We start from the raw sequence: 57,671 nt of genomic DNA on the forward strand, positions 1-57,671 counted from the left end.
CACAGTTCAAACGGATACCTCAACTGGCATCGTTTCAAGACAAGAATCATGTACAGTCTCAATAAAGACTCAACATATCACCTGTATCCAATCAAAAACAAGGGGGATTTTACAGAATGATGACAAGAAAAAAATTTATACACTGATTGTGGACAATCATGATGTAAGCATTATCAGCAGACAACGTCTGCTGGAAGACATACTATACAGACTCAATATGATATACGAATATGCAGATGAACTGGATGACTTGACTCAGGAAATCAATCTGAAGTTAGATAAACTGATAGAAAAAGCAGAAAAAAAGAACCATGACCCATCATCAGATCATGATTCTCCTATACAGTTTTAAAATTGTGGGAAGAACAGCCTTCCCACAATTTCTTATAATCCAAAACCTCACAACCCCGTGTTATTTTAGATTACCAAAATCAGTAATTATAATTTTAAAGATTGAGTGTATGATAACGATAACCTGTTTGAAAATCAACTAAATTTTCTAACTCTTCATGTGCTTTAAGATGCTCTAAATTTCTTATAACTAAATCAGTAAAATAAGTTCTGGCACTTTCCCATACATAACCACCTGAAGCATGTGGCGTTATCAAAACATTATCCATTTGCCAAAGCGGATGATCAGCTGGCAATGGTTCTTCTTCAACAACATCTAACCCAACCCCATAAAGATGCCCCTGATTCAATACATTGACAAGATCATCAGTAGCAATAGCACTTCCTCTTCCAACATTAATCAATACAGCATCCCTCTTCATTAACATCAGTTTTTGCTGATCAAATAAATGATAAGTCTGCGAAGATTGAGGCAACGCCAAAATAACAAAATCTCCACGTGGAAGAACATCTTCCAATTGGTCCGTTGTATAAATTTCATCAAGACATGATGGACAGTGAGATAGTCGACGTCTTACACCAATGTTATAACAGTCAAAAGCTTTTAAGCTTTTTGCGATTGTATATCCTAAATCTCCTAAACCAACAATCACAACAGTCTGACGATAAAGCTCTTTTCCAATAGTATCTGCCTGCCAGATTCCATTTTGCATATGCTGAATATATGTTTTAAAATTTTTATTCAAAGCTAAGATCATACCAATAGTATGTTCAGCAATAGCTACGCCATAAGTTCCAGAAGCATTAGCTAAAAGAGTATGAGAAGACAAAATACCTGGTTTGACATATTCATCACTTCCCGCACTATTTAATAAAATCGCCTGTAAATGCTCACGATTCAAATCATATTGCAACGGTGGATTGCCAACAATCACATCACACTGGTCAATCATCTTTTGTGTCACAGTATGCCTAGTTGCATAAATAAAATGATCTTGAGAAAAATGTTGTTCTATCTTTTCAAAATTATCTTTTTGTAAAGGAGCCAACATTAAAATATTCATAATCCATCCCTTTCATTATCAATGAATTCTTTATAAATAGCTTTAATAGCTGGCTTAAAATAACAGTTACGTACGCCAATAATAATATTTAATTCACTAGATCCCTGATCAATCATTTTGATATTGATATTTTCTTTAGCCAAAGCCTTAAAAACACGAGCCGCTGTTCCTCGACTGGCTTTCATTCCTCTACCTACTACCGCAATCAATGATAAATCCGACTCTAAAATAATAGAATCAGGGTGCACACTGCGATGTAATCCCGCTAAAATATCTTGTTCTTTATCAATAAATTCTTCAGTATTGACAATCACTGTCATTGTATCAATACCCGAAGGCATATGTTCAAATGAGATATGATAATCTTCAAAAACTTGTAAAACTTTACGCCCAAATCCAATTTCAGAATTCATCATATCTTTTTCAATCATGACTGTCGCAAAGCCTTGTTTTCCCGCAATACCCGTAATCACATGTGCTGGCTTATGGCAGGTACTTTCTACAATCAAAGTTCCTGGATCTTGAGGTCTATTGGTATTTTTTATATGAATAGGAATTCCTTCCTTACGGACAGGGAAAACAGAATTTTCATGTAAGACTGAAGCTCCCATATAAGACAATTCTCTTAATTCTTTATAAGTAATTGTTTCAATAACATCAGGATTTTTCACAATACGTGGATCAGCAATCAAAAAACCTGACACATCAGTCCAGTTTTCATATAAATCAACTTTCCCATTTTTAGCCACTATAGATCCTGTTACATCTGAACCCCCTCTAGAAAAAGCTTTAATCTGACCACTATCATCATTAAGCGATCCATAAAATCCAGGTATCACTGCATAAGAAACTGATTCTAGTTTTTGAGATAAAATAGGATCTGTTTTTTTCGCATCATAACGTCCATCTTCATCAATAAAGATAACATCTTTGGCATCAATAAATTCAAACCCTAAATAAGCAGCCAAAATCTTTCCATTTAAATATTCTCCACGACTCACAATATAATCTTCACTCGTTCCATCTTCTAAAGCTTTTTGAATAGCTAGAAAATCTTCTTCAAGAGATATATCAATATGCAATCCTTCAATAATATCTAAAAAACGTTCTTTAAGCTGATCAAAATACAAATGAAACTCATTTTTTGTCTTAGCATAAAAGATTTTATATAAAAGATCTGTCACCTTGGTATCATCTTTGAACCTTTTTCCAGGTGCACTTGGCACAACAAATCGTCTGTCTTTATCACTTTTTATAATATCATAGACTTTTTGAAATTGTGTTGCATCAGCTAACGATGAACCACCAAATTTCACAATTTTACTCATGATTATCGCCTCCATTAATACTATTAGGATACATGATTCTTCCTCTTTATTCAACCTGGAAAAGAAAAAATATCTTGGTTTTTTCAAGATATTTCCTCTTATCTAAAGACAATTTCTCCTTTTTCATCATCCATCTGATCAATGATTGCTAATGATTCTAAATGATAACCTAATTTTCTAATTGTCTTTCCACCACTTTGATAACCTTTTTCAATGACAATACCAATACCTTCTACAGTTGCCCCAGCTTGATGAATCAAATCAATTAATCCTAAAACTGCACACCCATTAGCTAGAAAGTCATCAATGATTAAGACATGATCATTTTCATTTAAATATTGTTTTGAAATCACAACATCATTTGTATTTTGATGTGTAAATGATTCTACTGTTGTATGATATAATTCATCAGAGATATTTGATGATTTTGATTTTTTTGCAAAGACAACAGGTACATTTTGAAAATGTCTTGCAGTCATAACAGCTACACCAATACCACTGGCTTCAATCGTTAAAATTTTATTAATGGGATGTTTTTGAAAAAGTGTTTGAAACTCTTTTCCCATTTCATCTAAAAATGCAACATCAATCTGATGATTTAAAAAACTATCGACTTTTAAAATATTTCCTTTTTTTACAATACCTTCTCTAATAATTTTTTCTTCTAACGCTTTCATAATTCTCCCTTTTGTTGATAAACAACTTTAAATATTTCTTTTTTTATCATTTGATATTGTTGATCATCCATAACCTTTGGATATGTCATGAATGTCAATTGAACTGAATAATCATTTTCTCTAAATGTAGGTTGTATATACTGATAAGGATTTAAAACAAATCCCATTCTTTCATAAAACTGGATACGTTTTCGAGATATTTCATCATGAGGAACTTCTACTTCTAAAAATAAGAATTTATCTTTATATAAATAACAAAATTGTTGTATAAAGTATGTTCCTAATCCTTGACCACGCATCTTTGTTTCAATTGCAAAGTTTTCTAAATAAACACAATTTTCCAATTCCCATACAATCATTGCTCCTTGTAACTCATTATGATCATATTTTGCATAAATGCTAAATAGATTTTGTTGAAATAACTTTTTCATCTGTTCATAGGGTCTTAACTCTTCCAATACAAAAGATTGCTGAAATAAACGATAAACATCATCAAACTGTGATATAGATATTTTCTCCATTGTTTCACCACCTTATATCCATTCTAGCATAATCCAATCAGGATACCAAGTCTGCTTGTTCAAGTTGTAATAAAAATATCTTGACCAATATTAAAAACCAGGAAAAATATATTTCCATACAATTCCTGGTTAAATATTGTCATCTTAACTTAATGACATTGATCTTATGATAAGTTTCCTTGTTTATGATTTATGCTTCAATTGTTGCTTTCCATAACCCATGTAAGTTACAGTATTCGTATACTTCAATTGTTCCTTTATAATCACCAATTGCAAATACCGCTTCAGGTTGATCAGCAGATGTTAAATCTACACGTAAAACTTGACTGTTGAATACAGCAATAATTGTTGTAATTAAATGTTCATCAGTCATTGGATGTGAAACTTCACCAACTTTTACATGAAGTTTGTCTCCATCTATAGATAATACAGGAACGTGTTTTTCTAATGCACCATCTGTTGTATTCGCTGTTAATTCTACCATTGGTTTTCCACAACAAACAACTGGTACTCCTTTATCAACAATTTTTTCTACTACATTTCCACAAATTGGACATACATATAATTTCATAATCTCTTTCTCCTTTCATGACAAGATCATTGTACCATGTCTTATATATTATAGCTAATCATATGCACTTTTATTATTCTTTTTTTAATAACTGACAATATGTACGATATGTATAATTATCAAAACAAACAATATCTATTCTTTTGACATATTGACATGGATAATTTTTAAGCGTTTCTATCGCAATTGTAGCTGCCTGTGATACAGGATAACGATAAGCCCCTGTACTAATTGAAGGAAAAGCAATATGTTGACATTGATATTCTTCAGCTTTTTCCAGACAGCGTATATAACAAGACTGTAATTGTTTGGCTTCATCATGTTGTCCATCACGATAAACCGGACCAACTGTATGAATTACATAACGTGCTGGTAAATGATAAGCCTTTGTGACTTTTGCATCACCAGTCGCACATCCATGCAACAAACGACACTCAGCCAATAATTCAGGTCCAGCTTTGCGATGAATAGCACCATCCACCCCTCCACCACCTAATAAACTATTATTGGCAGCATTGACTATGGCATCACATGATATTTGAGTAATATCACCTTGAATAATTTGAATTTTCATTTCTTTCACCTTCTTTTTTATTATAACAAAAAAAGTCATTTGATAGAAACGACTTTTATGCTTTGATCCATTTTTTTATTTTTGTATCTTTTTGTTTCAGGAAATCTATAAATTCATGAACACTCACTTTTAAACAATCTTTTCGAATAATAATGATTTCATTTTTCTTTGCTAATAAAACATATGCATGTTCTGTCTGTGATAAAGTTTTTAAATGAGAGTAAGGAATCTTATTATCAATAGATGTCTGACAATTATGTACAACGACATATTCTCCTCCAAAACTCATTGTATATGTAATCTTCTGTTCATCAATTTCTTCTTTCATTAATTTTAACATTTCTTTGTAATGACTATGAATCAAAAAGAAAATTTCCCCAATACACACAGCACCTAAAACCAATAAAACAACACCTTGTAACATATTTTGATTGACGACATTTATAATACCTAAAATTAATGAAATCACACCTGTTAATGACAATAAATATTTTTGCCATGGAGCAATCATGTATCTTTTCACTTCTTTTAATAAATCTTCACCAACAATATTATGACTAATTTGAATTCTTTTCATATAACCCTTCCTCCAACAATACACCATTATCCTTTATAATTATGTCTTAGATATTAACTTTTATAAAATTTGATAAATAAAAACAATGATCGGCATTGTGATAATACAAAAAATAACAGACATAACATTCATGATACTCGTATAACCTGGATGTTTATCATATAACTGGGCAAATTGGGTAATTGTTGCAGCAGCAGGAGCACTTGCAGCCAAAAGACTGATCAACAATATCTGATAAGCATCCTGATGAAAATTTTGTAATCCCAGCAAACGAAACGCCAAAATCACAGCCAAAGGATAAACAATCAATCTCAAAAAACAAATACCGTAAACCCTTTTTTCTTTAAAAACAGATAAAATATCAATATCGCCTAATAACATTCCAATCACCAGCATACTTAATGGCCCTACCATAGAACCAACACTACTTACTGTATCATGAATCAGTGCTGGAAAATGCCAGCGTGCTATAAACATAATCATTCCTAACATAATCGCTATAACATTCACATTCAAGATAATCTTTTTGAAATCATACTGCTTTTCATTACAAACCAGATTTTTCCCATGTGTCCATATTAAAATAGTTTGAACAACCATATATCCACTTGTATATAAAACCCATTCTTCCCCTAAAATAGAAGCTACCAAAGGTATAATCAGATTACCAGCATTAGAATAAATAAGCGTTGCTTTTTCTACAGGCATAAAATGAAAGATCTGTCCCAATAATTTTGTTAATGGAATGAAAATCAAATGAACGACAATGGCCCCAATAAAAGATAAAATCAATCCCATCAGCTTCTCATTTGTAAAATCAATCTGAAAAGAATTTAAAATTGTACAAGGACAAACAATATATAAAACAATTTTAGAAATCACTTTGCTATCATCAGATGTCAGTACACGACACTTTACAGTTAAATATCCTACAAAAATAATAAGAAATAATCCAAAAATATTTTGAGCTAATAAAAGACTTAATTCCATAAATTTCCTCTCCCACATATAGTATACTTATTTTTATCAAACACACATTTTATTTTCAGGTTTTGAAAACTTTTTATCATATTTCATTACAATTTTATGAATTATGATATAATCATTTTAGACTTATAACGAGGAGAAAAGAAATGAAATTAGAAAAAAGAAAAATTGTCATTATTGGATGTGGACACGTTGGTGTCAGTACTGCATTTTGTTTGATTAATCAAGGTCTATGTGACGAAATTGCTTTGATTGATTTGAATGAAGAGAAAGTTTTAGGAGAAGTCTTAGATTTATCTCAAAGCATTGAATATATGAATCGTAATACACATGTCAAAGTGGGACGATATGAAGACTGTGAAGATGCTCAAATTGTTATCATCACAGCAAGTGTTCCAACCCCTCAAAGTGGTAATGACCGTTTAAAGATGTTAGAACCATCTTTAAATGTCATGAAAAGTATTATTACTCAAATTAAAGAACATCATTTTGATGGACATTTGATTGTTGTTTCAAACCCTGTAGATTTAATGAGTTATTATGCTTATAAACTTTCTGGTTTACCAGCTAATCAGGTTATTGGAACAGGAACAACATTAGATACAGCCCGTTTAAAATATTTCATCGCCCAAAAAATCCAAGTTGATCCTCGCAGTGTTCATGCGATGGTCATTGGTGAACATGGAGATAGTGAAATGATTCCATGGTCAACTGTTCGTATTGGTGGTAAGGATATTTATAGTGTTGTTCAAGATAACCAGAGTCGTTTAGGACAAGAACCCTATCAACAGATGAAAAAAGATACAATTCAGGCTGGTTGGGAAATTTTCAATCGTAAAGGGAATACTTGTTATGGTATAGCCTCAAGTACAGTCGGTATTATTCGCACAATCTTACATAATGAAAACCAGATTTTACCTGTTTCAACATTGCTTCGTGGCGAATATGGTCAGGATGATTTATTTATCAGTGTGCCAGCCATCATTGATCGTAGTGGTGTTAGAGAAATTGTTGAATTACGCATGACACCACAAGAACAAGAAGAGTTCAATCAATCTTGTCAACGCTTAAAATCATTTTATGATCTTTTAAATCAATAGTTCTATGCTTAAACATAGAACTTTTTTATATCCATAAACGAATCATAATAGGCGCTAAAAACACAGTGAATATACCTGAAATCACAATGGATAAACTACTCATTGCTGCCTCAATTTCACCCCACTCAATCGCTTTCGCTGTTCCAATAGCATGAGCACTATTTCCTAATGCCAATCCACGTGCAACAGGATGATTGATATGGAAAACTTTAAAAATCGTTTTAGCAATCATTGATCCAAAAATTCCTGTTAAAATGACAACACCTACTGTCATTGTCGAATGACCACCAAGTAATTCTGATACTCCAATAGCAATCGCTGTCGTAATAGATTTTGGCATCAAAGAATATAAAACTGTTTCACTTGTCTTCAACAAAATACAAAGAACCATAACACTCATCAAACCAGACAGACAACCACATAATAAGCTTACTATAATAGCTCCAAAATGTTTAACCAGGACTTGTGTTTGTTTATATAAAGGAATCGCTAAACAAACAGTTGATGGAGTCAATAAATATGTAATCATTTGTGCTCCTTGATTATATATCTGAAAATCAATATCTAAAACATATAAAACAAAGATAGTCAAAAAAGCACTGATTAATAATGGATTCAAAAGAGAATAAGACCATCGCTTTCTTATTTGAACAGCCAACCAATATGTTAATAAACTTAATACAATGCCAAAATAAGATGTTTCAATCAATAAATTATTCATTGATATTTTTCCTTTCTATCATATATTGTGCAACTTTCCCTGTCACTACCATTACAATGACTGTACTTATAACAAGAGCAATCATAATGACAGCTATGTTTTCAAATAATTCTTCTTTGATATTCATTAAACCAACAGCAGATGGAACAAATAAAACAGGCATAATCAAAATCAGCCAATCTGCAACATCTTCTATTGCTGATAATGGAATCATTTTTGTATAAAGACCAACTAACATGATCAACAATCCATAAACACTTGCTGGAATGGGTAATGGTAAAAAACTCAATAATTCTCCTACAAATGAAATCAACATAATAATAAGAAACTGATGTATATATTTCATAATGACCTCCTGTTGTGATACCGTGCAACATTATAACATGATTTGACTGATGATTATACTTTTTTTATAAATTCATTTGCATTTTTATATTGAATAGATTTAAATATAGAGTTGAGGTGATCACAATGGCTTATCAAAAACAATATTATAAAAGAGGTTATTATGTTAAAAAAATCATTGATGATTATTGTGTTTTAGATATCGAAACAACAGGTTTATCTTGGCAAAAAGATAAAATTATTGAAATTGGAATATTAAAGGTCAGAAACAAGGAAATCGTTGAACGTTATAGTCAGTTAATCAATCCCCAACAGAATATTAGTTCTTTTATCACTCAACTCACTGGCATTGATAATCAAATGGTAGAGGATATGCCTGTTCTCTCTTCTGTTCAAGATGACATTTTGCAGTTTCTTGGATACGATCCAATTATTGAACATAATACAGCTTTCGATCTTAATTTTATTGCGAATCATTTTCAGATCAATTTATCTAATGAATATATGGATACGGTTCAATTTTGTAGAAAGGTTTATCCTCAAATGCCCCATCATCGTTTAACAGACATGGTAGAATTTTTAGGGCTTTCCACAAATGAACACCGTTCTTTAGCAGATTGCATATCTACATATGAACTTTATGAACACCTTAAAAAAGAAATAATTAGACAACATATATCCATATAAATACCTCAAAAGCATAGCTGACTATCCATTATAAGTATTTGATTTTTATAATGTCTATATATAGAATATAGTCAAGGAGGCTTTCATATGATTCAAATGCTTACTAAAGAAGATATTCAAAAAAGTTTAGAAGATATGGGATGTTCATCCAAACAAGTTCAAGAATTTGTTGATGACTTTGAAAATCATCGTTTTGAATTTCTTTTCCTTTTTTTAAAAAAGAAAAGATATGAAATTCTAGATGAAGTGCATCAAAAACAAAAGAAAATTGATCATCTTGATTATCTGATTTACACTTTAAAAAATATTCAAAATAAAGCATAAGCTTTCTTAAAGGAGGTCAATATCATGCAAATCAAAAAGATTATTGAAAATCAAACTTTTGATGAAGAAAGAGCTTTATACAACATACAAAATACTGAAGTGAGAAACTGTACTTTTGCTGGTCCTCAAGATGGAGAATCTGTCTTGAAAGAAACAAGACAAGTCAGAGTTGATCATTGTACTTTTTCGCTTCGTTATCCCTTATGGCATGTACAGGGTTATGAATTAATTCACAGCTCTTTAGATGAATTAACAAGAGCTCCTATCTGGTATTCTCATCATGGTTTGATTGATTCTTGTGATATTCAAGGTATAAAAATTTTAAGAGAATGTAGTGATACAATTGTTTCAAATTGTCAGATTCAATCACCAGAGTTTGGCTGGTTCTGCCAGGATATTTCTATTAAAGATAGTGAAATTCATTCTGAATATATGTTACTTCATAGTCATCATGTTAAAATTGATCATTTGAAATTTACAGGAAAATATTCTTTCCAGTATATGCATGACTTAGAAATTACAAATTCTTATTTAGATACAAAAGATGCCTTCTGGCATAGCAGTAACATCATTGTTAAAGATTCTGTTGTCAAAGGTGAATATTTAGGGTGGTTTTCAAAAAATGTCACATTCATTAACTGTCAGATCATTGGAACACAACCATTATGTTATTGTGAAAACTTGAAACTCATTGATTGTGAAATGATTGATTGCGATTTAGCATTTGAATATTCTGATGTGCAGGCAACAATCAAAGGACATGTTGATTCTATTAAAAATGTCAAATCAGGAACAATTACAGTTGACAGTGTTGGTGAAATCATCAATGAAGATGCTGTTATGGAAACAAATGGTCAAGTGATCATCAGACAAGCCCCTATAAACAATCAGTCTATTTGTCAATGCTGTTGTTAAACGTTAACTGAAAAGTTAGCGTTTTTTTATTATCAATAATTGAACATTAAAAAAGTGAATCTCTGCAATTAAGATACCTTAACTTTTAGAAATTCACTTCTCTCTTCATTCCATGTTTATAAATCAATATTTTTATTTCACAACAATATTGACAATCTTATTTTTCACGACAATAATTTTCACAATATTCTTTCCATCAGTATGTGTTTTTACATTATCTTGAGCTAAAGCTTCCTGTTTCACGACTTCATCATCTTCATCTTTATTCACAGTGATTTTAGCACGAAGTTTTCCATTAACCTGTACAGCCATTTCAATTGTTGACTGTTCCAACATCGCTTCATCATATGTTGGCCATGGTTCATAAGCTAATGTTTCATCATGTCCAAGTAACTGCCACATTTCTTCACAGACATGTGGAGCGATACAGCTTAACATTTTGACTAAGTTTTCAGCATATGGACGATAAACAGTTTTAGCTTTATAAGCTTCATTAACAAAAATCATCATTTGTGAAATAGCAGTATTAAATCCTAATGTTTCATAATCATGAGTGACTTTTTTGACAGTAGAATGATAAACAAAGTCTAATGAATGATCATTTTCATCACTTAATTTATCAGATTCTACAATCAAACGATACACACGATCCAACCATTTTCTTGCACCGTCAACACCTGTTTCACTCCATGGTTTACTTGCTTCCAAAGGTCCCATAAACATTTCATATACTCTTAATGTATCAGCCCCATAAGTTTGAACAATATCATCAGGGTTAATGACATTACCTTTAGATTTACTCATTTTTTCACCGTTTGTTCCTAAAATCATACCTTGATGATATAATTTCTGGAATGGTTCAGGATGTGACAAATATCCTTTATCATATAAATAACGATTCCACATACGAGAATATAATAAGTGTCCAACAGCATGTTCTGGTCCACCAACATACAAATCAACTGGTAACCAGTGATCCAACAACTTTCTATCAGCAATCGCATGATCATTATGTGGATCAATATATCGCATATAATACCAGCTACTTCCCGCACTTCCTGGCATTGTACTTGTTTCACGTTTTCCAGCTTTTCCATTCACAGTGACATTCACCCAGTCTGTAGCTTTATCCAATGGTGATGCCCCACTCTTAGAAGGTGAGTAATCTTCTAATGGTGGTAAAATCAATGGTAGTTCATCATCTGATAATGCAACGGAAGTGCCATCATCAAAATTAATCACTGGAATTGGTTCTCCCCAGTATCTTTGACGTGCAAAGATCCATTCTCTTAAACGATAATTCACTTTCTTTTCACCACAATGATGATCAGTTAACCATTGAATCATTGTTTCAATGGCATCTTCTTTATTCATACCATTTAAGAAATCAGAATTAATATGATTTCCATCCTGTGTCCATGCTTCTTTTGTGACATCTCCACCTTCAAGCACTGGAATAATTTCAAGACCAAATTTATTCGCAAATTCCCAGTCACGATCATCATGAGCAGGAACCGCCATAATAGCACCAGTTCCATATCCTGCTAAAACATAATCTGAAATCCAGATAGGTATTTTCTTTTGATTCACTGGATTAATTGCATAAGCACCAGTAAAGACACCTGTTTTATCTTTATTTAATTCAGTACGTTCTAATTCAGATTTTGTAGCACAGACTTTCACATAGGCTTCAATCGCTTCTTTTTGTTGTGGTGTTGTAATCTTAGCTACCAATTCATGTTCAGGAGCTAACACACAATAAGTTGCGCCAAAAAGCGTATCACAACGTGTTGTAAACACAGTAAACTGTTCATCATGTCCATCAACTTGAAAATGCACATGAGCACCAATAGATTTTCCAATCCAGTTTCTTTGAATTTCTTTGGTAGATTCAGGCCAATCAACATCCTCTAAACCAGCCAATAATTTTTCAGCATAAGCAGGGATATCAATAACCCACTGTTTCATATTCTTTCTAATAACTGGGTATCCCCCACGTTCACTTTTTCCATCAATGATTTCATCATTAGCTAAAACAGTTCCTAATTCTTCACACCAGTTCACTGGAATATCCACATTTTTAGCTAAACCATCTTCATAAAGCTGTTTAAAAATCCATTGTGTCCAATGATAATAATCAGGATCGCAAGTAGAAATACATTTATCCCAATCAAATGAAAAACCTAACATCTTTAACTGATGTGTAAAAGTTTCAATATTATGACGTGTAAATCCTTCAGGGTGATTTCCTGTTTTAATCGCATATTGTTCAGCTGGTAATCCAAAAGCATCAAATCCCATTGGATGTAAAACATTATATCCCTGCATTCTTTTCATACGTGACATAATATCTGTTGCTGTATATCCTTCAGGATGTCCAACATGTAATCCTTGTCCTGATGGATATGGAAACATATCTAAAGCATAGTATTTAGGTTTTGAAAAATCCCAAACATCAGTATAGAAAGTCTGATGTTCATCCCAATATTTTTGCCATTTCTTTTCAATGGCTTGATGATCAAATGGCATCATTTATCCCTCCTTATAATATAAAAAGCCGTCCTTCTAAGGACGACTTGATCGCGATACCACCTTAGTTCATATATGACATCCATATATGCTCTCAAAACTTTAACGCAGTTAACGACAAAGACTACTCTTTTCATCTTTGTATCTCCAAGGCGAGTTCATTGTCTAACCTGTCTATTTCCACCACCCATAGACTCTCTAAAAAGTATCAACAACTACTACTCCTTTTCATCGATTCTAAACACAAGATATTATATCATATGTTTATTATTTTGCAAATCTTTTCTTAAATTTTAGGAAAATGATACATAACAATAGCTCCAGCAATCGCAACATTTAAAGATTCAATCGCTTGAATAGGAATATATAAATGAGCATCACATGCATCTAAAACAGCTTGAGAAACACCTTGTCCTTCATTACCTAACACAAAAGCCATTTTGTCTTGTGGCTGATAGTGATGAATAGGTTGTGCCTGATGTAATGATGTTCCATAAACTCTGACATCATTTTGTTGGAGTGACGTGATAGCTTCTATCAAATCCATTTGACAGATGGACATTTGAAAAAGTGCTCCCTGTGTTGCACGAATGACTTTATCATTATATAAATCCACACTATTATAGGACATGATAATTTGATCATAGCCCAGTGCTAATGCTGTTCTGATAATCGTTCCTAAATTACCAGGATCTTGAATATTATCTAATAACAGATAACGCTGATGATTTATATTGAAAAGACGATGATGTGGTTTATGACAGATGGCCATAATAGGTTGTGGTGTCTTTGTAAAAGCGAGCTTTTCCATGACATTGGAAGATACATAAATCGTTGGTTCTTCAAATGTTTCATGCAGCGTTGTAATAATTGTTTCAATACAATTGGCTTTTTTAGCTTCTTCAACCAAATGATACCCTTCAATTAAAAATTGATCTTGTAAATCACGGTATTTCTTTTGTTTCAATTTCATGATTTTTTTTATTGTTTCATTTTGTATAGATGTAATCATGTATGCTTCTCCTTTAAACGTTTTTGAATTTCCTTATAACAAGGCATTCTTTGAGCTATTTCCTGATAAAACAAAGCAGAGTGATTAGGTTGTAAAAAGTGTACGAGTTCATGAAGAATGACATAATCAATAAGTTCTTTTTCCAAATGAATAAGTCCTAAATGAAAAGAAACACGATGATCACGATAATAACAGCTTCCCCATCGACTCTTATATTTTTTAATCTCAATCAAAGGCATATCTAAATCAAAATCATAAGCTAAATAAGCAATGATTTTCTCTTCAATGTAATCATGTAATATTTGACGACACATTTTTTCAATACATGTTTGTATATCACGATGATAAACATAAATATCCCGATGATGAAATTGACATTTTTTTATTCCTATATCACGTAAAACAATACGATATCGCTGATTAAAAATCAAGACATATCCATGATCACAATATTGAGCATAAGGCTGATAAGCATTGATTTGTTTCAGTAAGCGTTTTTGATAAGTCTGTATTGTTTTTTCAATATATTCTAATGGTGTTCCATAAGGTGCACTGACAAATAACATTCCATCTTTAACACGCATACGAATATTTTTCATATACTTATATGTTAACTGATATGTTATAGTTTCACCATTTAATAAGATTTGATACTCTTTCATAAAACTCCCTGTATAAATCAAAATATTTATCCCATATTATATAAGAAAGGACTGATAAAATGCGTGAAGCACTTTTAATGAATCTCAAAGGATTTTCTCCAGCACAACTCCAAGAAACAATTGATGAAGGTATTGCTTCTCAAGAAGAAACAATTCTTGTTGGTTTAGGTGTTCTTTTTGAAGAATACTATAATTCTTTGGATCAGACTTCTAAACAACATTTTTTACAAAGCCTGAGTGCTCTTTTATAGACCATTTGATGGTCTTTTTTTATGAATATATAATTGTTTCACTTGTCTTAATGCAATAAACAGACATAAGAAAATAAAATTCCATTGAAATAAATCCAACATTGGAACAAAGAACAAAATAATCGCAATCAAGCATAAAACAAGAATAAATTTATATGTCAGAATATTTTCATAAGTATCAAATATGATTTTTGATATTTCAAAAATCATATAATCCAATAACCATAACAATAAAAAATATAATGTTGTATAAATATTAACTAAAAATAATCGTTGAATAGCTTCAAGAAATGAACATTCATAATATGATATCAATGATATCATAAAAGATATAAAAGCAATAACCAAAGTAGATAAAGCATTTCTCAACATATATAATGTCATTTTATCTTTTTTTCCTGGTGTCATAGTTATTCTCCTTTTTGAATAGGACTTAAAGGTAATGTAAAAGTATAAGGATGCAAATCATCTTCACTTTTCATTAATGTTATTACACAACATAACTGCATATCAAATAACGATCCTTGACCATCATAATATCCAACTTCTTCCATCTGATCATTTAAAAAATCTTCTGTTTTTCCTTTTAAATAAACAAATCTTTCATAATCATTAATATTCACTTCATGATTCTGTTCATGAGAATACATATAATTAATAATCATATAAGGATATTCTTTAGCAAGATCCTGATCTTTACTTGAAAAGACTCCTGTTTTTAACCAATTTTCAGTCACATATACATTGGTTAATGTATAATCTTTATTTGCTGAAGTATATGTCAACATATCTTGATTTTTTAATTCTATTGTCTGATCATAAGTCGTTTTGTTTTGACGATTGACTGATATTTGCAGTTTTGCATTTTGAATATCTTCTTCTAAGAAGGCATCTTCACTTTCTTGTTCATCTAATGTCACGACCTGATCATCATTTTGAATCTTAATTTTCTGAGATAACTGATGTTCTTGGGATAAAATCAAAGTCAATGTCACTTCATCATTCTTTTTAAAAACTTGCGATTTTAAAGGCGTAATGCGTGCATGACCATATCCCTGTGTTTGACCATCCTGATAAAATTGATATCCATCAACAACAAATTCATCATTTTCACCACGCAAACAATACTGATAATCTAATCTTTCTACATATGTATGAAACATAAAATTAGGATACCAGAAAAACAGTGTTGCGATTAAAAGAGCGAGTAAAATTAATGATAAAGTAAGTTGTTTTTTGACTTCATTATTCATATCATCACCAACACCCATTATATATTCTTTATAAAAAAAAGGAAAGACCTTTTCGCTTTCCTTATGAAGAACCTAAAGTGACATTGACTGAAGATGTCGAACCATTACGATTAATTGTTAATTTTATCGTATCACCAGGATTTTTAGAATAAAGTTCTGTCAAGAAATCCTTATATGATTCAATATCTTTACCTTCAATTTGTGTAATGACATCTCCTACTTGAATACCTGCTTGACTTGCTGGTGATTGACTTTGTACATCAGCAACATAGATTCCTTTATTTAAATTCGTTTGAATACGATACATATAAAGTTCATATGAAGAATAACTATCTAACGATACAGCTGAAATCCCAATAGTTGGACGATTCACTTTACCTGTTTCAATAATTTCTTCAACTAATTTAACAGCATCATTAATTGGAATAGCAAAGCCCATACCCTCAACTTCTTCTGAAGCTAATTTCATAGATGTAATACCAACCAATTCTCCAGCAGCATTGACTAATGCTCCACCACTATTTCCTGGATTAATCGCTGCATCAGTCTGAATAACATTCATATCCCAGTCTTCTCTACCATCATCATTCAAATCAACAGATACTGTTCTTGATGGAGCAGATACAATCCCCTGAGTGACTGTTCCCGCATATTCAATACCTAATGGACTTCCCACAGCAAGAACAGGTTCTCCAGCTTCTAATAAATCAGAATCTCCAACCTTATAGGCTGATACATCAAAATTAACTGTCATTTTCAAAACAGCAATATCACCATACTCATCACTACCTAAACATTCAGCTCTCACTGATTCACCATTAGAATAGATGACTTCAATAGATTGAGCATTTTCAATAACATGGTGATTTGTAATGACATAAACTGTTTTTCCATCTACTTTGTAGATGACACCACTACCACTACCAGCAAGTTGGTTATTTTGATAAACCGCAATACCAACAGCGGATTCCTTGGCACTTTCAATAACATCTGTTAAATCAGATTGCACATCATAATTAACTGTTTGAACAGTCGCATTAGATGAAGAAGCAGAATGACCACTTCCCTGATTCCCTAAGACTTTATACATCAAAAATCCATTACATCCTAGTGATACAATCAATAATAACATAACAAAGATTTTAAATAGCTTATTTTTATTCATATGTTTCATCATATATCTTTCCTTTCCATCATCAGATGATTTCTTTTTATATTTTTAATATAATATATAAATACCTTAACATTATTTTAAAAATGTGTGAAAATGTCAAAATAATGTCTATTCAAGGAGTTTCTTGATTTCTTCCATATGTTCTAAAGCTAATTGATAGCCATATTGATAAATACGATCAATCTTCTGTAAATCTTTTTCAAAAGAATCAATTTGAAGTTCTTCACTTGGTCTTAAAATAATCGCCTGTCCCTGTTGTTCTAACTGTTCACAATAAGCCAATGTTTCATTATATAAAAGATGTCTTGTTAATAAGGGTTGTACTAATTGAGGATATTTTTTCTTTAATAAACGACTCGCAACAACATTAGCCTTTGATAGTGTTTTTTGATATCCTTTAGGTCGCGTTAGGACAATCAATAGTTTCTGATGTCCATCCTCCATAGCTTTTTTAACTGGAATAGGATCACAGATTCCTCCATCATAATATTTCTTACCATTTAAAGAAATAACTGGAAAAGCAAAAGGAATGGCACAAGTTGCTTTCAACATTGTACATTTTTCATCTAATTGTTTTCCATCCAAATATTCACATTGACCTGTTTCCACATTGGTCACACCAACTTTCACTTGAGCTGGATTATTTAAAAATGTATCCCAATCAAAAGGATAGATTTCGTTAGGAATCGTTTCATAAGCATACTTTAATCCAAATAAACTACGATCATGCAAATAGTTACGAAGTCCCACATATCTTTTATCATGACGATGATTCATTAAAATATCATAATTACGTTTTGGCTGCTTAGATACATAAGAAAAACCATCTGTAATACCTGCTGATACTCCAATAACATAAGGAAAATCAACACCATGATCATTCAATGCATCCATCACACCACTAGAAAAAATAGGACGAAAAGTTCCTCCTTCTAATACAAGAGCACCCATTAGCGTTTATCCTCTACCATAGACATATACATGTCTTCGTCAAATTCCTTTAAGAAAGCAACCAGCATATCAACAGTCGCTTCAAAATCATCAAGATGAATCATCGTATAATGAGAGTGCATATAACGTGTCGGGATAGAAATAGTTAAATTCATGACACCCTGTCCCACTTTACTTAACTCTCCTGAATCTGTTCCACCTGCCAAATCCATATCAAGCTGATAAGCAATATGGTGATTTCGACAAATATTTTCTAATTGTTTTAATAAACCAGTATGACCAATCACACTGCCATCCATCACACATAATGCGACACCATTTCCCAATCTGACATCGCCCTGTTCCCCGCCAGGAAGATCATACGAAAAAGTCACATCAATGGCTAAAGCCAAATCCGGTTGAACCATTTGTGCCACTGTTTTAGCACCACGTAATCCCACTTCCTCCTGTACTGTTCCTGCTACATAAAGAGTGGGATAAATCTTTTCATGATGCAAACGTTTCATAACTTCTACCATGACTGCGACTCCAATGCGATCATCCCATGCTTTGGAAAGCACACATTTTTCATTTTGCATCATAATAAAATCAGATACAGGCGTTACAGGATCACCTTTACCAATTCCCATATCTAAAACATCCTGTTTAGAAAAAGCCCCTACATCCAAATATAAGTCATCTACAGTAAGCACCTTTTCTTTAGGTGTCTGTTGTTTAAGAGCCATGACACCTTTTATGTTTTGACCATCACGTGTTTCAATATTCATTAAAGATGATGGTAAATGACGTGGATTCCATCCTCCTACAGGCTGAACCTGTATAAATCCATGTTCATCTATATTCTTAACTAAAAATCCTATTTCATCAACATGAGCTGTTAATAAAACCTTAAATGGGCTCTCTCCATTTTGAATCGCTATTAAACTTCCTAACCCATCATATTGTATGTCATCTGCATATTCTTCTAAATATGTTTTCATTAATCTTGTTATATGTTTTTCATAGCCAGAAATACCATTGGCTAAACTGAACTGTTTCAACATTTCTAAATCAGCCATTTTTTCAACCTCCTGTTTTCTATTATACCTTATTTTTATATCATCACAAGAGTCCTAAAAATTATTCCCATTTTTTCTCCAAAAAAACAAAAAGAGGGAAAATCCCTCTTTATTTTGCTAAAGCTTTTTTTGCTGTATCTACAATAGCAGTAAATCCTTGAGGATCTGCAATTGCGATTTCAGATAACATTTTTCTGTTAATTTCTACATTAGCTAATTTTAAACCATGCATTAATTTTGAATAAGAAATATCATTCATTCTTGCAGCTGCATTAATACGTGCAATCCATAATTTTCTCATTTCACGTTTTAAATTTCTTCTATCTCTATATGCATATTCTAAAGAGTTCATGACTTGTTCATGAGCTGTTTTATATAACGCATGTTTAGAACCAAAATATCCTTTGGCTAATTTTAAGACTTTCTTTCTTCTACGTCTAGTTGTATATCCACCTTTAACTCTTGCCATTTTTTATCCTCCTATTCATTACCCTTGTAATCTAGATTTAATACGTTTCATATCTGAAGGGTGTACTAAAGTTGCTTTTGCTAAATGTTTCTTTTGTTTATGAGTCTTGTTATGAGATAAATGTGAAACATACGCATGTCCACGTTTATATTTTCCTGAACCAGTTCTTTTTAAACGTTTTTTAAGTCCACTATGAGATTTCATTTTTGGCATAATAATATCCTCCTGTTATTTTTTCTTTGGTGCTAATATAGCAGTTAATGTTCGCCCCTCTAATTTGGCAGGTTTTTCAATCACACAATAATCTGCACATTCAGCGACGAAATCATCTAGTATTTTTTGACCAATATCAATATGAGCGAGCTGTCTACCTCTAAAGCGAACCGCAATTTTAACTTTATCACCAGCTTCTAGCCATTTCAATGTTCTTTTTAATTTGACATTTTTGTCATGAACATCAATCGTTGGTGATAATTGCGTTTCTTTTAAAGAAACAGTTTTAGAATTCTTCTTCATTTCTTTTTGTTTCTTTTGTTGTTCAAAACGATATTTTCCATAATCCATAATACGACATACTGGTGTTTTGGCTTTTGGTGCAACACACACTAAGTCTAAATCTTCATCATATGCTGTGTTAATAGCCTGATTACGTGACATGACACCTAACTGGTCCCCATTTTGATCAATCACTAGAACTTCTTTGAAACGAATCTTTTCATTCACTAAATCGTCATTTGATTGATTGTTATACTTGCTAATAATAGCCACCTCCTATAAATTGTGTAGTTTAAACAAAAAGTGAGCACATAAAGCACCCACACATTGACATTAAGATATTCATCTTAGTGACATAAGCCTAGCATCATAAACACTCAGGCGAGAAGTAGGCACTTCTTCTTTCCACTACTTTTCATTTACTGTCATATCATAATAGATTTTTGATGATATGTCAATCTTTTTCTTAATAATATTGTTGAGTTTATCGTTTTTTGAATAGTTTTTCAAAACTTTGTGGTGTTGGTGATACAAAACGCATCTCCTTTTTAGTCAAAGGATGAATAAACATAAATTCATGCGCATGCAATCCCAGTCTTTTTAAAGGATTTGAAGTAGAATGATATTTGTCATCACCCACAATAGGATGATGTAATGAAGAAAGGTGGACACGTATCTGATTTTTACGTCCTGTATCCAAATAAACTTCCAGCATACTCCATTTTGGACAAGAGCGAATCACACGATAATGTGTAATGGCTCTTTTTCCATTCTGTTTGCTTGTTATATAAACATTTTGAGTTTTCGATTCTGCCAGATAATTATCTATAGTTCCTGATGGTTTTGACATTTTTCCTTCCACAATCGCAATATAACCTCTTGTTTTAACATATTGATTCCAATGATGAGTTAAAATATCATATAGCTTTTTTGATTTGACAAACATCAAAATCCCAGAAGTATATTGATCTAAGCGATGAACCAAAAAGATATTTTCATTTTTTGATGTTAAATACTTTTTCACAATAGCATAGGCCGTCTTTTGACTTTCTTTGGCTGTCGCTTCACTTAATAAACCACATGGTTTATCAATAACAATCAATTCTTTATCTTCATAAAGAATAGGAAAAGGCAAAGCATCTTTCTTTTTTTCGATAGAAACAATTTGCCCCTTCTTTAAAGGATATGCATAATGCGTCTGAATATGTCCATCTACATAAATACATTGAAATTTGAGAAGATTTTTTAGTTCAGAACGTTTCTTAGATGTTTGTTCTAATAAAAACGGTAGTAATGTCGTTGATATTTCGACTTTATATTCCATGAATCATTTCCTCCATATGATCATAAACACAGATCTTTAAATTCTCTTTGCCTTTTTGAAGAGCTTGTGATAATGGCATGGATGATGGTGTTATGCTCCAGACATTTTGAAAACCTAACGCCTTTAATACATCCAAGTCTTCCACACGACCACAAAAAGCATAAACATTTTTATGATATTTTTGAGCCAGCTGTAAAACACCATAAGGTGTTTTTCCATATTGTGTCTGATAATCCATCTTGCCTTCACCTACAATCACACAATCACATGAGGCAATAGCTGATTCTAAACCGACCATTTCACTAACAATATCAAAACCTCGTTTTAAATGTCCCTGACACAACAACAATGCATAACCGAGTCCTCCTGCTGCTCCTGCTCCTGGTTCGTTATGAAATGACACACCTAGCTGCTTTTCAATAAGATCACTATAATGTTTCATGGCCTGATCAATTTTTTGACAATTATGAGGAGCTAATCCTTTTTGTGGACCATAAACATATGTTGCACCCTGTTGTCCACATAAAGGATTGGAAACATCACAAACACCTATGATTTCAATATCTTTGAGTCGTTTTTGGAAATGACTCCAATCCATAGAAACAATCTCTTCAAGTCCAGCCATTGTCAATGGGACCGTGAGATGCTGGTCATTGAAAAAAGATACACCTAAAGCCGCTAACATACCAATGCCTCCATCATTTGTTGCACTGCCTCCTAAACAAATCATGATACGTGATATAGGAAACTCTAGAGCCTTTAAAATCAATTCTCCTAATCCATATGTTGTGGTCAAATATGGGTTTTTATCTTTTTCATCTAAAAGTTCTAATCCGCAAACCTGAGCACATTCTATAATAGCCAAATCTCCAACAATTCCTAATGGCGCTTTTCGCTTTTCAAAACAAACACCTGTCACTTCATATTCGTAAATACGTCCATTCATAGAATGAATCAATGTTTCTAGCGTTCCTTCTCCACCATCTGCCAGTGGTAGACATTGTGTGACAATCGCATCATCATAATCTTGAATAGCCTGTTTGATTTGCATACTGGCTTCTAAAGCACTCATACTTTCCTTAAAAGAATCAGGCGCAATCACAATCTTCATTTCTCCACCTCCAAAAAAAGAGTAGACTATTCTACTCTATAAAATACATGTTGAATTTCTCATTACAAAAGCTTTTAATAAAATTTCAATCAAGACAATAATCCATAAAGGAATAGCTGTCCAGCTTAATGCGACAATTAACATTGCTATCTTAACAACAACAGTTAAAATATTATTCATAACAGCAATTGTACGCATATGACGTGCAATAACAAAAGTTTCATAAACTCTATTTAAATTGGCATCAATCAATACAATATCACTATTTTCTACAACTTTTGGATCAGCAAGTCCACCACGAGAAATACCGACATAACTTTTCTGTAAAAGTTCAATATCCTTAAAAGTATCACCAATATATACAACTGGTCCCGTTAAAGAATCCATTTTTTCCATTTTTTCTTCATTTGTCAGATTGTTATAAATCATATATTGATCATCTTCTAATGCCACTGGACCATCATTATAAATAACTAATGTTCTTCCCATATGAGATAGCTTTTTAAACAGATTTAATTCCTCATTTGTGACCTCTACCCCATCAAAACGGTCATAAACAATAGTCTGAGCTGCATTCACTGAATCTAGCCCCATTGATGATTCAACAATAATTCCATTTTGAAATGCTTTCGCAAATCCTGCCAACATCCCTAAAGATGTTGCCTGATCACTTGATAAAGCACCAGATATAACAAGGAAAATGGCTCCAACATGAATATATGCTCCATAATCTTCAAAATTAACAAGTGGTAAAACAATACCTAAAAGAAGTCCTAGAATAGTCATAACAGGTGTATAAAATTGTGCTAAACGTTTTGTATATTTTTCTACTTTTGATTCATAGACTGGTGCTACACTGGCAATATTCATTAAATTCATGTAGTTAGAACTTTCATAAGTTTCATCAACCTGCACATAAATAGGCATATCACCAACATTGACATCACCACTACGTACATGACTTCCTTCTTTCACAACAACAGGTTCATAGGTACTGGTATTAGAATAAGTGCTCATTGCTGAAACACCTTTATGAATAGTCCCTGGAATAGAAACAGTTTCTCCTGGTTTAACCACCAGAATATCCCCAATTTCTACATCATATAAAGAAACCTTTTCTTCTGTATCATCTTTCCATTTGATTCCTGTTTCAGGCATTTCTACAGCATTATCAATTTTATGTAAAGAGCGTTCTAAAACTTTATTTAAAAATGGTGTCGACAGTTCATAAAAAATCAAAGCAAAACATGTTTCAATGTAAGCTCCTGAAACAATTCCAAAAAACATCGCTATAAATATGATAAGAGATTCACTCAAAAACTTCTTAGATAAAATATCTCCCCAAGCTTTTTTTAATAAAGGTGTCCCTAATAAAATCACTGTCACCAACCATAAAACAGGTGTCATCCATGTATGATCTTTAGATGTTACCAAAGCCAATGCAATTACAACCAATAATATTCCCACACGAATATATGTATGTAAATATTTTTCATTAAAGACATCCTGTGAACGAATAGGACGATGATGTTCAATGATTTCCACAGAAGGATTGATTTTAAACAATTCTTTTCTTAATAAACTTAAAACATCACGTTGATTAGATGTCAGTAATAACAGCTTGTTTTGTGCATCATAACGTACATTTTGATATCTATGATCTTTTTCTATTCTTTCAACCAAAACATAAATATCATCTTCTGTAATCATATTTTTAAACATGAAATAATATTGACGATCTTTCTTTTTCGCAAAATCATATTCACGTTTTTTACCATCAATGACCTCTTTGACAACCAGATCTTTATTTATACTTTGAATAAGACTTAATAAAGCATCAATATCAAGACAATGAAAAACAATACTATCTTTATTAACCTTAATATGCGAAACTTGTTCTTTTTCATTTAATTTCAAACTCAAATGATTCAATTCTTCAACCGATTGAATATGAGAGATTTCAAAAGTCTTTTTTGTCAATACAATCACCCTTTCTACGACATCATAACATATTTTTTATAAAAAACAAAGAAACATCATGATTTCTCATAAGATTGAGCATGTTTTACTAATTGAAAATACTCTTTAAATTCAGCTTCACTGCAACTTAAAGAAAACTCTTCTCCATAAATTTTATAAAAAGAAACTTCCATGTCACCTGTACGAATCATACATAAATAAACTTGACCTTTTTTAAAAATAATCAGTTCTTCTTTACCAATTTGCATACGCATGTCCTGAACACAGCGACAATAACAGCGTTTTCCTTCATTAGCCACAGGTGACACCTCCTTAAAGATATTCTATCACTTTTCATATGGCTAAAAAAGAAAAATGATACCCATGTGAGTATCATTTAGTTTTGTGAAAATTCTGCTAAAACAAGATCAGGATTTTTATCTGTTGCCCAACGAACACCCCATTCATTAGAGAACAGTAATAAATATTGTCCTTTTAAATCTTGAACTTTCTTTGTATCTGATGAAAGATTCAATTTCTTAAAATCAACCTGATCATTTTTAATCCAACGAATATATTGATATGGAAGAGGGGTACTGACAATGTCAACATTGTATTCATTTTTTAAACGATATGTTAAAACCTCAAACTGTAAGACTCCAACAACTCCAACGATAATTTCTTCCATACCGCCACCAAGCTCAGTAAAAATCTGAATAGCTCCCTCTTGAGCAATCTGTTCTACACCTTTAACAAACTGTTTACGTTTCATTGTATCTTTATTTCTGATTGTTGAAAAATGTTCTGGCGCAAAAGTCGGAATACCTTCATAGGCAAATTTATTTTTAGCCGTGCATAATGTATCACCAATCGAAAAAATACCTGGATCAAAAACACCAATAATATCTCCTGAATAAGCTTCTTCGATTTCTTCACGATTTTCAGCCATCAGTTGTTTAGACTGATTTAGCTTAATCTTTTTATTACCCTGATAGTGGAAGACTTCCATACCTTTTGTAAACTTTCCTGAACAAACACGCATAAAGGCCATACGGTCACGATGTGCTTTATTCATATTGGCCTGAATCTTAAAGACAAAAGCACTAAAATCTTCAGAAAATGGATCTATTTCACCTATATTGCTTTGACGAGGCAATGGTGATGTTGACATTGACAAGAAATGTTTCAAGAATGGTTCAACACCAAAATTTGTAAGTGCTGAGCCAAAGCAGACAGGTGATAGTTCACCTTTGTGGACACGTTCAATATCAAACTGTGCCCCTGCCCCATCTAATAATTCAATATCATCTTGTAATTGTTGATACAAAGTTTCCCCAAGATGTTGTTTTAACTGTTCATCATGCGCATCACAAACTTCAACATCCACTTCTTTTTTACCACCCTGAACTGGAATAAAGCGAATAACTTCTTCTTTTTGACGTTCATAAACGCCCTTAAATTCTTTACCACAACCAATTGGCCAGTTAACAGCACATGTTTCGACTCCCAATTCACGTTCAATTTCTTCCATTAATTCATAAGGATCTTTAGCTTCCCTATCCATTTTATTAATAAAAGTAAAAATAGGAATATGACGCATAGCACAAACTTTAAATAGCTTACGTGTCTGATCTTCGACCCCTTTTGAACCATCAATAACCATGACAGCACTATCTGCCGCCATTAATGTACGATACGTATCTTCTGAGAAGTCCTGATGCCCTGGTGTATCCAAAATATTAATACAAAAACCATCATAATTAAATTGTAATACAGAGGATGTGACTGAAATTCCTCTTTGTTTTTCAATTTCCATCCAGTCACTGACAGCATGTTTAGATTGCTTTTTTCCTTTGACCATACCAGCTTCCTGAATAGCTCCTCCATAAAGAAGAAACTTTTCAGTTAATGTTGTCTTTCCAGCATCTGGATGCGAAATGATCGCAAAAGTTCTGCGTTTTTGCACTTCTTCTTTGAATTCTGACATGATTTTCCTCCTTAACGTCTCTAAGAAATCATATTAATGAAAATCTTATCGTTTGTCAATTTTAAAATGCAAAGTTTCCATCTTTAAAAATCATAAATGTTGATCCATCTTCTAAAGTAGCTTCAATAGACAAATCTTTTGTCCCCATCATAAAATCAACATGTGTCAAAGAATCATTAATACCCTGTTGATAAAGTTCCTCTTTACTCATTTGAAGACCATCTTTGATACATTCACCAAAACCTTTACCAATAGCCAAATGACAAGATGCATTTTCATCAAATAATGTATTATAGAAAATCAGATTTAACTGACGAATAGGTGAATCATAAGGCACGAAAGCCACTTCACCTAAATAATGACTGCCTTCATCCGTTTCAATAATGCTTTTTAAGACATCCTGCCCCACTTTAGCATGATAATCCACAATACGTCCATTTTCAAAAGTGATATTAAATTCATCAACAATATGTCCCTGATAATGTAAAGGCATAGAGCTATAAACAACGCCATTGACTTGATGGAAATCAGGTGAAGTAAAGATTTCTTCAGTTGGTATATTAGGGAAAGAATAAATCCCATCAGTTGTATAACTTCCTCCTCCAGCAAATAAATATTGAGGATTCATACCTATAGTTAAATCTGTTCCAAGACTATTAGAATAATGTAAGGATTTGATTTTCTTTTCATTTAAAATACGAACACGTCTTTCAAATGAACGACGATGTTCATTCCACGCTTCAATAGGATCTTCCTGATCACAGCGTGTCACCTTGAAAATAGCTTTCCATAAAGCATCAACCGCTTCCCCGTCACTCATTTCTGGAAAGACTTTATTTGCCCATCCAATACTTGGAGCGCCCACAATACACCAGCGATTAATTCCTAAATCTAATGCATCATAAAATGGCTGACAAGCCTGACGCACCGCTTTACTCCAAGTTTGAATTTTTAATGGATCGATATCTTTCAATGATTCAGGATCAGATGATTCAATAGAAATCAAAGCTGCATGTTGAAGCGCATATTGGTTTCTCATTTCCTGAATATAAAGTGGAACTGTTTCAAAATGTTTTTGATCACAATGTTCATATCTTAAACGTGTTACTTCTTCATCACGATAATTGACAATCACATCCTTTGCACCCACTTCATAAGCTTTTTTTGTTAATAAACGGACAAGCTGATAACTGTCAATAGACGCTTCAATGAATAAGTCCTGTCCTTTTTGTAAATTCACACCTTGTTTAATAATAAGTTCAGCATATTTTTCTAACATGATTATCCACCTTTCTATCTAATCAAATGATACCCTATTTTGTTCTATTGTCAACAAGAACTTGTGCCATAAACGACTCTATGTTATAATAAAAAAGCAAAGGAACATAGCACGTATTTTTAAAAGTATTAGTTATTCTTCAAAGCAAAGATTTATTAGTCGTTTAAAAATGAAGTACTGGTTTTTTGCGAAATCTTTTAAGGAGGTACTTCATAATGAGTACAGGTAAAGTGAAATGGTTTAAATCTGACAAAGGGTATGGTTTTATTACAATGGAAGGGCATGACAAAGATATCTTTGTTCATTTCTCATCTATTAACGCTGAAGGATTTAAAACTTTACAGGAAGGTCAAACTGTTGAATTTGATATCGTTGAAGGAGATAGAGGACCTCAAGCTACTAACGTAACAGTTATTGATGATTAAACCATATAAAAAACACATCTTCGGATGTGTTTTTTATATGTGTTCTAACTTGATTGTTTTGATTTTAAAAAGGAAATAATAATATTTAAAAATATATAATCCAATAATAAAGACTCTTAACCACCATAAGTCTGTCAAAAACAATGGAAAAGCAAGCATGAAACTGGCAAGACTTAAAATACAGATTTTTGTTTTTAAAGTCATTGCTCTTTTTTGAACAAATGGTTCTAAATGTCTTTGATAAGCCTTTGTAGATACAAACCAGTTATGCACACGCTTAGAGCTTCTTGCAAAACAAAAGCCAGCCAGTAAAAGAAAGGGTGTTGTTGGTAATATAGGCAATACAATCCCAATAAATCCTAGACCAAAGCTAATCATTCCTATCATCAAATAAATATAACGCATACGTTTCCTCCTAAATTTTCAAAGCATGACGTAAAGCCAGTAGAGGATGATAAAAAATCATTCTCGGTCCACTATAACGCATGACTTTTTTGATTTGCTTTTGCATATTCTTTTCATAACAATGAATATGACATTGACTACAAAATGTTTTATCTTTCATCATGGGACATTTTTCAATACGCTTCAAAGCATAATTGACTAAAGTCTTTTCATCTATATCATCATGATGTAAACAATATAAATGAATCATCAAAGCCACAACTTTCATTTCTCTTTGTCGTTTCTTTTCAATATTCATTAGCTGACCCTACCTTGATCCATTTTGATTGTTTGATTGACAATCTTCATTGTCGATTCACGATGAGAAACAAGAATAATGGTTCTCTCTTTTTCATTTTGTAATGCTTTTAAAATAATCCCTTCATTTAAAACATCTAAATTACTTGTTGGTTCATCTAATAAAATACATTCTGCCTGGCTCAGAAATGCTCTTGCTAGTGAAATTCTTTGTCTTTCTCCTCCTGATAATGATGACCCCAGTTCACTAACAAGTGTCTGATAACCCTCAGGTAAAGACATAATCCAATCATGCAGACTGGCTTTTTGACAGGCGGCTTGAATCTCATCACTTGTAGCATCCAAATTTGCGATTTTAATATTATTTTCAATCGAATCATGGAATAACACAGTTTCCTGTGTGACATAAGCAAACATATGACGCATATTGGATGTATTGATATCTGTTAAAGGTGTTTGACCTATTTGGATCACACCACGAAGAGGATCATAGAAACGCATAAGCAACTTTAATAAAGTCGATTTTCCACTACCACTCTTTCCAATAATACCTGTCACTTTTCCTTTATCAAAATGAAGGTGAAGATTCTGTAAAATAGGATCATCTTCTTGATAAGCAAACGTCACATCATCCACATGAATATCATCAAATGATATATGAGGCTGTCCTGTCACTTCACAGATAGCTTCCTTTTCTTCTAAAATGGCCATGACACGACGGCCACTACTTAATGTAGAAAGTAAATTATTTGCGAGATTAGACAAAGCCATCACTGGTCCAAAGCTTGAAAGCATGAGCACCACTGCCGTTATGACATGATAAACATTGACTTGATTTTGTAAATAGAAAATATACATCACGATAAACATAACGAAAGCAAAGATAGATATCAGCAATTGTGAACTTACAATTTGAATAGCTTCAATATTTTTCATCTGTCCTTGCATATCCTCAATACGATCACTACGTTCATTCATCTGTTCAAGACGTTTGTTTCCAGCATGATATTGCAAAAGTGTTGATAAACCACGATAGCTTTCTAATAGGAAACTACTCATATGACCAATTGCATCACGATTCTTTTGCCCTATCTCCTGCCCTTTGTGATTGACATAAAAGGGAATCACAATGGCCATCATCAAATAAGCAATCAAAGCAATCATCATAGCGAATATATGTATATGAGCAAAAAATTTCAATAAAATCAAAGATGTGAAAAAAGCAATCAAAACTGGTGAAATCGTATGGGCATAGAAAACTTCAAGTAACTCAATATCATTGGTAATAATAGAAATTAAGTTACCTTTGTCTTTCCCATCCAATTTGGCTGGTGCCAGACGTCTTAATGCCGTGTATACATGATCACGTATAATCGCTAGAAGTTTAAACGCAATATAGTGATTCAATGCCTGTTCACCATAATGAAGTACACCTCTTAGTATTGCCAAACATAGCAAAATACCTAAAACCCATGAAAGAGGAAAGTGTGCATACATCCCCGTTGTCTGTAAAATAGCCATCACCGCTATAACGGGAATACCAATCGCACAAAGAAAACCTAAAACACCTAACAAAACAGCTCCTAACATTGGAAGTGTTAATGGTTTGACAAGTTTTAACATTTTCCATATCAATTGTACATTATTCATGGCTATACACCTCCAATTCCTGTTGACTTTGATACATATGATGATAAATGCCTTCTTGATGCATAAGTTTTTGATGTGTTCCCTGTTCTACCAAAGTCCCTTGTTGCATCACATAAATCTCATCACAATGAACCACACTTTGTAAACGATGGGTAATGAAAATAACCGTTTTTGTTTGTGTTAAGGTCTTAATGACATTTAAAATATGGTTTTCACTCTCTACATCAATATTACTTGTGGCTTCATCAAAAATATAAACATCTACGTCTTTAAGTAATGCTCTGGCAAGATTCAATCGTTGTTTTTGTCCACCAGATAAATTACTTCCATTTTCTAATAATGGCGTATCCAATCCCATTTGTTCATGGAAAAAGCCATCTAAACGCACTTGCTTTAATACATCCCATAACTGTTCATCACAATATTGTGAAAACATATTTAGATTTTCTCTAACCGTTCCTTTCAATATCATAGGATCATGTGTCACATACATCACATGTTCCATAAAACTCTCATCACGAATATCACTACGTTGATGCTCACCCATATAAAGATGTCCTTCTAAACAACGGTGATAGCCCATCATTAACTTGGCTATTGTACTTTTTCCTGAACCACTTTCTCCAACAATACCAATAAATTGATGTGGCTGAATATGTAAAGATACATCCTTTAAAATAGGTCTTTTGTCATCATATTGAAAAGAAACATGTTCAAGTCTGATATCAAAGGAAGTATCTAAATCATATTGACCATCCGATGATACAGGCAAATCTAAGATTTTAAAGATTTTATCACTCGCAGCAATACCATTCATCGCAATATGGAAGAAAGAGCCTAACTGTCTTAATGGAATAAAGAATTCAAAAGACATCAAAACAATAAACAATGCACCAAACAATGATAAAGTCTGATTTTGAAAATGTGTAATCGCAAAAAAGCATCCCAATCCTGCCCCACCATAAGCAACAATATCCATAATACTGATACTATTTAATTGCATAATCAAGACACGCATTGTAATACGTCTAAAATTCTCTGCTTCCTGATTCATCTGTTGTTGTTTATAAGCATCACTTTGATAAATTTTTAATGTTGTGAGTGCTTGAAGATTTTCTAAAAAACTATCTCCTAGTGTTGTATAGCTGTTCCAATATTTAGAAAGCAGTTTTTTGGCAAACTTCTGTACGAAAATAATCGAAACAGGAATCAATGGAACACAGACAAATAAAACCAAAGCACTTTTCCAGTCTAAGAAAGCTGTCAAAACAAATAATGTGACTGGTGCTAAAACACTATAAAATAATTGTGGTAAATATAATGAAAAATAAGTTTCTAACTGATTAATACCTTCTACTGATAATTGAACCAATTCACTTGTTCTAACATGATCTTGATAATGACTTCCTAAACTTAAAACTTTTTCAAAAAGACGCTGTCTTAAAGTCTTTTTCACAAGACTTGCTCCTTTAAAAGAATAATAAGTTGCCTTTTTTAAAACATAAGCACGTATTATCAAAGATATCATCATCACAAGTAAAATCAAGACAACTTTTTCTATAGAAAGTTGTTGATCAAACAACTGTATAAACAAAACACATATCAATAACGTCAACACAATATTCATCAATAAAGCTATCCATTGACAAAATACCTGTTTCCATATATATGATTTTGCATCTGGCATTTCTTTTAATAATCTCTTGTCAAACATGAATACTCTCCTTTTCTGTTAGTCTTATCTAACCGAAGTAGCCAAATGTTAGCATAGAGTAACTCGTAAGTCAATAAGAAAGTGATAGAATATCCTATCACTTGTTAAAATGAGCTATATCATATGTTTGCCATTGTTGATTCTTTTTGATCAATCCCTGATAACGACATGTTTGACAATCATATTGTAAAACATTTAAAAATTGTGTTGTAATCACAGAAGAATCTAAATATATAAAATCACCTAAACAACAGATCTGATGAAAATCAGATTGACCCGATACTTGATGTGTACCAATATGTCCAGCAATGACTTTTTTATAAAATTGTCCTTGCGAGGCAGGATATTTCATCAAATAGGTATTGACTGTTGATACCTGTTTCCATAGTTCTGGTTGATAATCAATGACTTCAATACCAGCATGAACAAAGATCTGATGATCATTTTCATAATAATAAGGTAAATGTTTTAACCAGTCCATAACAGAAGCATGTTTTTGACATATCAGTTCACGGCATTGATGATACATATCTTCTATTATAGAGAAACGATCTTGATGATAAGCAGATGCTCGTTGATAGATGGATGTCATATCTTCTTCACCTGTAAAACTTTCTAACGTTGAAAAAGACATATCTATTTGCGTATCCAGATAAGTTTCACGATCTTCTAAAAAAGATAGTAACCATTCTTCATGGTTTCCTTGTAAAACAATCACCTGTTGAGGATATGCAAGTTGTAGCTGATAAATATATTGCAGTGTCAGATATGAATTTCCATGACCATCACCATCAATATAATCACCAACCAAAATCAATTGATCACCATTTTCAAAACGAACCCATTCATCAACAACATTCTTTAATAAATCATATCTTCCATGAATATCTGAAATTGCATAAATATATGCCATGATATTTTCCTACCCTACAATATTATTCTTCTGTATATTTCGTATTAAAGATATCTTCCTGATCAAAATCTTCCTTCATTTCTTTTAATTCTGGCAATTCATCTAAGGAAGTCAATGAAAATGCATCCATAAATTCATCTGTCACTCCATATAAGATGGGTTTACCAGGTGTATCTTCTCGTCCAACTTCTTTAATTAAAGCTTTCGCAGCTAGTTTTCTAATCATCGCATCACATCCAACACCACGTATTTCTTCAATACGTACACGTGTAACAGGTTGATTATAAGCAATGATTGCTAAAGTTTCTAATGCTGCATTAGACAATGTATTTTCACTTTGTTCAATCATTCTTTGATAATATTCATGATGTTTGGCAAGTGTGGCAAATTTATAGACACCACCAAAATTAACCAGTTCAAACCCTTTGATTGTCTTATCATTTTCAATTTGAATCAGTTCATCAACATATTGTGTCGCTTCTTTTTTACTTAATTTTAAAACAGAAGAGATTTGTTTGATTGTTAAACCTTCATCTCCTGATAAAAACAACATACCTTCTATCACACTTAATATTTCATTTTTGTCCATCAAACTCTCTCCTTTAAATAGATATCTTCAAAGTTTCCATCCTGTTCAATAACCAGTTCATTTTTATTGACTAAAACAAGAACAGATAAAAAAGTAATCACAAAGAAGATTTTTGTTGGTTCCTCAAACAAATCTTCTAACTTGACTCTTTGATTTTTATGTATACGAAAATACTGTCTAATCTGATCACTACGTTCATCAATAGAAATCTCAACACGTGCTATTTTAGATTCTAATGGTGCCAATAATGCTTTTCTTTGAAACATCTTTTGCATAGCTCTAATTAAATCATAGACTTCCAAATTATCTGGAATCATTTCTGTTGTATCAATAACATATTCATCCATAAAAGCAGGAGCTTTTGTATGAATATATTGTCTTTGTTCATATTTTTCTTTAAATTCATCTAAGACATCTTTATATTTTTTATATTCAATTAATCGTTTGATTAACTGTTCTCTTGGATCTTCCTGATAATCATCTTCCAATTCAACCTTTTGGGCTGGTAAAAGCATTTTACTTTTCATCTCAATTAACTGTGCTGCCATGACTAAATATTCTGACATTGTTTCTAATTGTTGAGCATCCATTTGATCAATATATGCAAGATATTGATCAGTAATAACTGAGACTTCCAAAGTTTCCAAATCCATTTCCTTTTCTTTAATTAAATGCAACAATAAATCTAATGGACCCTGAAAATCTTCAAGAACAACTTCATATGCCATGCTTCCACCTCCACTAACTTATGTATTATAACATAAAGTCCAATGCCATGACTATATAGAATACCTAAATATTTTTCTATGAGATTGTTGTTTTTTAAAGAAAACATCTTTTACATAATTTTCTTAACTTCATGACTAACAGTCAATTTCATTTCTATCGGTATTCTTCTATTGAATATCTTTAATCCATAAATCAAATCTCTTTTATTCTTGTTTTAAAACTACTTTTCATCAAGACCAATAAACATCAAATATTCTTTCATTATAGACATGACTTCATGCTGACGAAGGAATGTTGTATATATACAATCTACACATGACTATCATCAATGACACACCTTCCTTGAAACATAAGACCATTCAAAAGATCAGCAAAGCAGCCAGGATGACAAAAATAATTCTTAATATGCGTATCAAATCAATTTCTAAAATTCATCATAATAATAGATCCTCCTATTATTTATATACGCATTTTTTTATGACACACTTTTTTATCTTTATAAAGATTATAACATAATATTTGCTTATAGCATACTTTTTGATAAAGTAAAAATCCTTTTTACAAAGGATTTTCTTCTTATCGACACATCAATTTAATAATTTCTTTGTCTGTTTCTTTCATACCTTCTCTTGATAGTTGACCAATATTTTGAATCGTATTTTCTACACCTTTTAAAACAAGACCTTCACCGTCTTTAAATTCACAGCCGTTTTTATACATATAGTATCCTAATATTCCTGCATCCACACTGGCAGCAATCTTTCCAGCACATGATGGTTTCGCCCCATCACAGATAATACCTGATACAATAGCCAATCCATTAACCATTGTATGACAAAGAGCTTCATAGTCACCACCAAGCAAATAGGCAATTCCACATCCTGCTCCAATTCCAGCGCTGACAGCGCCACAATAGGCAGATAGTCTTCCAATCCCAGTTTTTTGATGAATTGTACATAAATTAGATACAATCAATGCACGATAAAGTTCTTCTTGGCTTTTATGATATTCTTTGGCATATACAATGACTGGTAAAGATGCTGTCATTCCCTGATTACCACTTCCCGAATTAATGATGACTGGCATTTCACAGCCACTCATTCTGGCATCACTTCCAGCTGCTGCATAGGCCTTGGCTTTGACTTTGACATCATCACCATATGTCTTTAATAAAATCTGACCAATATGTGCACCCCAGTCATTTTTCAATCCTTCACATGCAATAGCATAATTATAATCAATTTGTCGCTGTAAAATATCTTGCACTTCTTCAATCTTTACATTTTTGGCAAACTCATAAATATCACGAATATTCAATAAACTACGATCTGTTAAAGTCTGATCCGTAGAAGCAACGACTCCCATCTGGAAAAGGACTTCCTGATCTTTTTCAATATACACAATATTGGTATGAAAACCAGCAATACGTACTTTTGCACGATGATTTTGACCAATTAATTCAACACAGATGTCTAATGCATATTCACTTTCTATAGGTATAATTTCAATAGGTGTTCGATTCAACCATTGTTGCATTTCCTTTTTTTGCTGATCAGTCACATGCGCAATGACTTCTAATACATTTTCTGTAATTCCTGCCACTACACCAGCTCCAATACTTGAAGGAATTCCTTTTAAACCTCCAGTATTAGGAACAACAACACTTTTAACATTTTTAATAATATTCCCACTCACTTTGACTTTAGCTTTTACAATGTCATCATCTAAAACATCACGACATTTACTTGCACAATAAGCCAAAGCAATAGGTTCTGTACATCCCATAGCAGGAACCAGTTCTTCTTTTAAAATCTGTATATAATGACGATAATTTTTTTCTTCCATATTCTCTTCTCCCCGTTACTTTCTTATTCTAACATTATTTTAGAAGATATGAAATACCATTATCTGACAAATCTCAACATTGTGACTCATCGACATAGCACCAAATGACATAAAACATCAATCCTATTGAAAATATAACATAAACATTATAAAAAAGCATAGCATTCATCAAATATTTTTCCTGTGAAAAAACAATCAATAAGCCCATCTTTGCTTCGACAAGTACAAAAGAACCTAAAAATGTATAAAACCAGCCATGTCTTCTTTGATAAAGATAAGACCATACACCTATCAAATAAAAGAGAATACCTATACACGCTAAAAGATTTAACCAATCTATCACAACCATTTCATATAATGGATTATATTGTATAAAAAACAATGGCAGCATACTGATCAAAAAAGCGTTCATTAATCTATGTGTCATCTTGATCACCCTGTAAGAGTTTATCAAAATAAAAAAATATCTTCTTTAAGAAATGATTAAGAAGATATTAATCTTTTTTAGGTTGTCTAATAAAAAAGCGTAATAATTCTTTACCATGGAAAGGATACAAGGGATATAAATAAGAAACGCCAAAGGTTTTGATACGTGCTAAACTGATCCAAAAAATCAGATTAAATAGAATAAATCCATATATATTCAATAACATAACGGCGATAATCATCATGATTTTGATATATTTATTGGTCAGTGATAATTCATAATTAGGGGTTGCAAAACCACCTACGGTTCCAATCGCACAAAACATCAAAATATCTTCTGAAAAAAAGCCAAGCTGAATAGCAAATTCTCCAAGTAAGATAGCTGCAATTAATCCCATCGCATTAGACAATGATTGTGGCGTATGAACAGTCGCAATACGTAAGAGTTCAATAGATAATTCCATAATAAGAATCTGTATAAAAAAGGAATAATCCCATTGTAAAAAGGATGAACTTAAAGCAAAAATAGGAACAAGATATATGGATAAAAAAACTGCAATCATACGTATTAATCGTATAAATGTCCCAATCAATGGTGTCTGACGATGTTCTTCAACATGTTCTAAGATTTCAAAAAGAGTTGTTGGCAACATCACTATAGAAGAAGATGTATCACATATAATCGCAATATAACCATGTTGAATATGGGTTGCGACAATATCAGGTCTTTCACTATATCGCACTAAAGGAAAAGGGTTGTATCCCTGATTCAATAAAACTTCTTCAATAGCACGATCAGTCATGATAAATTCTTGAGTTTGAACTTGAGAAATACGAGTTAAAAGTTGTTGTAAGACTTGTCGATCAACTTTATCTTCCAGATAAGCCACGGCAATATCAATGGGATTTTGCGTTCCCATTGTTGTTAAATGAAAACATAATTCAGGTGAGCGAATACGACGACGAATCAACCCTGTATTATTTAAGATAGACTCATTAAAGCCATCCTTAGCTCCACGGACACTTTTTTCTGTTTCTGGTTCTTGAATAGCACGATTTGGAAAATTTTTAGTATCCATTAAATAGGTGATTTCACCATCAAATAAAGCACTATTACCACCAAGGACAGCTCTTTGAATTTTTTGAATCTGATTTGTAGAAACGATTTCAACATCTCCCATGTTGATACAGTTTTCTAAATCTTTTCCTTCTCTATTTTCAATACCTTCTACCAGTCGTGAAATCAAAACATCGTTAGATAAACTGGCTAAAAAATAAAGATGAACCAGTCTTCCTTTAAAATTTAAAATACGATGTTTCAAATCATAAGAATTATTCATGATTTCGGTTTAAAAAGAATAGCCACAAGGAATCCAAAGAGAATGGCTGCACTAATTCCAGCAGCTGTTAAATCAAACATTCCCATTGCAATACCAAAAACACCATACTCTTTGGTAGCTGCCATGGCTCCATGCATTAAAGAATGCCCAAAACTGGTAATAGGTATTAATGCTCCTGCATGAAAAATATCAACCAGACGATCATAAATATGGAAAAGATCTAAAAACGAACCTAAAACAACAAATAAACTGGTAATATGACCAGGTGTCAAACGACTATGATCATAAATAAGCTGAGCTATCAGACAAACAAAACCACTAAACAAAAAAGCCATGATATAATTCATTCTATCGCCTCCAGACTGATGGCATGAGCAATGCATGGAATACTTTCTTTTTGCGCACTCATCATTGGTGATAATAAGGCTCCTGTTGAAACAACTAGCACACGTTTTAATTTTTTGTCTTTAAGCTGTGGATATAATGAACCCATTGTCACCAAAGCACTACAGGCACAGCCACTGCCACCTTGAAAAACAGGCTGTGAAGATAAATCATATAACATGCATCCACAATCGTTATATCGCACAACATCCATTTTATGACGTTGCAGCATTTCTTTTAAAATCTGATGACCATACATAGATAAATCCCCTGTCACAACCAAATCATAATCATGAAAAGTGCGTTTTAAATCCTGAAAATGATTCATGAGAGTATCAAAAGCCGCTGGTGCCATGGCACGTCCCATATCATTAGCATCATTCTGTGAGTAATCTATGACACGTCCTAATGTGATAGCTTCAACTCTTACAGACTGTGGCTGATTGGTTAATAAAGTGGACACAGCTCCGGTCGCTGTAAAGGTTGTTGTGTCTTTTTTTTGGACACCATATTCAACAGGATAACGGTATTGTCTTTCAGCCGTTGCATTATGACTTGATACCATTGTCACAATTTTGTCTACATAACCAGCATCTATCAGCAAGCCAGCCATCGCCATGGACAGAGCAAAACCTGAACATGCGCCATATAATCCAACAAAGGGTTGAGGCAGTTCTCTTGCCAGATAGTTGACAGATGTAATCTGATTTAACAAGTCACTTCCTAAATATAAATCAATATCTTTATATTTCAGTTTTTCTCTTTTCAAACAAATATCCAAGGCATCCCTCAACATTTTACGTTCAGCTTTTTCAAATGATTTTTCACCATAATGATAATCCTGCAAACTTTTATCAAAACAGCTTCCTAATGGTCCTAAATATTCCAATGGTCCACAGACTGTCCCTGAAGAAACAATATAAACATTTTCTAAAGTCACCGAATTACCCAAAAAGTGTAATGACATAACGAATCACTCCCAGCAGTGCTGAACTGACAATGCCATATGTAATGACAGTTCCTCCTAGCTTAAACATATTGCTGCCAATCCCCATAATCAATCCTTCACTTTGACTATCTAAAGCACATGATGTCATACTATTAGCAAAACCAGTAATGGGAATAAATGTCCCTGCTCCTGCCTTTTGAGCCAATTTATCATAAATGCCTAATCCCGTTAACAAACAGCTTATAAAAACTAATGTAATAATCATCATAGGTGTTGCATCTTCTTGTTTAACATGATAAACATTCATAAAAAACTCTAAAACACCTTGTGCAATAGCACCAATGACACCTCCATACAAAAATGCATAAAACGCATTTTTCATCTTATGTCCTGTTGGTTTCAAAGATTCAGCCAACTGATCATATTCTTTACGATCCATTTTTCATCACCTCTTACATAGTGTTTACATTTTTTGACTTTTCAAACATGATTTTTTTTGTTGTACATATACTCTTCTTGAAAGGAAATGATGAATCATGAAAAAACTTTTAACGCGTATCTTTGAATACTTTTTTGAAGTGATTGAAGTTGATGAAGATGGGCATGAAATCAAAAAACAACAAGAATCTTAATTCTTGTTGTCATTTTTCTAAACGTACCCATATTCTATTTAAAATAGGAATCAGAATATAACCGATAAAAATTTCAATTGGTAAAACTGCACATTCCTTAACAGCTCTTATACATAGTGAGATTGTCCAAGGAATCTGATACATCATATCTAACCATAATGGTGTTAAACATAAAGTGACAACCAATTCCGTAAGGACAACACATAAAACCCATGTTGAAAAGGTTTTGGCTTCCTGTGCATTAATTTTACGTTTTAAAAATGCAATCACTATCATAAATATCAATGATAACAACAGACAAATACTTATCAGTGTGATTTTATCTTGTGATTGAAGATGATACACTGTTTCAGAAATATTCACTGAATCAAGCTGTCCAATATAAATGGAAGCACCAATACCTAAAACCAAAATCAGTCCAATTACAATGCGTAAAACATTTTGTGGGCTGATATTTTTTGAATGTTCATGAATCAATGACGGAATGACACTGACAAGAATTGTTCCTAAGGTAAATCCAAAGAATGGAAATCCTGTAGGTACTAAAATCAAACCAATCACATCGCTACACAAACCAACAATAAAGGCATAACTTGGTGATAAGAAATATCCCGCTAACATCAAGGGAATATATTCAAATCCAATTTTAAGACTTTCAGCTCCAAACAACGGGATCATAATAGCCAATCTTTTACAGATTGCTGTTAAGATAATAAAAATAGCTGCTATCACTAATTTCATGACATTTCCTTTTTCAAAAGGATAAAACTTAAATACATAAAAACCGAGTGCAATAATAATGATTGCAATAATAATTTGTTCCATAACATCATGCTACATATAACAAAATTTTCCTGCTTCATCCTCATTTCTAGTCCACAGGCGTTAATTCCGATCATAAGACCGTACATGCTTTGCTACTGACGTAGACTCCTCCTTCTTTTTTTATTTTTTTCTATCATACACGATTTATTCATTATTGACAATATTTCTTTCTTCTCCTTTTAAGAAGGCAAGTATATTTTCATAAACTTCATCTACGCATCTTTGTCTTGCTTCAATAGAACCCCAGGCAATATGTGGTGTGAAGATAACCTTATTCATATCTTGAATAGAATAAAGCACATCATCTTCTAATAATGGTTCATGTTCAAAGACATCTAAGCCAACTCCCGCTAAATGTCCTTCATTCAAGACTTTCACTAAAGCTTTTTCTTCTATAATACCACCACGTCCAACATTGATGAGATATGCCATTGGTTTCATTTTTCTTAAAGCTTCTTCATTAAATAAATAATGTGTCTTTTCATTTAATGGTGCATGAATACTAATAATATCTGATGTCTTTAACAAAGTATCAAAGTCAACCTGCTGATAATCGCTGGTTGCATTTTGACCACTTGTCGAATAATATTGAACTTTAGCACCCATAGCCTTTGCGATACCTGCGACTTGGCGACCTATATGACCTAATCCGACAATCCCCCAAGTCATAGAAGCAACATCATGGAAAACATCATCAAAATAACTAAAACACTGACTTTGACAATATGCTTTTGATTTAACAAAATGATCATATGCCACATTTTTCTCTACCAAATGCATCAATAAAGCTAACGTATGTTGAGCAACTGTCTTAGTCGAATAATCTTTCACATTAGCGACCTTAATGCCATGATCACGACAATATTCTAAATCAACATTATTCGTTCCTGTCGCAAATAAACAGATTAATTTCAAATGTTTTAAACCTTCCAGCACTTCCTTTGTCATTACATTTTTATTTGTAATCACAATATCAGCACCTAAAATACGACCTTTAATTTCTGAAGGTTTTGTATCTTCATACATGGTCACTTGTCCTAAAGAAGCAATTTTTGACAAATCAACATCTTTTCCAACAGAAGCACTTTGTAAAACAACAATATGTGTATCTTCCTGTTTTAATAATGTCATAAAATCTTCTGGTGAAACATTCTGGAAAAGTTTTCCAAGCCAGATAGCTTCATTTAAATCTAAAATATCAGTTGGTAAAGCCACCCCACACATCACAGTATCTACAATTTCAAATTTTAAAATATGCTGAATCATCGCAACACCTAAAGCTTTAGATGTCATTGTTTTATCATCTTCAATTTTTTCTAAAAGATGTTGTTTAAAATGTTTTTCATTTTGTATACATTGATAGATACACTCCTGTAATGACGTATATGTTAAAACATGTTCTCTTATAAAATCATGATAAAGAAGTGGTAAAACAACATCATACAATTCTAATGGCACAGGTCTTCCATACCCTTTTGTAAAATTATACAGTATAGCTGTTCCTAATTCTTCATCTTTCATGCGATCTACTAATTTCATGATTATTTCCTCCCTCAAATAAATAAACTTCTACTCTTTGTCTTTCAGCCTTAGCTTTATCATCATAAAAAATCATACAGATTTTCATTTTCTGTTCATGAATATTATATTTCATCACATTATAGGAAATATAACGGCTACGACTTTCTTTTAAGCCACCCGTAGCACTTCCTGCCCCAATATAATAACAATCATCTTCTTTTTTAAAAAAAGGTAAATGCTTATGGCCATGAAACACATAATGAATATGTCGTTTTTGTAGCCAATCAATTAATAATGGTGCATCAACCAGAACTTTTGAAGTTTCTATAATACGATTGATAAATGTTTTTTCATGCCATTTGGTTTTAATAAACTCTGCTTTATCAATGGGATAAACATGGTGATGCAACATCACTAATAATGTATATTCTTCTAAATGATCAATAGCTGACAATTCATCATCTATTTCATCAAGTTGTCTTTTTCCTACTTTTCCTCTCGCTAAGTTTCCTTCACTTGTTGTATCCATTTTAATAATAACGATTTTTTCCTGTTCTAAAACTTTAACATTTTCACCAAGCAGATAAGCAATCACTTTACTTTTTTGATTTCTAGCAAAATTAAAGCCATGAACAATCACATCATGATTTCCTAAAATAAAAGTCACATTCGCCTTATAACGCTTTTTAAGACTATTCATAAAATCATTGGCTAAATACATATTTTTACGATTAGGAGATTCCATCAAATCACCTGTTATCAAAATATTAACTGCCCATAAAGAAGGTAATCTTGGAATCAGTTCATCCAATGAAGCATAAAGACGCTCCAGTCCCTTTTGACGTTTATCTTTACCGAGATGCAAATCACTCAATTGAATGAAATAGGCATCATCCTGATACTGATTATAAACATCAAATAAGCAAAGATGATTTTCAATATAGGATGTTAACTGCAAGAAATCTTTTTGATTATGTATCGGCGCAAATACTGCCTGTTGTCCTTTAAAAATTAAACATCCTGGCCACATATCAGCATGATTTAAAGCACAGAAAAAGGCTGGAAAAGGATCAAAGAAAGATAAATTATCACGTTGAAAATGTTCTGAAATAGCATAGAAATAAATATTCTCGTATTCAGGAAAAGATGTCATTTGAAAAGAAGATTCATCAAATCCAGGCACATAAACAATGTGAATCGCTTCCTGATATGTTTGAGCCATTGTTTCCATTTCACTAGAAAAAGGCTTATGCAAAATATGATCCACATCTTCAGCTTTCATAAAACGTGACAACAATGCATAATCATCCCTTGTGATAGAAGATAAAACATCACACGAAATATGGCGTTGGCAAAGCCATTGAACAAAACTTTGTATATAGTCATATGACATCAATAAATCACGCATATATGCTGATTCATTACGATAAACAATATTAAAAAAGGTATTGATAAAGAAGATTTCATTCACTGTCTTTTCACCTCATAATTTTATTATACTACAAATTGAAATAATTGAATATGAAAAAATATAACGGGAATCCCGTTATATTTTAGAATTTTAAGTTTCTTGGTGTTCTTGGGAATGGTTCAACATCTCTAATGTTTTGCATACCTGTCAAATACATTAAGAAACGGTCAAATCCTAGTCCAAATCCAGCATGTTTACATCCACCAAATCTTCTTAAATCCATATACCATTGAAGTCCTTCTTTAGACATTTGTTTTTCATCCATGATTTTTTCTAGAACTTCATATCTTTCTTCACGCTGACTTCCACCAACTAATTCTCCAATTCCTGGCACCAGCAAATCACATGCTGCAACAGTCTTGCCATCATCATTTAAACGCATATAGAAAGCTTTAATTTCTTTTGGATAATCTGTTAAGAACACTGGTCCACCTACAATTTTTTCACAGATATAGCGTTCATGTTCACTATTGAGGTCCATACCCCATTCAACTTTATTTTCAAACTTAACATCGGCCTGTTTTAAAATATCAATAGCTTCTGTATATGTCATACGTTTAAATTCACTATTTCTAACATGAGTAATTCTTTGAATACATTCTTTATCAATCATCTGTTCAAAGAATTTCATTTCTTCAGGTGCATTTTCTAAAACATAGTCAATACAGTATTTGACCATATCTTCAATTAAATCCATATCATCTTCTAAATCTGCAAAAGCAATTTCTGGTTCAATCATCCAGAATTCACTAGCATGACGTGATGTATTTGAATTTTCAGCTCTAAAAGCTGGTCCAAATGTATAAACATCTCTAAAAGCCATACAGAATGCTTCGACATGTAATTGTCCTGTTACGGTTAAAAACGCTTCTTTACCAAAGAAATCTTTATCAAATTCAGTATTATCAATGGTTGTTGCTCTAAACATTTCTCCAGCACCTTCACCATCATTACTTGTAATAATTGGTGTATGCACATAAACAAAACCTTGTGACTGGAAAAATTCATGAATAGCCATTGATAAAACACTTCTTAATCTAAAAATAGCGTAAAATGTATTAGCACGTGGACGAAGATGAGGAATTTCTCTCATATATTCAAAAGAATGTCTTTTCTTTTGAAGTGGAAAATCTTCATCACATGCACCTTCTACAACAACTTGTGTTGCTTCAATTTCAAAAGGCTGTTTAGCTTCAGGTGTGAGTTTTAATTTTCCTAAAACACGAATAGCACTTCCCGTACTGATATGTTTGATATCATCATAATTTGATAAAGTTTCCTGTAAATATACAATCTGGCAGTTTCTAAAATATGTTCCATCGTTTAAAGCTATAAAACCAACTTTTCCATTATCACGATTTGTACGTACCCATCCATCTAATTCAACATATTCTAAACCTTCAGTTTCAAAATCTTCCCCAGATAAAACCATTTCATACAATTCTCTGACTGTCATAAATTCAAACATTAATCTCTCTCCTCCTTTTTATAAAAAAAGCCGTTCCTAAAAGGAACGACTATAATATCGCGGTACCATCCTCATTCATATTCATCATGAATATGCTCTCTTACCATAACGCTGTTTAGCGGGATAGTCTACTTACATTTCTCCTATCCGGTTCATTGAGTGTTCCATATTATAACAGTTTCTTTTGCTTACACCATCCAAAAGTCGCTATCAAACTTCACTATAATACGTTCTCAAATCATTACCTGTACATCTATTATTAACATCTTTCTCACAAAATTTCAATACTTTATTCATCATTGACATGCATTTTTAAAATCAATTCCTGAATAGCCACAACAACATCGACTGTCTGTACAACAACATCACTATGAACTGTAAAATGTGTATGCGTAAAATCTACAATTCCTTTAATGCCTAAATCCATTAAACGATCGACTGTTTCCTGAACATTTTCACTAATAGCCAATATCGCAATCTTGCAGCCTTGAGGAAATGTTTTTTCCAAATCATCAATATGATAAAGTTTAACCCCAAAGCGTTCTCCAACTTTATTTTGATCCAAATCATAACCACACACAATTTTTCCAACTGTATATTGCCAACGATTATATTTTAAGATGGCACTTCCTAAGTTACCAACACCAATCAAAATAATCGATTCATCTAACCCTAAACCAAGAACATTATTAAGAATATTGATAATTTCCTTTGTATCATATCCGATACCACGTTTACCTAATGTTTCTTTGTGTGTCAAAAAACTAAAATCACGACGAATGGTTGTATCCAAGATTCCTGTTGCTTCAGATAATTCACTTGATAAAAAGTTGTTTTGCCCTTCATGTTGCATATTACGCAATGCCTTTAAATAAACGGGAAAACGTGACATTGTTGCTTTTGAAATTTTATGCTGTTTTTTTTCCATTAAGATTCACCAAGACTTTCCTCTTCTAAATCATATGACGGTTTGACCATTAAGTCAAGTGATGAAAATTTCTGATGTTCAAACATCACACGTGCTGCCGAAGCAATCATAGCTGCATTATCTGTGCAATAGCGCATTGGTGGAAATAAAACAGGTATCTCACTACGCTTTGTCAGTGCTTGTCTTAATCCCTGATTTGCACTGACTCCCCCAGCCACGATAATCTGTTTAACATGATAATCCTGAGCCGCTTTGATTGTTTTAGAAACCAGAACATCAACAGCAACTTCCTGAAAAGAACATGCTAAATCTTGAGGAATAATCTCTTCACCACGCTGTGATGCATTATGACAAAGATTAATCACTGCTGATTTTAAACCACTAAAAGAAAAATTATAGCTTTCATCATTCATGGGTAATGGCAAAGCATAAGTATGTTTTCCTTCTTTGGCCATACGATCAATAACCGGTCCTCCTGGATAAGGCAAATGCAATACACGTCCAACCTTATCGTAAGCTTCTCCAATCGCATCATCTAAAGTCTGACCAATGACTTCAAATGAAAATTCATGTTTCATATAAACAAGTTCACTATGCCCACCACTGACAACTAGACACAAACATGGATATTGAATGTCTTCGACAAGTTCATTAGCATAAATATGTCCAGCAATATGATGAACACCAATCAATGGTTTATGATAAGCTAATGCCAATGTTTTGGCAGCCTGCATCCCAACATGTAAAGATCCGACCAGTCCAGGCCCTTTGGTAACGGCAATGGCATCTATATCCTGCATATTGATTTGGGCTTCATTTAAGGCTGTCTTTAAGACAGTCGATACACATTCTACGTGCATACGACTGGCAATTTCTGGAACAACTCCACCAAACATACGATGTGTATCAATTTGTGATGCGACAACATTGCATAAGAGTTCACGTTTATCCTTTAAAATCGCCACTGCCATTTCATCGCAACTTGATTCAATTGCTAAAATAAGACTCATGCTTTTCCCTCCATTTCTTTTGTCATTAAATAAGCATCTTCATGATTATCCTGATAATAATCTCGACGTATGGATTGAATATCAAATCCATTTTTTTGATAAAGCGCAATCGCTTTTTGATTAGATTTTCGTACCTCTAAACTCATCATGTTTACACCTGCATCCCTGGCATAAGATAAAGCAAATTCTAAAAGCTTTTGTCCATAACCATGAGATTGTTCTTCTTTTTTTATCCCAATAGATGCAATTTGTGCCTGCTCATACATCACCCAAAGATCAACATATCCAATGATTTCCATTTCTTTTTTTAAAACAAAAATATGTGCAAATGGATTTTCTAACAATTCGTATTCAAAATCTTCTTTTGACCAAGGTGATGTCATTAAAGTGTGTTCTAACTGCACGAGCGTCTCAATTTCTTCTGACTGTAAAGCTTCTATAAGCATATTTTTTTAGCCTCAACATCTTTAAGATAACGTGGTACTAAAGCATCAACATTTTGCACTATTGATGTCTGCTTGGCTAATTCATGTAAATTTTTAGCCAAATCAACCGTATTAGGTTCATACCCCACAACTTCATTTTGTCCAACAACTTGAAAATCACTATAATCTTGCATAAATTGTGGAAACTGTTGAATATCTATCATTTGTTCTGGAATAACTGCTTGTCCATTTTCATAAGCACAGACAAAAACTTTTTGACTACGTGCATCAATCACAGATACACATTTTTGTAAACCTGCATAAGCTGCTAAAGAAGAAATAGCTTTGATATGTACTGAAGAAATAACACTTAATGTTTTTGCTATTGTTAAAGCAACTCTTTCTCCTGTATAAGAACCAGGTCCTAATGTAATGACCATTTCATCAATATCCAGTAATTCCTTTTGATGTTTTTCTAATAATTTTTGAAGATAGGGAATTGCATTTTCTGATTGGCGTTTAGACCCCATTTCCTGAAGAGATGACAAACATTGATCATCTTCATATAAAGCAACCATTAAATATTGATTCGATGTATCCATTATAAGCTGTAACATATTTTCATCTCCTCCAATAATTGCTGATATTTTTCTCCATAAGGTACAAATGTCATTCGACGTGTCTGATCACTATTTTTTGTCATATGTATTTCTAATCTTTCTTGAGGTAATATATCTTGAATATACATTGGCCATTCAATAACACAAACACCATCATTTTCAAACATTTCTTCAAATCCTAATTCTTCATTTTCGCCTTCTAAACGATAAGCATCAAAATGATATAAAGGCCATCTTCCCTGATATTCCTTCACAATCGTAAAAGTTGGTGAATTAATAATCTTTTTAACACCTAGACCTTTTCCAATTCCTTTTGTAAATGTTGTTTTACCAACACCTAAATCTCCTTCTAATGTAATCACAGCATTAGGAAATAAGTGTTTAGCAAGTTCTTCTCCAAAATCAATCATATCTTGTTCATTTTGAAAATCCACGATGATCTCTCCTTTTTTTATAATTTCCACTTTGATAATAATGATACCAATGTTGTGCAAAACCAGGTCTAAAAGGTCCTGCCATATTCATAGCCATCTCAATCAGCTGATCTAGCTGCTGATATAATATCTCATCTAGTTCTTGACCATAATTCATCATCATTTTATGTTGCTGGTATTCTTCTTCATCTAATATTTTATATTTATAATCTGGAAAAACCTTTAAATCTAAATCATAATCAATGTATTTTAAAGCTTCTCCATCATACAATGTTGGTGATGCAATATTACAATAAAAATGCACCCCTGTTTTACGAATCATACAAATGACATTATACCATTTTCGCTTAGGGAAATAACAAATAGCTGGTTCTCTTGTATACCATTTACGTCCATCTGATTCCGTAACAAGCGTTCTATTATTCACCACAATAAAATGATATGGTGTTTCTTCTAAAACAAGTCCTTTATCCCAACAGCGATGAATGCTTCCATCATGTTTATAACAATGAATAAGGATATTTTGACCAACAAATGTCTTATTCATAATCAATAACCTCTTTCTATAACAGAAATATTATACACAAGTTATACTCTTTTTTAAAGCAAATTTACTATTTTCTATATAGTAAAAAAATCTCTCAATACTGAGAGATTACATAAACGCTCTTTTTAAACGAGGATATAACAATGGAACATCAACCATAAACAATATAAGCGATGGTGCAGAAAAATGAACAAACAACATGACAATTGTACAGTTAGTTCAATTTGATAAAAAAATTTATATATTACTTGTAATCGCAAATAATATTCCATAGCGATTTTACAATACTGTATCAAGCCAAAAAGGCATGAAATCATGCACTAAAAAATATAAAACAATTTCCAGAAGATTTTTGTTTTCAACTTACAAAAAAGAAAATGAAACTTTTCAATACCAGATTAACACCTCAAAAATATGAGATGAATCATTAACCAATACATTCGTAGTGTTAACGTACTTGTTTCCATATATCATTGATCAAAAATGTTTTTCTTTAGATATTCTATTTAGCTTTACTTCTGCAACAGATATACCTACTATCACAATAAAAAGCAGACATGACAAAAGACATCATTCCTAAAAATATTTTTAATTGTGCTCTTAATTATTTAATATGCCATTTATAATAACAACATATTTATCTTTTTTATTTCCAATAAACATTTTTAATACACACTTCATTCAGGTCTCCTAAATATCGAATATCATTATATACTATGAACGATTCAAGAGTATATTTTTTCCCAATTTTTAACAATGATAAAATAAGATATTCATTACTATTCACCTTAAAATAAAAATAATCCCCTTTCAAAGAACTGTTAATCAATCGTTCTTCTCTATTTTCTTTCATCCTTGGCTTTTTTGATATATTATTAAAAAAATATGGTAACCATTCAATTCTTGATAATATCATATCCCATGTAATATGTTTATGATTTGCTGTTGGTCTATTTCGTCTAATTCTATTCTCGAACATATCTAAATCAATCTCATTATTCAATAAAATTTGAAATCCATTCTTCCCTTTATATTTTGATTTATGCCTTTGTTTATCATAAGCATATTGTAAACCAATTAAATGAGGTAGCTGTGTAGTACTGATCTTTATTTGCAACACTTTATCAACCGTTTCAATACAAAGAATTTTATTATCAAATTGACAGAAGTATAATGCATATTCATGAAAAGAATAGCTTCTCATATCAATTCTATTTCTTGCTTTGTTTAATTTCATATTTTTATTCCTCTTTTAAGCACTGAAAAAGGGATTGTAAAACAATCCCTCTATTCAGAAAGTCTGAGCCAAATTTAGGAAATGGCTAGTTCCAGGGCTGTAGTATTTGTTTTTGCGCCCGCCACAGTCGGGTCCCCATCGACTTTCGAATGATCACATCTTCGTTTAAAACGAAATGTCGCAGATGAAATAACTGTCATCCTCAGCAATTATATTATGGATAATCTTATCCATTCATATACTTATTTTCTTCGAAATTAAATATTCCTTTTAATTCCACATTCATTATAACACATTTTCTAGAAAACTCTAGAGATTAATACAAAATCTTTCTAACAAAATCAAATCAGTAAATTCTGCCTAAAGCCTACTCTAAAACAATGATAAACTCTTTATCGAAGCAACACTAGCTTTTAAAGCCACAATAAAAAATTATCCCTTGACATATCTATTATAAATAACGTTAAGAGGTGTTTCAATCATCAAATTTGAATGAACTTCCTTTATACAACATACTTATAACAAAACGACTTTATTTGTCCATGGCAATCACCAATTCATTTCTAGTCGAAATAAAATCTATTTCTTTCCATTGTTTTTCATAGTCCTTTTCTTTAACGTCATTTAAGACAATATGAGATAAAAAGACTGTTTTGAGTAGGAATGATATGATCAACATGTTTGTTAATTTCATGTGTCTACCATAGTGGAATCATATCACTTCACTATCCACTCCATACGGACTTTTTACGATATATTAAAAAATCTCTCAATACTGAGAGATTACATAAACGCTCTTTTTAAACGAGGATATAACAATGGAACAACAATCATACATAATATAAGTGTTGGTGCAACATAGATAATATTATATCCTAATGAATAAACAATTGGATTCATACCTTCTGGTGCATAACTTGCAAACAAGAAAGCGCCTGAAGCAAAATGAGATAAGTATTTTAAAAACATGACAAAAACAATACCCCAGCAAATAGGAAGGTTTCCAATTTTCTGTGTTTTCATCAAAGGTGTTAATCCACATACTGCAAGTGGTAATACATAATCAAGTAAAACTGACCATGGTCCATAGTAAGTTGCTAAACCTAAGACAAACTGTAAAATAGATACCCCTATTCCACAAATGACACCATATCCAGCTCCCATTAAATAACCACATAACATGATGGCAATGACATCAACAGAGATTGTTCCTCCCTGTGGTAAAGAAGGAATAATTTCATTCACATAGCTCAAAATCAGTGTAATAGCCATAAACATTGCAAGCTGACACATACTTTTGACTGTGAAATCAACTTTTAAAATTTTTTTCATAATTCGATCCCCTTTCATTGAAGCCAACAAATAAAAAAGACTTTTCTACCCACGTAAAAAAGTCACAAAAATCATTATTTGCACTCTCTACGCTGGCATTACCCAGTTCAGATCATAAGGGACAAGGTGAAAACCTTTCTCAGCAAATGCGCCCCTGGCTCATATCTATTATATTCTTTTTTAGAAAAAATACAAATATTTTTTACAAAACATTTTTTCCTAGTTTTTTTATAAATAAATGCTATAATAAAAGGGAATTAAGGGAGGATAAGAAAAATGGCAAAAATTATTGCAGTGAATGCTGGTAGTTCATCACTTAAATTTCAATTATTTGAAATGGATGATGAAACAGTCATTACTTCTGGTGTTATTGAAAGAATTGGTTTAGAAGATTCTATTTTTACAATTAAATTCAATGGTGAAAAAGATGTTCGTACTTTACCTATTCCAACACATAAAGAAGCTGTTCATTTATTATTAGATACATTATTAGAAAAGAATATCGTGTCTTCATTGGAAGACATTAAAGGTGTAGGACATAGAGTTGTACAAGGAGGTTCTTATTTTAAAGAATCTGCTATTATTGATGAAGATGTTGTCAGCAAGATTGATGAATTAAAATCATTAGCACCTTTACATAACCCTGCTCACTTAACAGGATATTATGCTTTTAAGGAAGCTATTCCAAATGCTGGTGCTGTTGCTGTATTTGATACTGCTTTCCATCAGACACTTGAACCAAGATGTTATATTTACCCAATTCCATATCGTTTCTATACTGATTATAAAGTGAGAAAATATGGTGCACATGGGACTTCACATTATTATGTATCACAGAAAGTTATTGAAAAACTAGGTAACCCTGAACATTCTAAAATCATTGTTGCTCACTTAGGAGCTGGTGGTTCTTTAACAGCTGTCAAAGATGGAAAATCTATTAATACATCTATGGGATTTACACCATTAGCTGGAATTATGATGGGAACTCGTAGTGGAGATTTGGATCCTTCTATCATTGATTACTTGATTGAACAAGTTGGTATGGATATGAAAGATGTCATTCATATGTTAAATAAAGAATCTGGATTACTTGGTGTATCAGGTGTATCAAGTGACTTTAGAGATGTATTAAATGCTGCTAATGAAGGAAACGAAAGAGCTAAGTTAGCTATTGACATTTTCTTTAGAAGAGTTATTGCATACATTGGTAGATATTTTATTGCTTTAGGTGGATGTGATGCAATTGCCTTTACAGCTGGTATTGGAGAAAACTCTGCTTATGCTAGAAAAGAAATTCTATCATTAGTAAGTGAAGCATTAGGTATTGTTGTTGATGATGATGCTAATGAAAATGGTGAAGGTGAACGTTTAATTTCTAAACCTGAATCAAAAATCAAAGTTTATGTCATTCCTACAAATGAAGAACTTGTGATTGCCAGAGATACAAAACGTTTATTAAATCTATAAAATAAAAAAACAATATAAAAGAAAAGAAGATGCATGGATCAAAATCCCTGCATCTTTTTCTTTACCTATCTGTTTCTTTTTGAGTTCTACAAAGCTTTATAATGAAAATCAAACATCCTCCAGCTAATATCAGATAATAAAACATGTGCGTTGCATCTCCTGTTTTCACAACGACAACTGGAATCTTTTCATTTTCATACTGAAAACTATGCACCTTTCCAATTCCTTCAAGCTGATCATCAATGACAATCTTAACAACTTCATCAGATAACTGATAACCCTTTGGCGCTTTTGTTTCTTTGACATAAACTGTTTGACCATACTCTAAATTTTCAAAAGTGACAGTCCCTTTTGTTGTATCAGCCTTTAATGTTTTGAATGGCTTTTGACATTTTTCATCTAAATAAATTGTAAACTCAAAATCATTATGAACAATGTTCTTATGTGTTTGACTATCAACCTTATTGATCAAAATATCAGTGATAATACGATGATCTGTCATTGTCAGTGACATATCCTGTTTTCCATCAACAGTCAAAGTCACGGACGGAGATGTTTCATATCCTTCTGGTGTTTTGACTTCAACAATTGTATAAGTTTCCCCTACCTTCAATCCTTGCGCATAATGAACTGATCCATCTGTTGTCCATTGATCAATGATGTTTTTTGTTTTATTAGACACAATCTGTAATGTCGCACCTTTGACATTATTTCCTAATTCATCTTTCTTTTGAATACCAACTGTTGTATCAATCATTGTGATATGCTGATTCTGTTGATCATCAGTGACAGTAAACTCAATATCCTGCGCCAGATTCTTGCCAATTGGTGCTAAATCTTCATGAAGAATATAAGTCTTACCTACTATAAGATTATTTATAGTATGACTATCCTTTGTAGAAATCCATTCATCAACAATTTCTTCTGTTTCTTTATCAATGACTTGCATAGATGCACCTTCAATTTCCTGTCCACCTGCATCCTCTTTTGAGAAAATGACTTTCTTATCTATCATAGATAAATTCATATTTTCATTCTCTTTCACAGTAAACTGTATTTCATTAGCCATTGCAAATCCATCTGGTGTTTTGATTTCTCGAAGGATATATGTTTGACCAACAATAAGTCCTTCAGCGTGATGAACACTTCCGTCAGTTACCCATTGGTCAACAATATTTTTGGTCTTATCACTGACAATCTGAAGAGTCGCTCCTTGAACAGCGTTACCATCTACATCTAATTTATTGACATCCACCTGTGTATCTTTCATGACAATTGTCTGTTTGTTTTTTGACATTGTAAACTTCACATCTTTGGCATAAGTATATCCAAGGGGTGTCAAATCTTCACGATAGATATAATCCTTTCCAATGACAAGTCCTTTAACGAGATGACCTCTTCCATCACTTGTCCATTGATCAATAATTTCTCCACTTTTAGCATCAATGACAGAATATTCTCCACCTTTGAGTTCTGTTCCGTTTAAATCCTGTTTAGAGAAATATGTTTCTGTTAGCTTATTCTTCATTGTCTTTTCCACTGTATATTCTTTTGTCGTATTGTCTTTGATATCAAACTCAAAGATGACTGGTTCATCCAAAAGAACATATCCATCTAACGTTGAAATCTCTTCAACCTTGTATCTGGCACCCGTTGTTCCAAGTGGTAAATCTTTTAATTCCAGTTTTCCACTTTCATTAATCATATAAATACCATCAGTTGAATTCCCCATAATGACAGAATCACCTTTTTTGTAAATCATCTTTCCTGTTGCTGGATCCATAATATCACTATCAGCAGTGACTTTAAACTGTGCTCCACCAACAGCTGTATCTTCCTCTCTTTCAAATTCTTTATGAAGAATCAAATGTCCTGTTGGTTTTTCATTGATAAATGAAACTTCAATGACAGGTTGATTGTCTTCATCAAAATAGATTTCATCATTATCTGCTGTAATATTCACTTGAATATCATCTCCAATAAGGAATCCTTCAGGATTTCTCAATTCTTCGATTGTATATGTTCCTGATTTGACCATATCATCCAGCACAACATATCCATTTTCATCTGTTGCCCATTCATCTTTATAAACCATACCAACTTTTTGTTTGACATCATTTCCTTCGCTATCTTTTAACTTAAATGTCGCATGAGATAAAGCCACTTTCTGTCCATCTTTATCTCTTTTCACAATTTTTAACCATGCCTGAAATGGTGCATTGTTGACCATTCTATATTCAATTTCCTGATCTTCATTAATGGTAATAAAAAAATCACCAGCAGGATAATAATTTTCTGGTGTTTTTGTTTCCTTTATTTGATAAATACCATAAGGCAGATCAATAGATGTATCTCGTCCCGTTGAATCTGTCACAAGAACATCATAAGCTCTTGCCTGATCCCATCCATTCTTTTGAACATCTGAGTAAAGCTTGATAGTAAATTCTACACCTGCCAATCCTTGTGTAATGCCACTTGATCCATCAGTTCCCATTTTGGCAACTTCAAGTTTTCCTTTAATGACTTGTTCTTTAGAAACAACACTTTGTGTGACAACCTGCTGATTCGAATTTGAAGACGTCAATGTCACTATCTGAGGCCCATCTAATAAATATCCAACACTTGGCTTTGTTTCTTCTACTCGATAGACACCCATTGGTAAATTAGACCATAAAATTTTTGCCTGATCATTTGTTTTCTTTGTTCCTGTATCACCCCAGACACCATTTCCAACCGACTTTTGAGAGATGATTTCATCTTTTTTATAAAGCACAGTTCCATCAGATGGATTCAATATATCTTGATTGGCTTTTAAAACATATTCAGCCTCTTTTAAGGTTGCATCACCTTGAGAGATATTCCCAGTTTCTTTATCCTGTTTCTCTAATTCAATTTTCCCTAGAACTGGTTCATTATAGATTTCAATGGCATAAGTCTTACCATTTTCAGTCACGCTCTGATTCTTTTCAAGTGTCGCAATGACATAGTTCTGTGGTGCTTCTTTTTCACGAATCGTATATGTTCCATAATCAAGTAATCCTGTTTTAGCAACACCTTCACTATTTGTAGATATTGTCGCAACTACCTGATTTCCACTTAAGACCTCAAACTTTGTACCTGGTTTCTTAACAACCTCACCTGTTTTTTTGTCCTTTTTCACAACCTGAATATAACCCTGTTTCCAGTTATTCGTTTGCGTAAACGAAGCTGTTTGACCAGCTTTTAACTCTACTGAATGGACTGTTGAATCCAAGACAAGATGATCTGGAACCTTGATTTCCTGTATATAAATGGTTGTTGGTTGCAGTTTGTCAATCGTAACTGTTCCATCTTTTCCAGTTGTATATGTACCTAGACTTTGACTCATGTCTGCATGATAAGAAATTTGAAACTGTACATCAGCAATATTATTACCCTTATTATCTTTTTTAGTAATCTTTAAAGCAGATGCTCCAATCTTAATCTTAAAGAAAGCACTTGGCATAGCTTCATCCAATTCTCCTGCAATCGCGACTTTCTGATATCTTTCAGAACTGTCTAAACAAAGCAGCTGTCTTTTATTGAGATCAAGACTATTGATTCCAGATACTGTTTTCGTATCATCAAATGAAGCATTCGCTGTGACTTTTAAAACATTCCCATTTTTAACAAACGAAAGCCCGTTGGCCTTAAAATCATATCTTTCAAGAACCTGATTTTGATCATTCATTTCCATATAATAATGATTGCCATCAAATGCAGTCATTTCATATGTTTTCGCAAGATTTTCACTCTTTGATGCAAAACTAGGAATCTGCCCCCATGTCTTTAAAATCTGACTATAAGAATCATA

The 57,671-nt window shown here is 32.4% G+C and carries 62 protein-coding genes, 1 riboswitch and 3 other annotated features (1 of these 66 running past the window's edge); of the genes, 8 read left to right on the plus strand and 54 right to left on the minus strand.

Annotated elements, in window-relative coordinates; all coding sequences use genetic code 11:
- Window positions 1-352, plus strand: a 352-nt coding sequence (locus tag B5E79_RS13450) for a hypothetical protein (RefSeq protein ID WP_158095466.1), incomplete at its 5' end; no start/stop codon positions are given.
- A 94-nt stretch (window positions 353-446) separates the two neighbouring features.
- Here the strand turns inward: B5E79_RS13450 and B5E79_RS04460 are convergent.
- The 8 genes from B5E79_RS04460 to B5E79_RS04495 form a co-directional block, all read right to left on the minus strand.
- Window positions 447-1,415: a D-2-hydroxyacid dehydrogenase gene (locus B5E79_RS04460; RefSeq protein ID WP_087243225.1), complete on the minus strand. Its 969-nt coding sequence runs from the start codon at window positions 1,413-1,415 to the stop codon at window positions 447-449.
- Window positions 1,412-2,743 (minus strand): aspartate kinase, encoded by a 1,332-nt coding sequence (locus tag B5E79_RS04465; protein WP_087243224.1) that lies wholly within the window; start codon window positions 2,741-2,743, stop codon window positions 1,412-1,414. Before B5E79_RS04465 ends, B5E79_RS04460 begins: the two co-directional genes overlap by 4 nt.
- 98 nt (window positions 2,744-2,841) lie before the next feature.
- Entirely contained in the window at window positions 2,842-3,420 is a 579-nt protein-coding gene (locus B5E79_RS04470) for a xanthine phosphoribosyltransferase (RefSeq protein ID WP_087243223.1), read from the minus strand.
- Window positions 3,417-3,941, minus strand: coding sequence for a GNAT family N-acetyltransferase (locus tag B5E79_RS04475; protein ID WP_087243222.1), 525 nt, complete (start codon window positions 3,939-3,941; stop codon window positions 3,417-3,419). The genes B5E79_RS04470 and B5E79_RS04475 overlap by 4 nt, the downstream gene beginning before the upstream one ends.
- A gap of 190 nt (window positions 3,942-4,131) precedes the next feature.
- A complete protein-coding gene (locus B5E79_RS04480; RefSeq protein ID WP_087243221.1) occupies window positions 4,132-4,512 on the minus strand; it encodes a desulfoferrodoxin family protein in 381 nt (126 codons plus the stop codon).
- A 73-nt stretch (window positions 4,513-4,585) separates the two neighbouring features.
- Window positions 4,586-5,086, minus strand: a complete 501-nt coding sequence (locus B5E79_RS04485; RefSeq protein WP_087297124.1) for an O-acetyl-ADP-ribose deacetylase — start codon at window positions 5,084-5,086, stop codon at window positions 4,586-4,588.
- Between the two features lie 55 nt (window positions 5,087-5,141).
- Complete coding sequence (locus tag B5E79_RS04490) at window positions 5,142-5,663, minus strand: hypothetical protein (RefSeq protein WP_087297125.1); 522 nt, start codon at window positions 5,661-5,663, stop codon at window positions 5,142-5,144.
- Between the two features lie 60 nt (window positions 5,664-5,723).
- On the minus strand, window positions 5,724-6,653 hold the full coding sequence (locus B5E79_RS04495; RefSeq protein ID WP_087297126.1) for an AEC family transporter: 930 nt from the start codon (window positions 6,651-6,653) through the stop codon (window positions 5,724-5,726).
- Window positions 6,654-6,796: 143 nt separating this feature from the next.
- Here B5E79_RS04495 and B5E79_RS04500 point away from each other — a divergent pair, with 143 nt between their 5' ends.
- Complete coding sequence (locus B5E79_RS04500) at window positions 6,797-7,750, plus strand: L-lactate dehydrogenase (protein WP_087297127.1); 954 nt, start codon at window positions 6,797-6,799, stop codon at window positions 7,748-7,750.
- Between the two features lie 25 nt (window positions 7,751-7,775).
- On the opposite strand, the gene B5E79_RS04505 is transcribed toward B5E79_RS04500, so the two are convergent.
- Both B5E79_RS04505 and B5E79_RS04510 read right to left on the minus strand, forming a co-directional pair.
- Window positions 7,776-8,471, minus strand: coding sequence for an LrgB family protein (locus tag B5E79_RS04505; protein WP_087297128.1), 696 nt, complete (start codon window positions 8,469-8,471; stop codon window positions 7,776-7,778).
- Window positions 8,464-8,817 (minus strand): CidA/LrgA family protein, encoded by a 354-nt coding sequence (locus B5E79_RS04510; protein ID WP_087297129.1) that lies wholly within the window; start codon window positions 8,815-8,817, stop codon window positions 8,464-8,466. The genes B5E79_RS04505 and B5E79_RS04510 overlap by 8 nt, the downstream gene beginning before the upstream one ends.
- 125 nt (window positions 8,818-8,942) lie before the next feature.
- Here B5E79_RS04510 and B5E79_RS04515 point away from each other — a divergent pair, with 125 nt between their 5' ends.
- The 3 genes from B5E79_RS04515 to B5E79_RS04525 all read left to right on the plus strand — a co-directional run bounded on the left by B5E79_RS04515 (window position 8,943) and on the right by B5E79_RS04525 (window position 10,742).
- Entirely contained in the window at window positions 8,943-9,503 is a 561-nt protein-coding gene (locus B5E79_RS04515; protein WP_241147451.1) for a 3'-5' exonuclease, read from the plus strand.
- An 87-nt stretch (window positions 9,504-9,590) separates the two neighbouring features.
- Window positions 9,591-9,827, plus strand: coding sequence for a hypothetical protein (locus B5E79_RS04520; RefSeq protein ID WP_087243214.1), 237 nt, complete (start codon window positions 9,591-9,593; stop codon window positions 9,825-9,827).
- Window positions 9,828-9,851: 24 nt separating this feature from the next.
- The gene (locus B5E79_RS04525) at window positions 9,852-10,742 is read left to right on the plus strand and encodes a DUF3737 family protein (RefSeq protein WP_087297130.1); all 891 of its coding nucleotides are present in this window, start codon (window positions 9,852-9,854) and stop codon (window positions 10,740-10,742) included.
- A 132-nt stretch (window positions 10,743-10,874) separates the two neighbouring features.
- Here B5E79_RS04525 and leuS read toward each other — a convergent pair whose 3' ends face one another.
- From leuS to B5E79_RS04540, 3 genes are all read right to left on the minus strand, one after another.
- On the minus strand, window positions 10,875-13,271 hold the full coding sequence (gene leuS / locus B5E79_RS04530) for a leucine--tRNA ligase (protein ID WP_087297131.1): 2,397 nt from the start codon (window positions 13,269-13,271) through the stop codon (window positions 10,875-10,877).
- Between the two features lie 35 nt (window positions 13,272-13,306).
- Window positions 13,307-13,512 (minus strand) — a binding site (T-box leader).
- 45 nt (window positions 13,513-13,557) lie between these two features.
- Window positions 13,558-14,283: a TrmH family RNA methyltransferase gene (locus B5E79_RS04535; RefSeq protein ID WP_087297132.1), complete on the minus strand. Its 726-nt coding sequence runs from the start codon at window positions 14,281-14,283 to the stop codon at window positions 13,558-13,560.
- Window positions 14,280-14,945, minus strand: a complete 666-nt coding sequence (locus B5E79_RS04540; RefSeq protein WP_087297133.1) for a M48 family metallopeptidase — start codon at window positions 14,943-14,945, stop codon at window positions 14,280-14,282. The genes B5E79_RS04535 and B5E79_RS04540 overlap by 4 nt, the downstream gene beginning before the upstream one ends.
- 59 nt (window positions 14,946-15,004) lie before the next feature.
- Here B5E79_RS04540 and sspI point away from each other — a divergent pair, with 59 nt between their 5' ends.
- The gene (gene sspI / locus B5E79_RS04545; RefSeq protein ID WP_087243207.1) at window positions 15,005-15,196 is read left to right on the plus strand and encodes a small acid-soluble spore protein SspI; all 192 of its coding nucleotides are present in this window, start codon (window positions 15,005-15,007) and stop codon (window positions 15,194-15,196) included.
- Here the strand turns inward: sspI and B5E79_RS04550 are convergent.
- The 14 genes from B5E79_RS04550 to B5E79_RS04615 form a co-directional block, all read right to left on the minus strand.
- A complete protein-coding gene (locus B5E79_RS04550; protein WP_087297134.1) occupies window positions 15,191-15,604 on the minus strand; it encodes a hypothetical protein in 414 nt (137 codons plus the stop codon). The genes sspI and B5E79_RS04550 overlap by 6 nt on opposite strands.
- Window positions 15,605-15,606: 2 nt before the next feature.
- Window positions 15,607-16,449: a hypothetical protein gene (locus B5E79_RS04555; RefSeq protein ID WP_143746765.1), complete on the minus strand. Its 843-nt coding sequence runs from the start codon at window positions 16,447-16,449 to the stop codon at window positions 15,607-15,609.
- 61 nt (window positions 16,450-16,510) lie between these two features.
- A complete protein-coding gene (locus B5E79_RS04560; protein ID WP_087297136.1) occupies window positions 16,511-17,626 on the minus strand; it encodes a S1C family serine protease in 1,116 nt (371 codons plus the stop codon).
- Between the two features lie 105 nt (window positions 17,627-17,731).
- Window positions 17,732-18,574 (minus strand): patatin-like phospholipase family protein, encoded by an 843-nt coding sequence (locus B5E79_RS04565; protein WP_087297137.1) that lies wholly within the window; start codon window positions 18,572-18,574, stop codon window positions 17,732-17,734.
- Window positions 18,574-19,632, minus strand: coding sequence for a M42 family metallopeptidase (locus tag B5E79_RS04570; RefSeq protein ID WP_087297138.1), 1,059 nt, complete (start codon window positions 19,630-19,632; stop codon window positions 18,574-18,576). The genes B5E79_RS04565 and B5E79_RS04570 overlap by 1 nt, the downstream gene beginning before the upstream one ends.
- A gap of 109 nt (window positions 19,633-19,741) precedes the next feature.
- Window positions 19,742-20,101 carry a 50S ribosomal protein L20 gene (gene rplT, locus B5E79_RS04575; protein ID WP_087243201.1) on the minus strand — a complete coding sequence of 120 codons (360 nt, stop codon included), beginning with the start codon at window positions 20,099-20,101 and terminating at the stop codon, window positions 19,742-19,744.
- Between the two features lie 18 nt (window positions 20,102-20,119).
- Complete coding sequence (rpmI, locus tag B5E79_RS04580) at window positions 20,120-20,314, minus strand: 50S ribosomal protein L35 (RefSeq protein ID WP_087243200.1); 195 nt, start codon at window positions 20,312-20,314, stop codon at window positions 20,120-20,122.
- A 15-nt stretch (window positions 20,315-20,329) separates the two neighbouring features.
- Window positions 20,330-20,869 carry a translation initiation factor IF-3 gene (infC, locus tag B5E79_RS04585; RefSeq protein ID WP_087243199.1) on the minus strand — a complete coding sequence of 180 codons (540 nt, stop codon included), beginning with the start codon at window positions 20,867-20,869 and terminating at the stop codon, window positions 20,330-20,332.
- A 16-nt stretch (window positions 20,870-20,885) separates the two neighbouring features.
- Window positions 20,886-21,006 (minus strand) — a sequence feature (ribosomal protein L20 leader region).
- A 74-nt stretch (window positions 21,007-21,080) separates the two neighbouring features.
- Complete coding sequence (locus B5E79_RS04590; protein WP_087297139.1) at window positions 21,081-21,920, minus strand: RluA family pseudouridine synthase; 840 nt, start codon at window positions 21,918-21,920, stop codon at window positions 21,081-21,083.
- Complete coding sequence (locus B5E79_RS04595) at window positions 21,910-23,031, minus strand: glycerate kinase (RefSeq protein ID WP_087297140.1); 1,122 nt, start codon at window positions 23,029-23,031, stop codon at window positions 21,910-21,912. The genes B5E79_RS04590 and B5E79_RS04595 overlap by 11 nt, the downstream gene beginning before the upstream one ends.
- A 36-nt stretch (window positions 23,032-23,067) precedes the next feature.
- Window positions 23,068-25,011 carry a P-type ATPase actuator domain-containing protein gene (locus tag B5E79_RS04600; RefSeq protein ID WP_241147452.1) on the minus strand — a complete coding sequence of 648 codons (1,944 nt, stop codon included), beginning with the start codon at window positions 25,009-25,011 and terminating at the stop codon, window positions 23,068-23,070.
- A 56-nt stretch (window positions 25,012-25,067) separates the two neighbouring features.
- Window positions 25,068-25,310 carry a hypothetical protein gene (locus B5E79_RS04605; RefSeq protein ID WP_087297141.1) on the minus strand — a complete coding sequence of 81 codons (243 nt, stop codon included), beginning with the start codon at window positions 25,308-25,310 and terminating at the stop codon, window positions 25,068-25,070.
- Window positions 25,311-25,387: 77 nt separating this feature from the next.
- The gene (locus B5E79_RS04610; RefSeq protein WP_087243195.1) at window positions 25,388-26,977 is read right to left on the minus strand and encodes a peptide chain release factor 3; all 1,590 of its coding nucleotides are present in this window, start codon (window positions 26,975-26,977) and stop codon (window positions 25,388-25,390) included.
- Window positions 26,978-27,038: 61 nt separating this feature from the next.
- Window positions 27,039-28,256 (minus strand): aminopeptidase, encoded by a 1,218-nt coding sequence (locus B5E79_RS04615; protein ID WP_087243194.1) that lies wholly within the window; start codon window positions 28,254-28,256, stop codon window positions 27,039-27,041.
- A gap of 215 nt (window positions 28,257-28,471) precedes the next feature.
- On the opposite strand from B5E79_RS04615, the gene B5E79_RS04620 reads away from it, so the two are divergent.
- Window positions 28,472-28,681, plus strand: coding sequence for a cold-shock protein (locus B5E79_RS04620; RefSeq protein WP_087243193.1), 210 nt, complete (start codon window positions 28,472-28,474; stop codon window positions 28,679-28,681).
- A 33-nt stretch (window positions 28,682-28,714) separates the two neighbouring features.
- Here B5E79_RS04620 and B5E79_RS04625 read toward each other — a convergent pair whose 3' ends face one another.
- The 26 genes from B5E79_RS04625 to B5E79_RS04745 form a co-directional block, all read right to left on the minus strand.
- Window positions 28,715-29,086 (minus strand): YbaN family protein, encoded by a 372-nt coding sequence (locus B5E79_RS04625; protein ID WP_087243192.1) that lies wholly within the window; start codon window positions 29,084-29,086, stop codon window positions 28,715-28,717.
- A gap of 10 nt (window positions 29,087-29,096) precedes the next feature.
- Window positions 29,097-29,384 carry a nitrous oxide-stimulated promoter family protein gene (locus tag B5E79_RS04630; RefSeq protein WP_087243191.1) on the minus strand — a complete coding sequence of 96 codons (288 nt, stop codon included), beginning with the start codon at window positions 29,382-29,384 and terminating at the stop codon, window positions 29,097-29,099.
- On the minus strand, window positions 29,384-31,033 hold the full coding sequence (locus tag B5E79_RS04635) for an amino acid ABC transporter ATP-binding/permease protein (RefSeq protein ID WP_087297142.1): 1,650 nt from the start codon (window positions 31,031-31,033) through the stop codon (window positions 29,384-29,386). Before B5E79_RS04635 ends, B5E79_RS04630 begins: the two co-directional genes overlap by 1 nt.
- Window positions 31,026-32,747: an ABC transporter ATP-binding protein/permease gene (locus B5E79_RS04640; RefSeq protein ID WP_087297143.1), complete on the minus strand. Its 1,722-nt coding sequence runs from the start codon at window positions 32,745-32,747 to the stop codon at window positions 31,026-31,028. Before B5E79_RS04640 ends, B5E79_RS04635 begins: the two co-directional genes overlap by 8 nt.
- A gap of 97 nt (window positions 32,748-32,844) precedes the next feature.
- Window positions 32,845-33,660: a metallophosphoesterase gene (locus tag B5E79_RS04645; RefSeq protein WP_087297144.1), complete on the minus strand. Its 816-nt coding sequence runs from the start codon at window positions 33,658-33,660 to the stop codon at window positions 32,845-32,847.
- A gap of 22 nt (window positions 33,661-33,682) precedes the next feature.
- Window positions 33,683-34,249, minus strand: a complete 567-nt coding sequence (gene scpB / locus B5E79_RS04650) for an SMC-Scp complex subunit ScpB (RefSeq protein WP_087243187.1) — start codon at window positions 34,247-34,249, stop codon at window positions 33,683-33,685.
- Window positions 34,249-34,977, minus strand: a complete 729-nt coding sequence (locus B5E79_RS04655) for a segregation/condensation protein A (RefSeq protein WP_087297145.1) — start codon at window positions 34,975-34,977, stop codon at window positions 34,249-34,251. Before B5E79_RS04655 ends, scpB begins: the two co-directional genes overlap by 1 nt.
- Before the next feature lie 577 nt (window positions 34,978-35,554).
- On the minus strand, window positions 35,555-36,823 hold the full coding sequence (locus B5E79_RS04660) for an L-cysteine desulfidase family protein (protein ID WP_087243185.1): 1,269 nt from the start codon (window positions 36,821-36,823) through the stop codon (window positions 35,555-35,557).
- 73 nt (window positions 36,824-36,896) lie between these two features.
- Window positions 36,897-37,250, minus strand: a complete 354-nt coding sequence (locus B5E79_RS04665) for a hypothetical protein (RefSeq protein WP_087297146.1) — start codon at window positions 37,248-37,250, stop codon at window positions 36,897-36,899.
- A 67-nt stretch (window positions 37,251-37,317) separates the two neighbouring features.
- Window positions 37,318-38,589 (minus strand): spore germination protein, encoded by a 1,272-nt coding sequence (locus tag B5E79_RS04670; RefSeq protein WP_087297147.1) that lies wholly within the window; start codon window positions 38,587-38,589, stop codon window positions 37,318-37,320.
- Window positions 38,586-38,936 (minus strand): stage V sporulation protein AE, encoded by a 351-nt coding sequence (spoVAE, locus tag B5E79_RS04675; RefSeq protein WP_087297148.1) that lies wholly within the window; start codon window positions 38,934-38,936, stop codon window positions 38,586-38,588. Before spoVAE ends, B5E79_RS04670 begins: the two co-directional genes overlap by 4 nt.
- On the minus strand, window positions 38,933-39,940 hold the full coding sequence (gene spoVAD / locus B5E79_RS04680) for a stage V sporulation protein AD (protein ID WP_087297149.1): 1,008 nt from the start codon (window positions 39,938-39,940) through the stop codon (window positions 38,933-38,935). The genes spoVAE and spoVAD overlap by 4 nt, the downstream gene beginning before the upstream one ends.
- Window positions 39,918-40,361: a stage V sporulation protein AC gene (spoVAC, locus tag B5E79_RS04685; RefSeq protein ID WP_087243180.1), complete on the minus strand. Its 444-nt coding sequence runs from the start codon at window positions 40,359-40,361 to the stop codon at window positions 39,918-39,920. The genes spoVAD and spoVAC overlap by 23 nt, the downstream gene beginning before the upstream one ends.
- Window positions 40,362-40,563: 202 nt before the next feature.
- Window positions 40,564-41,379: a folate family ECF transporter S component gene (locus B5E79_RS04690; protein WP_087297150.1), complete on the minus strand. Its 816-nt coding sequence runs from the start codon at window positions 41,377-41,379 to the stop codon at window positions 40,564-40,566.
- Window positions 41,380-41,523: 144 nt separating this feature from the next.
- Complete coding sequence (locus B5E79_RS04695; protein WP_087297151.1) at window positions 41,524-42,918, minus strand: D-2-hydroxyacid dehydrogenase; 1,395 nt, start codon at window positions 42,916-42,918, stop codon at window positions 41,524-41,526.
- Complete coding sequence (locus tag B5E79_RS04700) at window positions 42,890-44,371, minus strand: metallophosphoesterase family protein (RefSeq protein ID WP_087297152.1); 1,482 nt, start codon at window positions 44,369-44,371, stop codon at window positions 42,890-42,892. Before B5E79_RS04700 ends, B5E79_RS04695 begins: the two co-directional genes overlap by 29 nt.
- 82 nt (window positions 44,372-44,453) lie before the next feature.
- Window positions 44,454-45,839 carry an asparagine--tRNA ligase gene (asnS, locus tag B5E79_RS04705; protein ID WP_087243176.1) on the minus strand — a complete coding sequence of 462 codons (1,386 nt, stop codon included), beginning with the start codon at window positions 45,837-45,839 and terminating at the stop codon, window positions 44,454-44,456.
- 38 nt (window positions 45,840-45,877) lie between these two features.
- Window positions 45,878-46,090 (minus strand) — a binding site (T-box leader).
- A 38-nt stretch (window positions 46,091-46,128) separates the two neighbouring features.
- The gene (locus tag B5E79_RS04710; RefSeq protein WP_087297153.1) at window positions 46,129-46,767 is read right to left on the minus strand and encodes a redox-sensing transcriptional repressor Rex; all 639 of its coding nucleotides are present in this window, start codon (window positions 46,765-46,767) and stop codon (window positions 46,129-46,131) included.
- Window positions 46,767-47,777: a tRNA (adenosine(37)-N6)-threonylcarbamoyltransferase complex transferase subunit TsaD gene (gene tsaD, locus B5E79_RS04715; RefSeq protein WP_087243174.1), complete on the minus strand. Its 1,011-nt coding sequence runs from the start codon at window positions 47,775-47,777 to the stop codon at window positions 46,767-46,769. The genes B5E79_RS04710 and tsaD overlap by 1 nt, the downstream gene beginning before the upstream one ends.
- Complete coding sequence (rimI, locus tag B5E79_RS04720; protein ID WP_087297154.1) at window positions 47,774-48,223, minus strand: ribosomal protein S18-alanine N-acetyltransferase; 450 nt, start codon at window positions 48,221-48,223, stop codon at window positions 47,774-47,776. The genes tsaD and rimI overlap by 4 nt, the downstream gene beginning before the upstream one ends.
- Window positions 48,214-48,819: a tRNA (adenosine(37)-N6)-threonylcarbamoyltransferase complex dimerization subunit type 1 TsaB gene (gene tsaB, locus B5E79_RS04725; protein WP_087243172.1), complete on the minus strand. Its 606-nt coding sequence runs from the start codon at window positions 48,817-48,819 to the stop codon at window positions 48,214-48,216. Before tsaB ends, rimI begins: the two co-directional genes overlap by 10 nt.
- On the minus strand, window positions 48,804-49,232 hold the full coding sequence (gene tsaE / locus B5E79_RS04730; RefSeq protein ID WP_206080666.1) for a tRNA (adenosine(37)-N6)-threonylcarbamoyltransferase complex ATPase subunit type 1 TsaE: 429 nt from the start codon (window positions 49,230-49,232) through the stop codon (window positions 48,804-48,806). Before tsaE ends, tsaB begins: the two co-directional genes overlap by 16 nt.
- Before the next feature lie 7 nt (window positions 49,233-49,239).
- Complete coding sequence (locus B5E79_RS04735; protein ID WP_087243171.1) at window positions 49,240-49,803, minus strand: DUF402 domain-containing protein; 564 nt, start codon at window positions 49,801-49,803, stop codon at window positions 49,240-49,242.
- A 646-nt stretch (window positions 49,804-50,449) separates the two neighbouring features.
- Window positions 50,450-51,040 carry a PBECR4 domain-containing protein gene (locus B5E79_RS04740; RefSeq protein ID WP_087297155.1) on the minus strand — a complete coding sequence of 197 codons (591 nt, stop codon included), beginning with the start codon at window positions 51,038-51,040 and terminating at the stop codon, window positions 50,450-50,452.
- 532 nt (window positions 51,041-51,572) lie between these two features.
- Entirely contained in the window at window positions 51,573-51,734 is a 162-nt protein-coding gene (locus tag B5E79_RS13455; RefSeq protein ID WP_158095467.1) for a hypothetical protein, read from the minus strand.
- Between the two features lie 89 nt (window positions 51,735-51,823).
- The gene (locus B5E79_RS04745) at window positions 51,824-52,372 is read right to left on the minus strand and encodes an energy-coupled thiamine transporter ThiT (protein ID WP_158093962.1); all 549 of its coding nucleotides are present in this window, start codon (window positions 52,370-52,372) and stop codon (window positions 51,824-51,826) included.
- Window positions 52,373-52,438: 66 nt separating this feature from the next.
- A riboswitch (TPP riboswitch) is annotated at window positions 52,439-52,538 on the minus strand.
- Between the two features lie 110 nt (window positions 52,539-52,648).
- Here B5E79_RS04745 and B5E79_RS04750 point away from each other — a divergent pair.
- Complete coding sequence (locus B5E79_RS04750; protein ID WP_087243168.1) at window positions 52,649-53,839, plus strand: acetate/propionate family kinase; 1,191 nt, start codon at window positions 52,649-52,651, stop codon at window positions 53,837-53,839.
- 61 nt (window positions 53,840-53,900) lie between these two features.
- On the opposite strand, the gene B5E79_RS04755 is transcribed toward B5E79_RS04750, so the two are convergent.
- Window positions 53,901-57,671, minus strand: partial view of an MSCRAMM family protein gene (locus B5E79_RS04755; RefSeq protein ID WP_087297157.1) — the 3' portion only. 606 nt of this gene lie beyond the right edge of the window; only the last 3,771 of its 4,377 coding nucleotides appear in the window; its start codon lies beyond the right edge, outside the window; the stop codon is at window positions 53,901-53,903.

This window comes from Massilimicrobiota sp. An134 (assembly GCF_002160815.1).
GTDB lineage: Bacteria > Bacillota_I > Bacilli_A > Erysipelotrichales > Coprobacillaceae > Allocoprobacillus > Allocoprobacillus merdigallinarum.

Bases quoted from the DNA above. Each gene is read 5' to 3' on its own strand.
- B5E79_RS04595 (WP_087297140.1), bottom strand. From the start codon at position 23,031: ATGAAGATTGTGATTGCGCCTGATTCTTTTAAGGAAAGTATGAGTGCT.
- B5E79_RS04525 (WP_087297130.1), top strand. From the start codon at position 9,852: ATGCAAATCAAAAAGATTATTGAAAATCAAACTTTTGATGAAGAAAGA.
- tsaE (WP_206080666.1), bottom strand. From the start codon at position 49,232: ATGATTGATTTTGGAGAAGAACTTGCTAAACACTTATTTCCTAATGCT.
- B5E79_RS04740 (WP_087297155.1), bottom strand. From the start codon at position 51,040: ATGAAATTAAACAAAGCAAGAAATAGAATTGATATGAGAAGCTATTCT.
- rplT (WP_087243201.1), bottom strand. From the start codon at position 20,101: ATGGCAAGAGTTAAAGGTGGATATACAACTAGACGTAGAAGAAAGAAA.
- B5E79_RS04610 (WP_087243195.1), bottom strand. From the start codon at position 26,977: ATGTCAGAATTCAAAGAAGAAGTGCAAAAACGCAGAACTTTTGCGATC.
- asnS (WP_087243176.1), bottom strand. From the start codon at position 45,839: ATGTTTGAATTTATGACAGTCAGAGAATTGTATGAAATGGTTTTATCT.
- B5E79_RS04710 (WP_087297153.1), bottom strand. From the start codon at position 46,767: ATGGAAAAAAAACAGCATAAAATTTCAAAAGCAACAATGTCACGTTTT.
- B5E79_RS04690 (WP_087297150.1), bottom strand. From the start codon at position 41,379: ATGGAACAAATTATTATTGCAATCATTATTATTGCACTCGGTTTTTAT.
- B5E79_RS04570 (WP_087297138.1), bottom strand. From the start codon at position 19,632: ATGGCTGATTTAGAAATGTTGAAACAGTTCAGTTTAGCCAATGGTATT.
- B5E79_RS04565 (WP_087297137.1), bottom strand. From the start codon at position 18,574: ATGGGTGCTCTTGTATTAGAAGGAGGAACTTTTCGTCCTATTTTTTCT.
- B5E79_RS04550 (WP_087297134.1), bottom strand. From the start codon at position 15,604: ATGACACCAGGAAAAAAAGATAAAATGACATTATATATGTTGAGAAAT.
- B5E79_RS04640 (WP_087297143.1), bottom strand. From the start codon at position 32,747: ATGTTTGACAAGAGATTATTAAAAGAAATGCCAGATGCAAAATCATAT.
- B5E79_RS04465 (WP_087243224.1), bottom strand. From the start codon at position 2,743: ATGAGTAAAATTGTGAAATTTGGTGGTTCATCGTTAGCTGATGCAACA.
- B5E79_RS04630 (WP_087243191.1), bottom strand. From the start codon at position 29,384: ATGAATATTGAAAAGAAACGACAAAGAGAAATGAAAGTTGTGGCTTTG.
- B5E79_RS04590 (WP_087297139.1), bottom strand. From the start codon at position 21,920: ATGGAATATAAAGTCGAAATATCAACGACATTACTACCGTTTTTATTA.
- B5E79_RS04660 (WP_087243185.1), bottom strand. From the start codon at position 36,823: ATGGAAGAAAAAAATTATCGTCATTATATACAGATTTTAAAAGAAGAA.
- B5E79_RS04480 (WP_087243221.1), bottom strand. From the start codon at position 4,512: ATGAAATTATATGTATGTCCAATTTGTGGAAATGTAGTAGAAAAAATT.
- B5E79_RS04665 (WP_087297146.1), bottom strand. From the start codon at position 37,250: ATGACACATAGATTAATGAACGCTTTTTTGATCAGTATGCTGCCATTG.
- B5E79_RS04485 (WP_087297124.1), bottom strand. From the start codon at position 5,086: ATGAAAATTCAAATTATTCAAGGTGATATTACTCAAATATCATGTGAT.
- B5E79_RS04510 (WP_087297129.1), bottom strand. From the start codon at position 8,817: ATGAAATATATACATCAGTTTCTTATTATTATGTTGATTTCATTTGTA.
- B5E79_RS04625 (WP_087243192.1), bottom strand. From the start codon at position 29,086: ATGCGTTATATTTATTTGATGATAGGAATGATTAGCTTTGGTCTAGGA.
- spoVAC (WP_087243180.1), bottom strand. From the start codon at position 40,361: ATGGATCGTAAAGAATATGATCAGTTGGCTGAATCTTTGAAACCAACA.
- tsaB (WP_087243172.1), bottom strand. From the start codon at position 48,819: ATGTTACAGCTTATAATGGATACATCGAATCAATATTTAATGGTTGCT.
- B5E79_RS04695 (WP_087297151.1), bottom strand. From the start codon at position 42,918: ATGAAATTAGTAGATCGCATGAAAGATGAAGAATTAGGAACAGCTATA.
- B5E79_RS04470 (WP_087243223.1), bottom strand. From the start codon at position 3,420: ATGAAAGCGTTAGAAGAAAAAATTATTAGAGAAGGTATTGTAAAAAAA.
- B5E79_RS04670 (WP_087297147.1), bottom strand. From the start codon at position 38,589: ATGAATAATTCTTATGATTTGAAACATCGTATTTTAAATTTTAAAGGA.
- B5E79_RS04515 (WP_241147451.1), top strand. From the start codon at position 8,943: ATGGCTTATCAAAAACAATATTATAAAAGAGGTTATTATGTTAAAAAA.
- B5E79_RS13455 (WP_158095467.1), bottom strand. From the start codon at position 51,734: ATGAAATTAACAAACATGTTGATCATATCATTCCTACTCAAAACAGTC.
- rimI (WP_087297154.1), bottom strand. From the start codon at position 48,223: ATGCTTATAGAAGCTTTACAGTCAGAAGAAATTGAGACGCTCGTGCAG.
- B5E79_RS04560 (WP_087297136.1), bottom strand. From the start codon at position 17,626: ATGATGAAACATATGAATAAAAATAAGCTATTTAAAATCTTTGTTATG.
- B5E79_RS04655 (WP_087297145.1), bottom strand. From the start codon at position 34,977: ATGGCATATGAAGTTGTTCTTGAAGATTTTCAGGGTCCATTAGATTTA.
- B5E79_RS04645 (WP_087297144.1), bottom strand. From the start codon at position 33,660: ATGGCATATATTTATGCAATTTCAGATATTCATGGAAGATATGATTTA.
- scpB (WP_087243187.1), bottom strand. From the start codon at position 34,249: ATGGACAAAAATGAAATATTAAGTGTGATAGAAGGTATGTTGTTTTTA.
- tsaD (WP_087243174.1), bottom strand. From the start codon at position 47,777: ATGAGTCTTATTTTAGCAATTGAATCAAGTTGCGATGAAATGGCAGTG.
- B5E79_RS04750 (WP_087243168.1), top strand. From the start codon at position 52,649: ATGGCAAAAATTATTGCAGTGAATGCTGGTAGTTCATCACTTAAATTT.
- B5E79_RS04620 (WP_087243193.1), top strand. From the start codon at position 28,472: ATGAGTACAGGTAAAGTGAAATGGTTTAAATCTGACAAAGGGTATGGT.
- B5E79_RS04535 (WP_087297132.1), bottom strand. From the start codon at position 14,283: ATGATTACATCTATACAAAATGAAACAATAAAAAAAATCATGAAATTG.
- rpmI (WP_087243200.1), bottom strand. From the start codon at position 20,314: ATGCCAAAAATGAAATCTCATAGTGGACTTAAAAAACGTTTAAAAAGA.
- B5E79_RS04460 (WP_087243225.1), bottom strand. From the start codon at position 1,415: ATGAATATTTTAATGTTGGCTCCTTTACAAAAAGATAATTTTGAAAAG.
- B5E79_RS04475 (WP_087243222.1), bottom strand. From the start codon at position 3,941: ATGGAGAAAATATCTATATCACAGTTTGATGATGTTTATCGTTTATTT.
- B5E79_RS04495 (WP_087297126.1), bottom strand. From the start codon at position 6,653: ATGGAATTAAGTCTTTTATTAGCTCAAAATATTTTTGGATTATTTCTT.
- B5E79_RS04735 (WP_087243171.1), bottom strand. From the start codon at position 49,803: ATGAATAAGACATTTGTTGGTCAAAATATCCTTATTCATTGTTATAAA.
- spoVAE (WP_087297148.1), bottom strand. From the start codon at position 38,936: ATGAATTATATCATGGCTTTTTTGTTTAGTGGTTTTGTTTGTCTGATA.
- B5E79_RS04490 (WP_087297125.1), bottom strand. From the start codon at position 5,663: ATGAAAAGAATTCAAATTAGTCATAATATTGTTGGTGAAGATTTATTA.
- B5E79_RS04635 (WP_087297142.1), bottom strand. From the start codon at position 31,033: ATGAATAATGTACAATTGATATGGAAAATGTTAAAACTTGTCAAACCA.
- B5E79_RS04520 (WP_087243214.1), top strand. From the start codon at position 9,591: ATGATTCAAATGCTTACTAAAGAAGATATTCAAAAAAGTTTAGAAGAT.
- B5E79_RS04540 (WP_087297133.1), bottom strand. From the start codon at position 14,945: ATGAAAGAGTATCAAATCTTATTAAATGGTGAAACTATAACATATCAG.
- B5E79_RS04615 (WP_087243194.1), bottom strand. From the start codon at position 28,256: ATGTTAGAAAAATATGCTGAACTTATTATTAAACAAGGTGTGAATTTA.
- sspI (WP_087243207.1), top strand. From the start codon at position 15,005: ATGCGTGAAGCACTTTTAATGAATCTCAAAGGATTTTCTCCAGCACAA.
- B5E79_RS04505 (WP_087297128.1), bottom strand. From the start codon at position 8,471: ATGAATAATTTATTGATTGAAACATCTTATTTTGGCATTGTATTAAGT.
- leuS (WP_087297131.1), bottom strand. From the start codon at position 13,271: ATGCCATTTGATCATCAAGCCATTGAAAAGAAATGGCAAAAATATTGG.
- B5E79_RS04555 (WP_143746765.1), bottom strand. From the start codon at position 16,449: ATGAATAATGAAGTCAAAAAACAACTTACTTTATCATTAATTTTACTC.
- spoVAD (WP_087297149.1), bottom strand. From the start codon at position 39,940: ATGTCATTACACTTTTTGGGTAATTCGGTGACTTTAGAAAATGTTTAT.
- B5E79_RS04745 (WP_158093962.1), bottom strand. From the start codon at position 52,372: ATGAAAAAAATTTTAAAAGTTGATTTCACAGTCAAAAGTATGTGTCAG.
- B5E79_RS04500 (WP_087297127.1), top strand. From the start codon at position 6,797: ATGAAATTAGAAAAAAGAAAAATTGTCATTATTGGATGTGGACACGTT.